The organism is Actinomycetota bacterium (genome assembly GCA_035765775.1).
Lineage (GTDB): Bacteria > Actinomycetota > CADDZG01 > JAHWKV01 > JAOPZY01 > DASTWV01.
Genome location: DASTWV010000009.1, coordinates 1 through 56,995 on the forward strand (window position 1 = coordinate 1; position 56,995 = coordinate 56,995).

Annotated in this window: 53 protein-coding genes, 1 tRNA gene and 1 pseudogene (1 of these 55 cut by a window edge); 23 read left to right on the forward strand and 32 right to left on the reverse strand. The window is 71.5% G+C overall.

Annotated features, from left to right (window positions below):
- The 5 genes from VFW71_01225 to VFW71_01245 form a co-directional block, all read right to left on the reverse strand.
- On the reverse strand, window positions 1-367 hold a 367-nt coding region (locus VFW71_01225), incomplete at its 3' end, for a hypothetical protein (protein HEU5001388.1).
- Window positions 368-376: 9 nt separating this feature from the next.
- Entirely contained in the window at window positions 377-1,117 is a 741-nt protein-coding gene (cpaB, locus tag VFW71_01230) for a Flp pilus assembly protein CpaB (protein ID HEU5001389.1), read from the reverse strand.
- A gap of 420 nt (window positions 1,118-1,537) precedes the next feature.
- Window positions 1,538-1,741, reverse strand: coding sequence for a Flp family type IVb pilin (locus tag VFW71_01235; protein HEU5001390.1), 204 nt, complete (start codon window positions 1,739-1,741; stop codon window positions 1,538-1,540).
- Window positions 1,742-2,162: 421 nt separating this feature from the next.
- The gene (locus VFW71_01240) at window positions 2,163-3,122 is read right to left on the reverse strand and encodes a CAP domain-containing protein (GenBank protein HEU5001391.1); all 960 of its coding nucleotides are present in this window, start codon (window positions 3,120-3,122) and stop codon (window positions 2,163-2,165) included.
- 136 nt (window positions 3,123-3,258) lie between these two features.
- On the reverse strand, window positions 3,259-5,754 hold the full coding sequence (locus tag VFW71_01245) for an FtsX-like permease family protein (protein HEU5001392.1): 2,496 nt from the start codon (window positions 5,752-5,754) through the stop codon (window positions 3,259-3,261).
- Between the two features lie 152 nt (window positions 5,755-5,906).
- Between VFW71_01245 and VFW71_01250 the strand changes: the two genes are divergently transcribed.
- On the forward strand, window positions 5,907-6,890 hold the full coding sequence (locus tag VFW71_01250) for a hypothetical protein (GenBank protein ID HEU5001393.1): 984 nt from the start codon (window positions 5,907-5,909) through the stop codon (window positions 6,888-6,890).
- A gap of 133 nt (window positions 6,891-7,023) precedes the next feature.
- Entirely contained in the window at window positions 7,024-8,895 is a 1,872-nt protein-coding gene (locus VFW71_01255; GenBank protein HEU5001394.1) for a penicillin-binding transpeptidase domain-containing protein, read from the forward strand.
- 116 nt (window positions 8,896-9,011) lie between these two features.
- On the opposite strand, the gene typA is transcribed toward VFW71_01255, so the two are convergent.
- Window positions 9,012-10,868, reverse strand: coding sequence for a translational GTPase TypA (gene typA, locus VFW71_01260; protein ID HEU5001395.1), 1,857 nt, complete (start codon window positions 10,866-10,868; stop codon window positions 9,012-9,014).
- 160 nt (window positions 10,869-11,028) lie between these two features.
- Between typA and VFW71_01265 the strand changes: the two genes are divergently transcribed.
- Together VFW71_01265 and VFW71_01270 are read left to right on the forward strand one after the other, a co-directional pair.
- Complete coding sequence (locus VFW71_01265) at window positions 11,029-13,074, forward strand: ABC transporter ATP-binding protein (GenBank protein HEU5001396.1); 2,046 nt, start codon at window positions 11,029-11,031, stop codon at window positions 13,072-13,074.
- 14 nt (window positions 13,075-13,088) lie between these two features.
- Window positions 13,089-14,429 carry a phospholipid carrier-dependent glycosyltransferase gene (locus VFW71_01270; GenBank protein ID HEU5001397.1) on the forward strand — a complete coding sequence of 447 codons (1,341 nt, stop codon included), beginning with the start codon at window positions 13,089-13,091 and terminating at the stop codon, window positions 14,427-14,429.
- A 6-nt stretch (window positions 14,430-14,435) separates the two neighbouring features.
- On the opposite strand, the gene VFW71_01275 is transcribed toward VFW71_01270, so the two are convergent.
- The 5 genes from VFW71_01275 to VFW71_01295 all read right to left on the reverse strand — a co-directional run bounded on the left by VFW71_01275 (window position 14,436) and on the right by VFW71_01295 (window position 19,975).
- Window positions 14,436-15,011 carry a DinB family protein gene (locus VFW71_01275; GenBank protein ID HEU5001398.1) on the reverse strand — a complete coding sequence of 192 codons (576 nt, stop codon included), beginning with the start codon at window positions 15,009-15,011 and terminating at the stop codon, window positions 14,436-14,438.
- Between the two features lie 78 nt (window positions 15,012-15,089).
- Window positions 15,090-15,779: a hypothetical protein gene (locus VFW71_01280; GenBank protein ID HEU5001399.1), complete on the reverse strand. Its 690-nt coding sequence runs from the start codon at window positions 15,777-15,779 to the stop codon at window positions 15,090-15,092.
- Window positions 15,780-16,042: 263 nt separating this feature from the next.
- On the reverse strand, window positions 16,043-17,053 hold the full coding sequence (locus tag VFW71_01285; GenBank protein ID HEU5001400.1) for a CAP domain-containing protein: 1,011 nt from the start codon (window positions 17,051-17,053) through the stop codon (window positions 16,043-16,045).
- Window positions 17,054-17,348: 295 nt separating this feature from the next.
- On the reverse strand, window positions 17,349-19,241 hold the full coding sequence (ftsH, locus tag VFW71_01290) for an ATP-dependent zinc metalloprotease FtsH (protein ID HEU5001401.1): 1,893 nt from the start codon (window positions 19,239-19,241) through the stop codon (window positions 17,349-17,351).
- Between the two features lie 167 nt (window positions 19,242-19,408).
- Window positions 19,409-19,975 (reverse strand): PhoU domain-containing protein, encoded by a 567-nt coding sequence (locus VFW71_01295; GenBank protein ID HEU5001402.1) that lies wholly within the window; start codon window positions 19,973-19,975, stop codon window positions 19,409-19,411.
- 89 nt (window positions 19,976-20,064) lie between these two features.
- On the opposite strand from VFW71_01295, the gene VFW71_01300 reads away from it, so the two are divergent.
- Together VFW71_01300 and VFW71_01305 are read left to right on the forward strand one after the other, a co-directional pair.
- Complete coding sequence (locus VFW71_01300; GenBank protein HEU5001403.1) at window positions 20,065-21,438, forward strand: glycoside hydrolase family 99-like domain-containing protein; 1,374 nt, start codon at window positions 20,065-20,067, stop codon at window positions 21,436-21,438.
- A 5-nt stretch (window positions 21,439-21,443) separates the two neighbouring features.
- Complete coding sequence (locus VFW71_01305) at window positions 21,444-21,995, forward strand: chlorite dismutase family protein (protein HEU5001404.1); 552 nt, start codon at window positions 21,444-21,446, stop codon at window positions 21,993-21,995.
- 100 nt (window positions 21,996-22,095) lie between these two features.
- Here the strand turns inward: VFW71_01305 and tsaA are convergent, their stop codons facing one another.
- The 6 genes and pseudogenes from tsaA to VFW71_01335 form a co-directional block, all read right to left on the reverse strand.
- A complete protein-coding gene (tsaA, locus tag VFW71_01310) occupies window positions 22,096-22,497 on the reverse strand; it encodes a tRNA (N6-threonylcarbamoyladenosine(37)-N6)-methyltransferase TrmO (protein ID HEU5001405.1) in 402 nt (133 codons plus the stop codon).
- Between the two features lie 12 nt (window positions 22,498-22,509).
- Window positions 22,510-22,887: pseudogene (locus VFW71_01315) on the reverse strand (VOC family protein).
- A 478-nt stretch (window positions 22,888-23,365) separates the two neighbouring features.
- Window positions 23,366-24,025 carry an RraA family protein gene (locus VFW71_01320; protein HEU5001406.1) on the reverse strand — a complete coding sequence of 220 codons (660 nt, stop codon included), beginning with the start codon at window positions 24,023-24,025 and terminating at the stop codon, window positions 23,366-23,368.
- Window positions 24,026-24,297: 272 nt separating this feature from the next.
- A tRNA-Glu gene (locus tag VFW71_01325) sits at window positions 24,298-24,373 on the reverse strand.
- A complete protein-coding gene (locus tag VFW71_01330) occupies window positions 24,359-25,195 on the reverse strand; it encodes an inositol monophosphatase family protein (GenBank protein ID HEU5001407.1) in 837 nt (278 codons plus the stop codon). Before VFW71_01330 ends, VFW71_01325 begins: the two co-directional genes overlap by 15 nt.
- Window positions 25,196-25,237: 42 nt before the next feature.
- Window positions 25,238-25,864 (reverse strand): LysM peptidoglycan-binding domain-containing protein, encoded by a 627-nt coding sequence (locus tag VFW71_01335; GenBank protein HEU5001408.1) that lies wholly within the window; start codon window positions 25,862-25,864, stop codon window positions 25,238-25,240.
- Window positions 25,865-26,112: 248 nt separating this feature from the next.
- On the opposite strand from VFW71_01335, the gene trxA reads away from it, so the two are divergent.
- On the forward strand, window positions 26,113-26,454 hold the full coding sequence (gene trxA / locus VFW71_01340) for a thioredoxin (protein HEU5001409.1): 342 nt from the start codon (window positions 26,113-26,115) through the stop codon (window positions 26,452-26,454).
- Window positions 26,455-26,489: 35 nt separating this feature from the next.
- Here trxA and VFW71_01345 read toward each other — a convergent pair whose 3' ends face one another.
- A complete protein-coding gene (locus tag VFW71_01345) occupies window positions 26,490-28,058 on the reverse strand; it encodes an NAD(P)/FAD-dependent oxidoreductase (GenBank protein HEU5001410.1) in 1,569 nt (522 codons plus the stop codon).
- A 26-nt stretch (window positions 28,059-28,084) separates the two neighbouring features.
- Between VFW71_01345 and VFW71_01350 the strand changes: the two genes are divergently transcribed.
- Window positions 28,085-29,539, forward strand: a complete 1,455-nt coding sequence (locus tag VFW71_01350) for a thioredoxin-like domain-containing protein (protein HEU5001411.1) — start codon at window positions 28,085-28,087, stop codon at window positions 29,537-29,539.
- Between the two features lie 38 nt (window positions 29,540-29,577).
- Here the strand turns inward: VFW71_01350 and VFW71_01355 are convergent, their stop codons facing one another.
- From VFW71_01355 to VFW71_01365, 3 genes are all read right to left on the reverse strand, one after another.
- Window positions 29,578-31,662 (reverse strand): site-2 protease family protein, encoded by a 2,085-nt coding sequence (locus VFW71_01355; protein ID HEU5001412.1) that lies wholly within the window; start codon window positions 31,660-31,662, stop codon window positions 29,578-29,580.
- Window positions 31,663-31,706: 44 nt separating this feature from the next.
- Window positions 31,707-31,904, reverse strand: a complete 198-nt coding sequence (locus VFW71_01360; GenBank protein HEU5001413.1) for a CsbD family protein — start codon at window positions 31,902-31,904, stop codon at window positions 31,707-31,709.
- 78 nt (window positions 31,905-31,982) lie between these two features.
- The gene (locus VFW71_01365; protein HEU5001414.1) at window positions 31,983-32,849 is read right to left on the reverse strand and encodes a uroporphyrinogen-III synthase; all 867 of its coding nucleotides are present in this window, start codon (window positions 32,847-32,849) and stop codon (window positions 31,983-31,985) included.
- 106 nt (window positions 32,850-32,955) lie between these two features.
- Here VFW71_01365 and VFW71_01370 point away from each other — a divergent pair, with 106 nt between their 5' ends.
- Window positions 32,956-33,714: a DUF5666 domain-containing protein gene (locus VFW71_01370; protein ID HEU5001415.1), complete on the forward strand. Its 759-nt coding sequence runs from the start codon at window positions 32,956-32,958 to the stop codon at window positions 33,712-33,714.
- 27 nt (window positions 33,715-33,741) lie between these two features.
- Here the strand turns inward: VFW71_01370 and VFW71_01375 are convergent, their stop codons facing one another.
- From VFW71_01375 to acnA, 3 genes are all read right to left on the reverse strand, one after another.
- Window positions 33,742-34,359 carry a TMEM175 family protein gene (locus VFW71_01375; protein ID HEU5001416.1) on the reverse strand — a complete coding sequence of 206 codons (618 nt, stop codon included), beginning with the start codon at window positions 34,357-34,359 and terminating at the stop codon, window positions 33,742-33,744.
- 361 nt (window positions 34,360-34,720) lie between these two features.
- A complete protein-coding gene (locus VFW71_01380) occupies window positions 34,721-35,842 on the reverse strand; it encodes an ATP-dependent DNA ligase (GenBank protein ID HEU5001417.1) in 1,122 nt (373 codons plus the stop codon).
- Between the two features lie 21 nt (window positions 35,843-35,863).
- Window positions 35,864-38,476 (reverse strand): aconitate hydratase AcnA, encoded by a 2,613-nt coding sequence (gene acnA, locus VFW71_01385; protein ID HEU5001418.1) that lies wholly within the window; start codon window positions 38,474-38,476, stop codon window positions 35,864-35,866.
- A gap of 52 nt (window positions 38,477-38,528) precedes the next feature.
- Here acnA and VFW71_01390 point away from each other — a divergent pair, with 52 nt between their 5' ends.
- Entirely contained in the window at window positions 38,529-39,788 is a 1,260-nt protein-coding gene (locus tag VFW71_01390; protein ID HEU5001419.1) for a glycosyl hydrolase family 8, read from the forward strand.
- A 291-nt stretch (window positions 39,789-40,079) separates the two neighbouring features.
- Entirely contained in the window at window positions 40,080-40,352 is a 273-nt protein-coding gene (locus tag VFW71_01395; protein ID HEU5001420.1) for a hypothetical protein, read from the forward strand.
- Window positions 40,353-40,391: 39 nt separating this feature from the next.
- Here the strand turns inward: VFW71_01395 and VFW71_01400 are convergent, their stop codons facing one another.
- Complete coding sequence (locus VFW71_01400) at window positions 40,392-41,570, reverse strand: FIST N-terminal domain-containing protein (protein HEU5001421.1); 1,179 nt, start codon at window positions 41,568-41,570, stop codon at window positions 40,392-40,394.
- A gap of 27 nt (window positions 41,571-41,597) precedes the next feature.
- Window positions 41,598-43,010, reverse strand: a complete 1,413-nt coding sequence (locus tag VFW71_01405; protein HEU5001422.1) for a class II fumarate hydratase — start codon at window positions 43,008-43,010, stop codon at window positions 41,598-41,600.
- Window positions 43,011-43,068: 58 nt separating this feature from the next.
- Here VFW71_01405 and VFW71_01410 point away from each other — a divergent pair, with 58 nt between their 5' ends.
- The 5 genes from VFW71_01410 to VFW71_01430 all read left to right on the forward strand — a co-directional run bounded on the left by VFW71_01410 (window position 43,069) and on the right by VFW71_01430 (window position 47,278).
- Window positions 43,069-43,743 (forward strand): MSMEG_4193 family putative phosphomutase, encoded by a 675-nt coding sequence (locus VFW71_01410; protein ID HEU5001423.1) that lies wholly within the window; start codon window positions 43,069-43,071, stop codon window positions 43,741-43,743.
- Complete coding sequence (locus tag VFW71_01415; protein HEU5001424.1) at window positions 43,740-44,264, forward strand: DUF3090 family protein; 525 nt, start codon at window positions 43,740-43,742, stop codon at window positions 44,262-44,264. The genes VFW71_01410 and VFW71_01415 overlap by 4 nt, the downstream gene beginning before the upstream one ends.
- A 73-nt stretch (window positions 44,265-44,337) precedes the next feature.
- On the forward strand, window positions 44,338-45,027 hold the full coding sequence (locus VFW71_01420) for an SCO1664 family protein (GenBank protein HEU5001425.1): 690 nt from the start codon (window positions 44,338-44,340) through the stop codon (window positions 45,025-45,027).
- Between the two features lie 34 nt (window positions 45,028-45,061).
- Complete coding sequence (locus tag VFW71_01425) at window positions 45,062-46,543, forward strand: aldehyde dehydrogenase family protein (GenBank protein HEU5001426.1); 1,482 nt, start codon at window positions 45,062-45,064, stop codon at window positions 46,541-46,543.
- 9 nt (window positions 46,544-46,552) lie between these two features.
- Window positions 46,553-47,278 carry a nucleotidyltransferase domain-containing protein gene (locus tag VFW71_01430; protein HEU5001427.1) on the forward strand — a complete coding sequence of 242 codons (726 nt, stop codon included), beginning with the start codon at window positions 46,553-46,555 and terminating at the stop codon, window positions 47,276-47,278.
- A gap of 27 nt (window positions 47,279-47,305) precedes the next feature.
- On the opposite strand, the gene VFW71_01435 is transcribed toward VFW71_01430, so the two are convergent.
- Window positions 47,306-49,627: a DEAD/DEAH box helicase gene (locus VFW71_01435; GenBank protein HEU5001428.1), complete on the reverse strand. Its 2,322-nt coding sequence runs from the start codon at window positions 49,625-49,627 to the stop codon at window positions 47,306-47,308.
- A 158-nt stretch (window positions 49,628-49,785) separates the two neighbouring features.
- A complete protein-coding gene (locus VFW71_01440) occupies window positions 49,786-50,025 on the reverse strand; it encodes a helix-turn-helix domain-containing protein (GenBank protein HEU5001429.1) in 240 nt (79 codons plus the stop codon).
- 274 nt (window positions 50,026-50,299) lie between these two features.
- Here VFW71_01440 and VFW71_01445 point away from each other — a divergent pair, with 274 nt between their 5' ends.
- The 4 genes from VFW71_01445 to VFW71_01460 all read left to right on the forward strand — a co-directional run bounded on the left by VFW71_01445 (window position 50,300) and on the right by VFW71_01460 (window position 52,021).
- Entirely contained in the window at window positions 50,300-50,473 is a 174-nt protein-coding gene (locus tag VFW71_01445) for a helix-turn-helix domain-containing protein (protein HEU5001430.1), read from the forward strand.
- Between the two features lie 122 nt (window positions 50,474-50,595).
- Entirely contained in the window at window positions 50,596-50,697 is a 102-nt protein-coding gene (locus tag VFW71_01450; protein HEU5001431.1) for an AURKAIP1/COX24 domain-containing protein, read from the forward strand.
- A 65-nt stretch (window positions 50,698-50,762) separates the two neighbouring features.
- Window positions 50,763-51,584, forward strand: a complete 822-nt coding sequence (locus VFW71_01455) for an SAM-dependent chlorinase/fluorinase (protein HEU5001432.1) — start codon at window positions 50,763-50,765, stop codon at window positions 51,582-51,584.
- 230 nt (window positions 51,585-51,814) lie between these two features.
- A complete protein-coding gene (locus tag VFW71_01460) occupies window positions 51,815-52,021 on the forward strand; it encodes a GlsB/YeaQ/YmgE family stress response membrane protein (GenBank protein HEU5001433.1) in 207 nt (68 codons plus the stop codon).
- Between the two features lie 42 nt (window positions 52,022-52,063).
- On the opposite strand, the gene VFW71_01465 is transcribed toward VFW71_01460, so the two are convergent.
- Entirely contained in the window at window positions 52,064-52,867 is an 804-nt protein-coding gene (locus VFW71_01465) for a sugar phosphate isomerase/epimerase (GenBank protein ID HEU5001434.1), read from the reverse strand.
- Between the two features lie 144 nt (window positions 52,868-53,011).
- Between VFW71_01465 and VFW71_01470 the strand changes: the two genes are divergently transcribed.
- From VFW71_01470 to VFW71_01480, 3 genes are read left to right on the forward strand one after another with little or no spacing between them, the layout of a single operon-like run.
- On the forward strand, window positions 53,012-53,425 hold the full coding sequence (locus tag VFW71_01470; protein HEU5001435.1) for a hypothetical protein: 414 nt from the start codon (window positions 53,012-53,014) through the stop codon (window positions 53,423-53,425).
- A 29-nt stretch (window positions 53,426-53,454) separates the two neighbouring features.
- Window positions 53,455-54,201: a hypothetical protein gene (locus VFW71_01475; protein HEU5001436.1), complete on the forward strand. Its 747-nt coding sequence runs from the start codon at window positions 53,455-53,457 to the stop codon at window positions 54,199-54,201.
- Between the two features lie 26 nt (window positions 54,202-54,227).
- On the forward strand, window positions 54,228-54,503 hold the full coding sequence (locus VFW71_01480) for a glutaredoxin (protein ID HEU5001437.1): 276 nt from the start codon (window positions 54,228-54,230) through the stop codon (window positions 54,501-54,503).
- A gap of 178 nt (window positions 54,504-54,681) precedes the next feature.
- Here VFW71_01480 and VFW71_01485 read toward each other — a convergent pair whose 3' ends face one another.
- The 3 genes in view from VFW71_01485 to VFW71_01495 are tightly spaced (at most 49 nt apart) and all read right to left on the reverse strand, a layout consistent with a single transcriptional unit that may run on beyond the window.
- A complete protein-coding gene (locus VFW71_01485; protein HEU5001438.1) occupies window positions 54,682-55,653 on the reverse strand; it encodes a biotin/lipoyl-containing protein in 972 nt (323 codons plus the stop codon).
- A 49-nt stretch (window positions 55,654-55,702) separates the two neighbouring features.
- A complete protein-coding gene (locus VFW71_01490; protein ID HEU5001439.1) occupies window positions 55,703-56,371 on the reverse strand; it encodes a c-type cytochrome in 669 nt (222 codons plus the stop codon).
- Window positions 56,372-56,416: 45 nt separating this feature from the next.
- Window positions 56,417-56,995 carry the 3' portion of a Rieske 2Fe-2S domain-containing protein gene (locus VFW71_01495; GenBank protein HEU5001440.1) on the reverse strand. It continues 180 nt past the right edge of the window, so 579 of the gene's 759 nt are visible here — the last part of the coding sequence; its start codon lies beyond the right edge, outside the window; its stop codon occupies window positions 56,417-56,419.

A 56,995-nucleotide genomic window follows, 5' to 3' on the forward strand; every position in this document is an offset into this window, starting at 1 on the left:
TCACGCACCGGGGGGCGACCCGGTGCACCTGGGCCAGGCGGCGCAGGCCGGTGGTGGTCATCTCCTCGGGGGAGACCAGCACCACGTCGGGTGCCTCGGCCACCACCTGCTCGACCACCTGGGTGGGGTGGTCCACCAGGACCACCTTGGGCTCCGGGGACTGCTGGCGTGCCGCCCGCTCGATGTCGTGGGAGAAGGTTCCCTTGCGGTCCACGACCAGCACGGTCAGGGGCGCGACCTCTTCTTCTTCTTCTTCTGGTTCTTCTTCGTCTTCTAGCTCGGGCCCGTCGTTGAACTGGGTGATGAAGCGGGCCCCCCCGAAGGGGGGCCGCTCATCAGCGTGGTGCGATTCGTCGTCGTAGGTCATTGCTGCCCCCTACTTGGTGATCGACGTAGCCACCTGGCCGGTGGTAACGGCGGGCGGGTCGCCGGGGTGAACCAGGGAGAACCACAGCTGCTCGTACTGCACAGCGACCAGGAGCTTCTCGGTGTCGGTTGGGGACAGCGCCAGCGTCCAGACCTCGGGGCCGGTGGCCGGCACCGGGGCGACTGCGGCCGGGGTGTTGGCCACCACGGTCGAGAGCACGCCCACGTTGGAGAGCAGCAGGCGGGCCGACTGCTCAGCCGGGGCACCGGGCACGATGCCGGCAATGTCCCGGCTCGTCATGAAGATGTTCACCTTGTCGCCCGGGCTGACGTAGCCGGCCACGTCCTGCGGGTTCGGCACGTTGACGCTGACGGCGTTCATGCCGGCGGGGATCACCAGGCCGCTGGTGTCGGTGCTCGGGGTGCCGGCGGTGCCGAACTGCGAGGTGGTGAGGACTTCGCCGGGCTCAAGGCGGCGCAGGGACACCAGGCCGGTCAGCTGGGTCAGGGAGGTGACGGCGTCTGCCGGGCGGGCCGCGGTCGGGACCGAGGTTGCCTTGATCTCGCCGGTGAGGCCGCTGCCGGTGGTGCCGGCGGTGATCGGTGCGGTGACAACGTAGGCGCCGACGCTGCTGCCGCTGGCGGCGCCTGCGGAGCCGCGCAGGTTGTGGGCGTACACGAAGACCATCAGGGCCCCCAACAGCGCCACGGCGACGCCGGCCCCGATGATGGTGGTCGATCGGCTGTGCATGGTCCTCGTCCTTTCGTTCAGTCCGCCGCCTTCATCTGGGAATGGCGGGTCCGGCAAGGTATGGGTACTTCGTTGCTGAATTCCTGAGGAATTTCTTATGCTTCTCCTGCGCGCAAAAACCGTGAGCCTTGAAGCGGCGCACGGCCTGTGCAGCTCGGAACATCGACGATCGCGCCGTTCATGACGAGGGTTCCACCCCCGTTGCCCAACCGAGCGTCCAATCTCGGGTCAGGTCTCCGATCTGCCGGTCCGCCGTACGGGCGGGGGGCGGCGATCCTCAACATGAACGTCGACTCCTTCGCTGGGCCGTCCGGAGTGAAGGGGCTGCGCCGGGCCGGCCGGCAGGTGGTGCCCGGCCGGCCCGGGTGAAACCATGGAACTGGTGGTACCGGTGCTGCGTGTTGCTCGTGGAGCTCGCTACTAGCAGGCGAGCGGGGCTGCCGCGGCCGTGGCGTTCACGGGCAGGTCGCTGGCGACGCAGTTGAAGGTGCCCTTGACCTTGTTGCCGAGGGTCGTGACGGCGACGATGATCACAACGGCGATCAGTGCAACGAGAAGGCCGTACTCAACGGCCGCGGCGCCCCGCTCGGCACCATTGCGCAGGGCCGCGATCCGGGCCTGCATCCACAGGGTGAGCTGCATCAAGGTGGTCACCTTCCTTTCGAAGTTCCTACAACCGACTGGACACCTACTGGTGAAGCTTGTGAACCGATTCCGCTCGCATTTCCCGGGTTCTGCTTTGTCATTCCGCTGGAACATTCACAGTTATCGGTAGAGAAATCGGCGATCCGCATAGACCCTTGGGAGGGTTTCTCACTGGTACCAACGCGCGGGATCGGGTGCCGTTTGGCCGAGCGCCCGGTAGTCACAAAAGAACCCCTGCATGGCCCGTCCGGATCCCCCGCCATCACCCGGTTGGGTGAGATTGGCCCCAAGAACCGGGCAAATCGGGTGCCGTGACCGGCCCGAACGGAGGCGCGGGCGGGCCCAGGTGGGTGAGGCGCGATAGTCCCGCGCCCGGCGTCCCCAGGGTGCAAGAGCCGTCTCAGGCCTGGTGGCGGCCGTGGGAGCGCCGCTGTGCCGCCCGACCGAGGCCGGCGGCCAGGAGCACCGCCAAGGCGCCGAGGGCCGCCACGGGCCACGGGATGCCCGTCCTGCGCGCGGTGAGCACGGCCCGCCCTGCGGCCAGGGGCTGCCCCGGGCGGCCACCGGATCCCGCCTTCGGGGCGCTAGCGCCCGGCGTGGCCGGAGCGACGATCGGGGTGGCGTCCGGTGCCGGGGTCGCCGGGGGCGGCGTGGGGGTTGGTGCGGCCGGCGTGGGGGTTGTTGTGGCCGCCGCGGCGGGGTGTGAAGCGGTGGTGGCGTGGGCCGCCGGTGGTGGCGGCGCTCCCGCCGCTCGGATGTCCACGAAATCCTCGGTCACGTAGACGTAGCCGATGCTGTCCCGGGCGATCCCGATGCCCACCTCGTTGAACAGCGGATAGAGGATGTTGGAGCGGTGCGTGGGGCTGGCCATCAGGGCGGCGTCGGCCTCGTCGAGGGTGTAGGCCATGCCCACGTTCTCGCCGTTGACGTACGCGTTCACGGTCTGGTGCGCCAGGTCGACGAAGCCCGAGTAGTTGTGCCAGATGTCCCGGGCCGCCGCCATGTCGGCCGAGTGGGCCATCGCCACCGACTCTGCCCACGGCTGCGTGGTCAGCGAGCCCAGCCCGGCCGCCGCCCGCTCCGAGTTGAGGTCGGCCAGGAGGGCGGCCTGCATTTGCGGGACGGTCCGGGTCTCAGTGGGCAGGTTGATCTGGGGCGCGCCCGATGCCGGGCTGGTGAGCGACACGATCGGCGGCAGCGTCAGCTGCGGCAGCGGCGACGGCAATGGGATCGTGATGGGGCTGGACCCCGACCCGGTGCCGGATGCCGCTGCCGGCCCGGCAATGGCGGCGGACAGAGCGGCGGCCGACAGCACGGCGCCCAGCACGGGCACCACCATCCTTGCCCTCGACGCCCGCATGGCTGCCTCCTTTCCGTAGTGGGGAGGGCCGGATTCGGGCGTGGTGCGGGCCCGGGCTGGCCCCTACTTGGAGGTATCGGGACGCACGCGACCCACCTTCATGACGCGAAAGGGTGCTTGTGATGGCCCGGACGGACTAGTGCTCGGCCAGGCCCTCGCGGAGGAGGTCGGCGGTGCGGAACCGGGCGGCGAGCAGGGCGGGGCCGGCGGCGATGAGCTCGGCGGCGAGCAGGGTGCCGGCGGCGATGAGGGCCAGCTGCCCCCACGGGACGACGACGTCGGCCACCACGCCGAACCCGTGGGCGAACAGGATCCAGGCCCCCCGCCCAGCCGCCACGCCCAAGGGGACGCCGGCCAGCAGCCCGAAGGCCAGGACGGCCAACGACTGCCAGGAGACCGCGGCCGCCGCCTGGCGGCGGACGAACCCGAGCGCCTTCAGAGTCCCCACCTCACCCCGCCGGCGGCTGACGCCGGCCACCAGGACGTGGGCGAGCGTGGCGAGGGCGAAGACGATGACCATCAGCCCCAGCAGGGCGGGGAAGTTGACCGCGTTCCCGAAATTGATCAGGGAGGTGGGCGGGTTGGCGCTGGCCGGCTGCAGCTGCAGGTAGTAGAGAGGGTCGGCCGGATCCTGCGCCCGGGCCTCCAACCGGGCGAGGCCCCGCCGCCCGGCCGGACTGTCGGCGAACGTGATGAAGACGGTGGGAGCCATCCTCGGGTCGCACTGGTCCGGCGGGCACCCGGCGGCGATCAGCGCGGGGATCACCATCGCCGCCCCGTTGCCCAGCCCGCCGTTGGACGAGTCGAATCCGGCCGGCAGCGCCACCTCGCCGACCACCCGCACGCTCACTGTGGCCGACACCGGGGCCAGGGGGATCGTCGCCCCGACCCGGGTGTGCAGCTCGCGCATGGTCGAGGCCCCCAGCGCCACCTCCCCGGGTCCCGCCGGGGCGCGCCCGGCGACCACCGACAGGGTCAGCGGGCCCCGGAGCGACTCCAGGCCCAGGATGCTGACCGGTCGGGAGCCGGAGGTACCGCCACCAGCGCCGCCGATGCTGATCTGCGCCACTCCGGGCAACGTCGCCACGTCGCTGCGCAGCAACTGGATGACATCGGTCCCCGGCGGCGGTCTGGTGCCCCCACCGGGCGTGGCGAGGCTGAAGTCGTTGCCGTACAGCGCCGGCGTGGCCAACAGGTGGGTGAGCCCGGCGCCGAACACGGCGGCGCCGACCAGGGCGCTGATCCCGAGGGTGGCCCCAAGCAGGGCCGACCCCGGGGGCGTACCCCCGGGCCCGGGGGCACGTTCGAGGGCCCACCGGGTGCCGATGACCGCGGGCGGGGACCCCCCGCTCCGGGCGACCGACGCCGCGATGCCGGAAGGGTGTCGCGCTGGCCCAGCTTCCGATGCGTGGGTGCCCCGCGGCGCCCGGGCCCGGCGCCAGGCGGGCAATGCGCCCGCCAGCGTGACCATCAGAAGCACCGCCAGCCCCCCCAGAAGCAATACCGGCGCGTCGAAGGCCAGCCCGGGCGCGATTTCGGCCACCCGGGCCACGCCCACCGGGGTCAGGGGCGACAGGGCGAAGGCGACGGCGATTGCTCCGGCGGCGCCGGCCACGCCGACCACCACCGCGCGCCCCATGCCGTAGACAAGGAGGGCCGCCGGACCCATGCCCAGCGCGCTCAACGTGGGCAGGGCTCCTGCCTCCGCGGCCGCCTGCCGGGCCAGCCCCTGGGCCACCACCGCTACGGCGCCGAGGGCGGCCAGGGCCGCCAGGATCCACCACCCGATGACCTGTGGGTGCAGGGAGTGCTCGACCACGCGGTACGCACTGCCGGCCGACACCACCAGGATGTTGCCGAAGCCCGGCTGGACGCCGGGGAGCTGCTGCAGCGCGGTCTCGGCGGCGGTCGTGCCCCCCGGCCGCACCCGGAGCAGCTGCAGGTTGACCGAAAGGGTCCGGGGCGCCTCCGCCCGGGCGAACGCCGGCGTTGTCTGCAGGAGGCCTCCGACGCCCACGGGAAGGCTGAGGCCCGCGATGTCGATGCCGACCACGTGCAGGGTCACCACCGGGCCGGTGCCCGGTGCGCTCTGCGTGGAGGCGAGGGCCTGGCCCGGGCCGTAGAACGAGACCCGGACCGTTGAGCCCACACTGAGGCCGGGAACCTTGCGCTCGAGCCCGTAGTCGGCCAGCACCTCGTCTGCCCGGTGGGGGTTGGGTTCCCGCCCGGCAATGAGGGCGGGAGCGAGACCGTCGGGACCGCCGGCCAAGCTGATGAGCGTGACCGCATTCTGGCTGGTGCCATAGGTGTTCCCGCCCACGGTGGCGCTGGCGAACAGATACGACGCGCCCGCATCCATCGAGACCACCCCCGGAAGGTGGCGAATCTGGCCGGGGGTGACCTGGGCATACCCGAGGTCGGGCGGGCCCCCGCTGACGACGATGATGTCCGGGCTCCGGGTCGCCGCTACCAGCTCCGGCAGGGCGGCCTCGGTCCGGCGCCCGGCGGCCAGCGCGGCGAGGCTGGCGCCCCCGGTGATGGCCACGAGCCCGGCGAGCGCGAGCCAGGACCGCAGCCGGCTCCGCAGTGCGGCCCGGAACACCATGCCCGCCGCCCCACTCCCGGCACCCATCGCGCCCGGAGCGTACGCCCGCAGCCAGGCCCAGTCGAGGGGGCTCGCCGGTGTCTTCCCAGTGGTGCAGGCCGCACCGGGCGGTACCGTAGAATCTGGCAAAGGTTGGGAGATGTCGGTTCCGGGGGGCGTGGATGAGGCTGGTTCGCTGGGTGGGTCCCATGCTCGCCGTGGGGCTCGCGGTGAATCTGCTGGCGGGCTGCTCGTCCAGGACCGCGTCCAGCTCGACCCCGCCGCCGACGTCCGCTCGGGGCGCCAGCGCCAGCCCGACAGCCGGGGCGAGTGGTGGCCCGAGCACTGGTGGCGGCGCACCGGGGAGCCCCTCGGCTGCGTCGGGCGCCCCGCAGAACCTCGTCGTCACGGACGCCCTCCGGGCCGATCTCCTTCGGGCGGGCGCCCAGTCGCACAGTCTCCCGGTGTCCGACTACACCGGCCTCGAGGCCGGGATGACCTACTACGCCCTCGACCCCGGCACCGGCATCTACTGGGCGGGGGCGGCCCTGGTTCCCTCCTCCAGCTCCATCCCGGCCCAGGTGGCCAACCAGGACGACGGCGCCTACCTCCTCTTTGAAAAGGTGCCCGGCGGGCAGTGGGTGGCGCACGACGACGGCTACGGTGCCCAGCCCGGGAGCGGCTGCCCGGCGCCGCTGCCGGCGGCGATCATCGCCCTGTGGCACTGGGACGCCGCCACCTGCCATCCGGCCACCGCACCGCCGGCGTCGACCCCCGCCGGTTCCGCGACCAGCTTCACCGGGTCCTGGACGGTGCACGGCGAGGTGCTGCAGATTGCGGCGACCTCTGCCACCTTGGTCTCCAATCTCGGCCCGTGCTCGCCGCCCGCCCAGGGCCTGTGCCATGAGACCGACACCATGTCGGCCTCCCAGGGCGCGGGGGGAGCGGTCCTGACGCTGGCGGTGACGTCGGTGGCCTTCGGTGACGGCAACGGCGGGCCGGCCACCGCCGCCGAGGCGGGCACGCCCGTGGCCGCGGTGGGCGATTCCCTGCAACTCACTGTCAGCGCCCCCGGCCTGCTGAAGCGGGCCATCGTCCACGGGTTTGCCGGGATGGCGGCTGGCAACCCGTACTTCTGCGGCGCCGGGGTGAGCCCGGCCAACCAGCAGCTCTGCGGCGCCTGATCTCCCGGCGGATAGCCCGAGGATTGCAGCAGGATTGCCGGAGGATTGCCGGGCCACGGTGATCCAGCGCGTGTACCGTTAGTAGCGAAATGACCGGCTGCACGAGCTCTTCTGCTTTGGGGCCGCAGCCCTGATGCGCAAGTGGCTGGTGGGGGCTCTGGTCATCGCTGTGCTGGTGGGGGCAGGCATCGTCATCTACCTGCACACGCTCCCGCTCAACAGCCCGACCCAGGTTGCTGACGCCTACATCCGGCGCTGGGATGCCCAGGACTGGGGCGGCATGCGGGCGCTGGTCCGCCGCCCCCCCGCCGGGTTCAGGCAGGACCACACCCAGGTGATGAGCGACCTGCAGGTCTCCTCGCTCAAGGTCTCCGGCCAGCCGGCGGTGGTGGCGGGCAAGGTTGCCCAGGCGTCGGTCACCGTCACCCTCGACCTCAAGGGCCTGGGATCGTGGACCTACCAGAGCGTCGTGCACCTCTCGGAGCAGCAGCGCCGGTGGGAGGTGGACTGGTCGCCCGCCACCATCTTCCCCAAGCTGACCGCCGGCGAGCGTTTCACCCGCCACCTGACCTGGGCCACCCGGGCGCCCATCCAGGGGCGGGACGGCAGCGTGCTGCAGGGGTCGACCCCGGTGGAGAGCATTGGGGTGGAGCCCGCCGCCATCGCGGACATCGGCGCCGTCGAGGCTGCCCTGCAGCAGTTCGCCGGAGTGGTATCGGCGACGGTGACCAATGCCATCCACGCGCCCGGCGTCCAGCCCACCTGGTTCCTGCCCCTGACCACACTGCGCCCGGATGCTTTCTCGGCGGTCAAGTCCAAGCTGGCGGTGCCCGGGATCATCACGGAAGCCTCCAGCGCCCGGCTGCCGATCAGCGACGGGTTCGCCCTCCCGGTGCTGGGCACCACTGGCCCCATCACCGCCCAGTTGCTCGGCCACTTCGGCCCCCCGTACGTCACCGGCAGCGTCGTGGGGCTGTCGGGCCTCGAGCTGGCCTACGAGCGGCAGCTGGCCGGGACGCCGTCGGCCGATATCGAACTCGTCGACTCCTCGGGCAAGGCGGTGGGGGGCTCCCTGGACCACTTCCAGGGCACCGCCCCCAAACCGGTGCAGATCACCCTCGACGCCGCCACTCAAAGCGCCGCCGAGCAGGCCTTCGCCGGGGTGACCCAGACCGCCGCCCTGGTGGCGGTGGACGCCGCCACGGGGGAGATCCGGGCGGTGGTCAACCGGCCCGCCGGCGGCTTCGATCGGGCGCTGGACGGCAACTACCCGCCCGGTTCCACCTTCAAGATCGTGACCACCGAGGCGTTGCTGGCCAAGGGCGACCCGCTCTCAATGCCCATCACCTGCCCCACCCAGACCGTCATCGACGGGAAGACCTTCAAGAACATCGAGAACGAGCAGTTCGGCAACATCGATCTGCAGACCGCCTTCGTGCAGTCGTGCAACACCGCCTACGTGCAGATGGCATCGACGCTGTCGGCGACCCAGATGGAGCAGGCGGCCTCCCTGCTGGGCTTCAACGCCCCCGAACCCCTGGGCCTGGCCTCCTCCGGCGCCAGCTACCCAGCCCCCAAGGACATCGTGGACCAGGATGCCTCGGCCATCGGCCAGGGCCGGGTGCTGACCTCCCCGGTCCACATGGCCAGTGTGGCGGCGGCGGTGGCGTCGGGGGCCTGGCACCAGCCGACGCTGGTCTCCGGCGAGAGCGCCACGGCAACCGTTCACCAGCTGGACCCGGGTGTGGCGGCCAACCTCCGCACCCTCATGGGCCTGGTGGTCACCCAGGGGACCGGCAAGGCGGCCGCGGTGGCGGGCGACCCGGTCTTCGGCAAGACCGGTACCGCCGAGTTCGGCACCGCCAACCCCCCGAAAACGCACGCCTGGTTCGTGGGCTTCCGGGGAGGCCTGGCCTTCGCCATCATCGTGGAGGGCGGCGGCGTGGGCGGCGTGGTGGCGGCCCCGATCGCGGCGAGGTTCCTCTCGGCGCTGCCGGGCTCCTGAGGTCGAGTGGCGCCTGACTGCGCCCTTGTTGGGAGCTCGTGCGAGTTTGACCGCCAAAATGGCGGCGAACCTCGCACGAAACGTGCGCAGACGCTGGTGCCGGCGAGCCCGGCGGCCTACTCCTCGGCTGCCGCCTTCGCCCGGTGGTAGGCCCGCAGCCGCTTGCGCTGGTCCAGCTCTCGCTTGCGCAGACGGATGCTGACCGGCGTCACCTCCACCAGCTCGTCGTCGGCGATGAACTCCAGCGCCCCCTCCAGCGACATCTGCCGGGGCGGCACCAGGCGCAGCGCCTCGTCGGCGGCGTGGGTGCGGATGTTGGTCTTCTTCTTTTCCTTCGTGGGGTTGACGTTCATGTCGTCGGGTCGGGCGTTCTCCCCGATGATCATGCCCTCGTACACCTCCACCCCCGGGCCGACGAACATCTCGCCCCGCTCCTGGAGGTCGTAGAGGGCGTAGGAGGTGGTCTCGCCCGGCTTGTCGGCCACCAGCACCCCGCTCATGCGGTGGGTGATCTCGCCCGCCCAGGGCTCGTAGCCGGCGAAGATCGAATGGATGACGGCCGTGCCCCGGGTCTCGGTCAGCATCTCGGAACGGAAGCCGATCAGGCCGCGGGCCGGGATCAGGAACTCGAGGCGCACCCAACCGCTGCCGTGGTTGACGACATTGGTCATCCGCCCCTTGCGCAGGGCCAGGGACTGCGTGACGACGCCGACGAAGGTCTCCGGGAGGTCCAGCACCAGCTCCTCCATGGGCTCGAACACCTTGCCGTCCACCAGGCGGGTGATGACCTCGGGCTTGGACACCTCCACCTCGTAGCCCTCCCGGCGCATGCTCTCGATGAGGATGGCCAGCTGCAGCTCGCCCCGGCCCCGGACCTCGGTGCGGTCGGGCGAGCCGGTGTCCACCAGGCGGATCGACACGTTGCCCAGGATCTCCCGCTCCAGGCGGGCCTTCAGGTGGCGGCTGGTGACGTACTTGCCCTCCCGGCCGGACATCGGCGAGGTGTTCACCCCGAAGGTCATGCGCAGGGTCGGCTCGTCCACCTCCAGTGACGGCAGCGGCCGGGGGTCCTCGAGGCTGGCGATGGTGTCGCCCACCGTGACGTCGCCCAGGCCGGCGATCGAGCAGATGTCGCCCTGGGCGGCGGACTCGATCTCGGCGTAGGACAGCCCGGTGTGGGCCAGCATCTTGGTGATGCGCGCCTGCTCGATGGTGCCGTCCCGGCGGCAGACCGCCACCCGCTGCCCGGTGGCCACGGTGCCGTTCCACACCCGGCCCACCGCCAGGCGCCCGACATAGGGGTCGGCGGCCAGGTTGGTCACCATGAACTGCAAGGGTGCCTCGGGGTCGTAGGTGGGCGGCGGGGTCACCTCGGCGATGACCTCGAACAGGGGCTGGAGGTCCAGGCCCGGCACGGCGAGGTCCCGGGTGGCCGTCCCCTTGCGGGCGTCGGTGTAGATCACCGGGGCGTCGAGCGCCGACTCCTCGGCGTCCAGGTCGATGAGGAGGGCGTAGATGTCGTCCAGCACCTCGGCGATGCGGGCGTCCGGCCGGTCGATCTTGTTGATCACCGGGATGACCGGCAGCTTGCGGGCCAGCGCCTTGCGCAGCACGTAGCGGGTCTGGGGCAGCGGCCCCTCGGAGGCGTCCACCAGCAGCAGGGCCGAGTCCACCATCTGCAGCGTGCGCTCCACCTCGCCGCCGAAGTCGGCGTGGCCGGGGGTGTCGCAGATGTTGATGTGGAGGCCGCCCCAGGTGATGGCGGTCTGCTTGGCCAGGATGGTGATGCCCCGCTCCCGCTCCTGGTCCATCGAGTCCATGACCCGCTCGACGACCTCCTGGTTCTCCCGCCAGACGCCCGACTGGCTGAGCATGGCGTCCACCAGGGTGGTCTTGCCGTGGTCGACGTGGGCGATGATGGCGACGTTGCGGACGTCCTCGCGGCGCGCCTGGGCTGCGGACCCGGCGCTCACCGGATCCGTCTCAGGACTCTCCTCAGCCGAAGCACTCATGCCGCCAGGGTACCGTGCTGCCGCGTGGAGCCCAGCGGGCACCCAATCAGTCTGCGACCCGGACCCCGATCCCCGGCCCCCGCCTCGGCTCCCGGGCCCGGCCACGGTACCTTGGGTGCACATGAGTACCGGATCCGGCATGCGAGCGGCAGCCAGGAACATCTACCGCACGCCTGGGCTCCCGCCCGGGATGAAGGCCAAGCCGGTCAACATCCGGAAGGCCGCCCGCCGGGTGGTGAAGATCTTCAAGCCCTACCGGGCCGAGATCGGGGTCCTTGCCGTCACCATCGTCGTCACCTCCGGCCTCGGCATCATCAACCCGCTCCTGATCAAGGAGGTCTTCGACAAGGCCCTCTTCGGCACCGGCAGCGTGGGGAAGTCGTGCGCCGGCACGCCGTGCCCGAACCTAGGCCGCCTCTACGTCTACGTGGCCCTGATGGTCGGGATCCCGCTGGTCACCAGCCTCATCGGCATCGGCCAGACCTACCTGTCCAACTCCATCGGCCTCCGGCTCATGCGGGACCTGCGCAACGACCTCTATGCGCACCTGCAGAAGATGGCGCTGCGCTTCTTCACCTCCACCCGCACCGGGGAGATCCAGTCCCGGCTCACCAACGACGTCGCCGGGGTGCAGACGGTGGTGACCGACACCGCCTCCACCATCCTGGCCAACGTGGTGATCATCACCAGCTCGCTGGTGGCGATGCTGGTGCTGTCCTGGCAGCTCACCGTGGTGTCGCTGTGCCTGGTGCCGATCTTTCTCGTCTTCACCTGGAAGGTGGGCAAGGCCCGCAAGGAGGTGCAGTCGATTGCCCAGCAGTCGCTGGCCGACCTCACCGCCATCGCCGAGGAGACGCTCTCGGTGTCCGGGGTCCTGCTGGCCAAGGTCTTCGGCCGCCAGCGCCATGAGATCGCCCGCTTCCGGGACGAGAACGACCGCCTGACGCAGGTGCAGCTGCGCCAGCGCCTCATCGGCCGCTACTTCTTCGCCCTGGTGGGCACCTTCTTCTCCATCACACCGGCCATCGTCTACCTGGTGGCGGGCCTCGTCATCCACCGGGACGGCGCCCACGCCGTCGGCGTGCTGAGCGCCGGGTCCATTGTCGCCTTCACCACCCTGCAGTCCCGCCTGTTCTTCCCCATCGGATCGATGTTGCAGGTAGGGCCGGACATCCAGTCCTCGATGGCCCTCTTCGAGCGCATCTTCGAGTACATGGACATGCCGGTCGAGATCGCCGACGCCCCGGACGCCATATCCCTCACGCCCCAGGAGGTGCGGGGCGAGGTCGTCTTCCGGGACGTCTCGTTCCGCTACGAGGCGCCCCGCGAGCGGCCGCCGGCCCCGGCGCCCTCCCAGAACGAGAACGGGGAGGCCCCGGAACCGGGGCCGGGCAGCGAGGGCCCCCGGGAATGGACCCTGGAGCACATCGACCTCGACATCCAGCCCGGCCAGCTCGCCGCCCTGGTGGGGCCCTCCGGGGCGGGCAAGACGACGATGACCTACCTGGTCCCCCGCCTCTACGACGTCCAGGAGGGGGCGGTGGAGATCGACGGGATCGACGTGCGCCGGCTGTCGCTCGAGTCCATCGGCGACCTCATGGGTGTGGTGACCCAGGAGACCTACCTCTTCCACACCTCGATCCGGCGCAACCTGGAACAGGGCCGACTGCAGGCCACCGACGCCGAGCTGGAAGCTGCCTGCCGGGCGGCCTTCATCCACGAACGGATCATGGAGCTGCCCGAGGGCTACGACACGGTGGTCGGGGAGCGGGGCTACAAGCTCTCGGGCGGCGAGAAGCAGCGCCTGGCCATCGCCCGGGTCATCCTGAAGAACCCCCGCATCCTCATCCTGGACGAGGCGACCTCCAGCCTGGACACGACGTCGGAGCGCCTGGTGCAGGAGGCCCTGAAGCCGTTGATGCAGCACCGGACCACCATCGCCATCGCCCACCGGCTGTCCACCATCCTCTCGGCCGACGTCATCTTCGTGGTCGAGCGGGGCCGGATCGTCGAGCGGGGCACCCACGAGCAGCTGGTGCGCCTCGGCGGGCTCTACGCCCAGCTCTACGAGCAGCAGTTCCGGGGCGGGCTGGTGGAGGCGGAGTGCGAGGATGGCCTCGTGCTCTCCACCGGCGCGGTCGTGCCCTCGGGTCCGGCCGCCCTCTAGCGGCCCGGACCGCCGTGCACGGGGTCGCCCCGGCCCACCCCCGCGCAGGGGAGGGGACGCCTCACCCTCCCCCGTGCTGGGAGCGGCTGGACTGGGGGCTGCTGGCGGGGGCCACCGCCCTGGGGGCGGTGCTCCGCTTCTGGGGGCTCGGCTTCCCGCACCGCTTCGTCTTTGACGAGACCTACTACGCCAAGGACGCCTGCCTCTACCTCGGGCGGAGCCTCGCCAGCTGCCAGGCCCCACATCCGGCCACTGCCAGCGGTGCCCTCGGCATCGGGCCGGAGCAGTCCTTCGTGCACCCCGAGCTCGGCAAGTGGCTGATCGCCGCCGGGGAGAAGCTGGTGGGCTACACCTCGTTCGGGTGGCGGCTGATGCCGGCGCTGTTCGGGACCGGGCTGGTGGTGCTGGTGTTCCTGTTGGGGCGGCGCCTCTTCGGACGCTGGGGCGGGGCGGTGGGAGGCTTCCTGGCGGCCACCGACTTCGTCCTCATCACCCAGAGCCGGCTGGCGATGCTGGATGTCTTCCTCGCCTTCTTCGTGGTGCTGGGCTTCTTCTTCGTGGCCCTGGAGCGAGAGCGGGTGGTGCGCCAGCGCATCGCCAGTGACGCAGCAATCGACGTCCGCTGGCGCGTGGCCATCGGCGCCGCCCTGGGGGCGGCGAGCGCGGTGAAATGGTCGGGTGCCTACGCCCTGGCCGGCGCCGGGCTTCTGGTGGCGGCCTGGGCCTTCGGCACCGCCCGGCGCCGGGGGGCGAGCCCGGTCCCCGAGTTGGCCGCCACCGCGGCTGCGGTTGGCGGGCCGGCCGTCGTGGTCTACCTGCTGAGCTACGGACGCTGGTTCGCCGGCCACCACTGGTCATTCAGGGTGTTCCTCACCCTGCAGCACGCCATGGAGTCCTACCAGGCCCACCTGAGCCAGCCCCACCCCTACCAGACCTCGGCGTGGACCTGGCCCTTCGCCATCCACCCCATCGCCTACTGGCACCTGCCGGGAAACCCGGGCGCCCACCAGATCCTGCTGATGCCCAACCCGCTGGTGTGGTTCGCCGCCCTCCCGGCGGGGGCCTGGTGCCTGTACCGGGCGCTGCGCCGCCACGGCGCGGCGGAGGGCATCGTCATGACCGGCTGGCTGGCCCAGTACCTGCCCTGGCTGGCGGTGACCCGGCCCCTGTTCTTCTTCTACCTGACGCCGGTGGTGCCCTTCATGGACCTGGCGCTGGCCGGTTCCCTGGTGGCCCTGGCAGCCACCTCGCCGTCCCGGCGCCGGCTCGCGGCGGTGTTCCTGGCCGCAGTGGTGGTGGTGCTGATCTACGACTACCCGGGCCTGGTGGGGGCGCTGCACCCGCACCTGCTCTGAGCGGCTCTAGCCGCCCCGGGCTGCCTTGGCCTCGGCCACCACCCGGCGGATCTGCGCGAAGTGGGCGTCCTCGTGGGACAGCCCGCGCACGAAGCGCTCCCGGGCCTGCGCCCAGCTGGGCACGGTCTCGTCCTGGTCAACGTCCTTGGGGGGGAGCGCCGGCCACATCTGCAGGCTGGCCAGGCGCATGCGCCGGCTGTCGGCCAGGCGCCTCCGGCACTGCTCGGCCGTGGTGACGCTCTGCCAGGGCACCTCCCAGCGGGACCGGCCGTGGAAGGGAACCCCCCGGGCCAGCTCGCAGGCGAGCGCTGCCGACTCCTCCGCCGAGGCGGTGACATGCACGATGAGGTGGCCCAGGGTCCACGCCAGCGACATGTCCTCCGGGTCGGCGGCGTCGGCGTCGAAGGCGTCCGGATCGGAGGGGACGAACACCACGTCGGCGTCGGTGATGCCTTCCAGGAGTCCCTCGACGACGGCGATGGAGGACCGGGTGGCGTCCTCCAGGTCCGCCACGCCGAGATCCTCGACCAGGTGGGCCAGCGTCGTTTCCCGGGTCCGGACCCGGGAGAAATCGAGAGCCATGTCTCTTACCATACCCGGCTAGCCGAGCAAATCAGCTGGCTACCCGCAGGTCAGTTCCGCCACCGGTGCGAGGGGCTCTCAGTAGCCGTAGTTGTAGGTGGGCTGCGGGCTGGGCGGCGCCGCCGTCGGCGAGGGGGCAGGGGCGGTGGTGTGGGTGGCCACCGGCGCCGGCGTCGTGGTGTGGACCGCCGGCGGGACGACCGACTTCACCGGCGCCGGGCTGGGCGAGGGTGCGGGCGAGGGTGCCGGGGGAGCCATGACCGTGCCCGAGACCGACAGGGTCTCCCAGGTGCCGCCGAAGCTGTGGATGCCCTGACCGGTGGCCACGCCCGGGGAAGCGTCCCCCGAGTAGGTGTAGACCGGGTAGCCGCCGAAGGTGACGTGGCTCTTGCCGGCGGCATCCTTCACCGTGCCCAGCTGGGAGGCATCCACCCCCGGCCCCGCCGTGGCGGCCTTCACCCCCGAGGGCAGCTCGGTGTCCGGCCAGACGGCGGTGCACCCGTTGGCATCGGTGCAGGTGATGTTCCCGCCCGCCTCCGAGCTGAGGGCGTAGAGCGTGCGTCCGGACCCGTTGACCACCACGGTGCCCAGGCCCGGGACTAGGGCCTCGTTGATGCTGACTCCGGGCGGTGTCTTGGGGGTGTTCCCCGACCCCGTCGAGGTCTTCTTGGCGCACGCCGCCAGGGTCAGCGTCGCGGCTGCCGCCAGGCAGCCGGCGGTCATCCAACGGCTGGCCCGCAGCGGGCTGGTGGAGCGGAACGTACGCATCGACGAGGCCTCCTCTCCCGACGCCTGCTCGGACTGCGACGCCGGCGAACGCCGGTAGTACGCCGGGCGCGCCGGAAGGGATTGCCCGTGGCGCAGCGGCGGCCACGCCGACCCCTTCAGCGAGGAGTCTGGTCCGGGCAATCCCTCCGGTGCAAACCCAGTTCCCGGGGCTGGGTCCCCGGGGCGTGGGAATGCCTGAGCGGTGCGGCGGCGGACAGTACTGCAGCGCCCGCACGGAGCCGAGCCCCGCCGGGAAGCCGGCCCTACCGGGGCGGCTGCCAGGTGCTGGTCCCGCTCCTGCCCGCCCGGCCCAGTCCGCCTGCCCGGCCCGCCCGGGAGCCGGCCAGCGACGCCGAGCGGGGAGGCCGGGGGCCGCGGATCCCCACGCTGGGCGTCGGCTGGTGGCCCAGGCGGTGGGCGAACACCGAGGCGGCGCCGAAGCAGGAGCCTGCCGTGAGCAGGATCCCGAGGATCAGGCCCAGTACCGGGGCAGGGGAGGAGTGGGACACCGGGGTAGTCGCCACCGAGGCCTTGGCCGCCAGGGCAGCCGGTTTGGCGGGAGCCGGTGCACCGGGCGGCGGGGCCGGGGTAGTCGGCACCGCGAGGGGAACTGCGGCGGCAGCCGGGACCGGCGCCGGAGTCGCCGGGGTCACCGGGACCACCACCGCAGGCTTGGGGGCCGGGGCGGGGGGAGGCGCCACGGCCGGCTTGGGAGCGGCCGGCTTGGGAGCGGCCGGCTTCACAGGGGCGGCGGCCACGGCAACATGCGTGGAACCGCCGGGAATCTGGGCGAAGTCCTCCGTCAAATACACCCAGTTACGGGAGTCCAATGCCACGCCGACACCCACGTAGTTGAAGCGGGAATCGAGCAGGATGTCTCGGTGTGCAGGATCTCCCATGAGCAGCTGCTCGATGGCCGAGAGCGTGCTGTCCATCCCGACATTCTCACCGAGGTAGAGAGCGTTCATCGCCAGGTGACCAGCGCTGATGAAGCCGGTGATGTTGTGAAAGATGTTCTGGGCTGCCGCCATGTCCTCGCTGTGCTGGGTGGCCACACCGGTGGCCCAGGGCTGCAGCGCCACCGGGCCCACGCCCGCGGCCGCCCGCTGGGCATTGATGAACGACAGGTCCTGCGACTGCAGGTCGGCCGGGCTGGGCGGCGGGCCTGCGGGCTGCGACGGGGCCGGGGCGACGACCGGGGTCTCGCCACCGGAGCTTGCAAGTGCGGCGCTGGCAGGGGCCATCAGCGAGAATCCGGCCACTCCAAGCACCATGAATCCAACCAAACGGCGGTGCATTTAGACTCCTCTCCGGGGACCAGCACCCGGACTCCGGGTCGCAAGGTGGTGGTCCTATGGATGAGTTATCGGCCCTGCAGCCGCCGTTGAGATGGGCTCTTGGTGTCATTTTTGGCTGGGAGAAACTAGGGATGACGGATGCACCCAGGGGACCCCTCGGGAAGGGGAATGGGCGACGTGCGTTAGCGCCAATTAGCTAGGGGTTTCTCCGCCATTTGGGGGAGGTGATGTGCCCCGTGGGGGCCAACCTGAGGGGATGCTCAGGTTGGCGTCAGGCGGTGGGCGGGTCCAGCGGGATGACGGGCGAGGTGGCATGCGCCAGGGCGGCGGCGTCCTGCCCCCCGGAGGCGCCCGCGGCGATGGCAAGCACCTCATCGCCGTCGATGGTCTCCTTCTCCAGCAGCAGCGCCGTGAGGGCGTCCAGGCTGGCCCGGTGCTTGGTGAGCAGAGCGGTGGCTCGCTCGTCGGCCTCCTTGAGGAGGCGCTCGGCCTCCTCGTCGATCACCCGCTGCGTGTCCTCGGAGTACTGCCGGCTGGAGATCGGCTGGTCGCCCAGGTAGGCGGGATCCTCGGAGGAGAATCCCACCGGCCCCACCCGAGGGCTCATGCCGAACTCCCGCACCATCCGGAAGGCAAGCTGGGTGGCGCCCGCCAGGTCGTTGGCCGCCCCGGTGGAGACCTCGCCCAGTACGAGGCGTTCGGCCGCCCGGCCCCCCATGCGGATCGCCAGGGATTCCTGCAGGTAGCTCTCCGGGTACAGGTGGCGTTCGTCCACCGGGAGCTGCTGGGTCACCCCGAGGGCGTGGCCCGCCGGCAGGATGGTCACCTTGGACACCGGGTCGGAGTGGGGCGACAGGGCAGCCACCAGGGCGTGGCCGGCCTCATGGACCGCAACCGAGTTCTTCTCGTTGGGCAGCAGGGCATTCGACGCCTCGCGGCGTCCCAGCAGGATGCGGTCCCGGGCCTCGAAGAAGTCGTCCAGGCCGATGGTTTCCCGGCCCGCCCGGATGGCCACGATCGCCGCCTCGTTGACCAGGTTGGCCAGGTCGGCCCCGGAGAAGCCGGGCGTGCCCCGAGCCACCGCCTCCAGGTCCACTCCTGCTGCCAGCGTCTTGGTGGCGGCGTGCAGGCCCAGGATCAGCGTGCGCTCCTTCTGGTTGGGCAGCGGGATCTCCACCTGGCGGTCGAAGCGCCCCGGGCGCAGCAGGGCTTTGTCCAGGGTCTCGGGCCGGTTGGTGGCGGCCATCACCACGACGCCGGTCGACGGGTCGAAGCCGTCCATCTCGGCCAGCATCTGGTTGAGGGTCTGCTCGCGCTCGTCGTTGGCCACCACGGCCCCGCCCCGGCGCTGGCCGATGGCGTCGATCTCGTCGATGAAGATGATGGCGGGCGCCCGCTTGCGGGCCTCGGCGAACAGGTCGCGCATCCGGGAGGCACCGACGCCCACGAAGATCTCCACGAAGCTGGACCCGGTGACCGAGTAGAAGGGGACGCCGGCCTCACCGGCCACCGCTCGGGCCAGCAGCGTCTTGCCGGTGCCCGGCGGGCCGACCATCAGCACGCCCTTGGGGCCCACCGCCCCGATCTTGGTGTAGCGCTCGGGCTCCTTCAGGAAGTCGACCACCTCCTTGACCTCCTGCTTGGCGCCCTCGTAGCCGGCGACATCGGAGAAGCGGGTGGCCGGCTTGGTGGCGTCGTAGAGCTTGGCGCGGCTGCCGGTCAACCCACCGACCGACGCCATCTGGCGCCCGGCCCGGCGGCTGATCCACAGGAACAGCCCGAGGAAGAACAGCAGGGGCAGGAAGCTCAGGATGACGGACAACAGGGTGTCCGAGGCCGGCGGCTCGCCGGTGATCGCCACATGGTGCGCTTCGAGCAGGGGGGCCACCGTGTTGTCGGTCAGGGCCACCGGCAGCTGCGAGGTGTAGGACTTGCCGCTGGCCAGCTTGCCGGTGATGGCGCCGTTGGCGTCGATGGTGGCCGAGTGCACCTGGTCGCTGGTGACGTCGCCCAGGAACTGCGAGTAGGTGAGGCTCACCGGCGGCTTGGGGGCGCCCGCCACCCGGAGCAGCGACGCGATGGTGAGGGCGACGCCGGCCAGGATCAGCCAGTGCCGCCAAGCGGGCGGGCGTGGGGGTGCGGGGCCCCGGGCCCGGCGGTTCAGGCCGGGATCCGGCCCCCGTGCGGGCGAGGTCGGGTGATTCACCGCGGCACCTCCGGTGGCGGTCGATGTGTGTTCATGATACGGGCGGGCACCCGGGAGCCCCCTGAGTCCCGCCTGGGGAGTTCCTGTGCACCGGCTCAGGCCGGCGGCATGCCGCGGTCGGCAGGTCAGGCGACGGTGCGGGGTGCCTCCGCCCGGGTCAGCACCTCGGGGTGCTCCACCTCGGGATGCGAGGCGTCGGTGAATTCGACGAACCGGCCGGTGACGATGTAGGAAACCTGCTCGCCGATGTCGACGGCGTGGTCGCCGATCCGCTCGATCTCCCGGGCGATGAAATGCATGCCGATGCCCCAGCGCAGCATGGCGACGTCGCTGGTCTCCAGGATGCGGGCCAGCATGCCCCGGTTCAGGTGGTCGATCGAGGCGTCCATGACGGTGAGGTGCCGGCACAGGCGCACATCCCGCCGGGCGAAGGCGTCCCGGGCCGCAGCGAGCATCTTCAGGGCGACGGGGGTCTGCAGGGCGAAGACCGAGAGGATCTGGCGCTCGATGGCGAAGTAGTAGCCGTCCACGACGTCGTCGCCGGCGATGACCTCGTCGCACAGCCTGGCTTCGTCCTCGGACACCGCCCGCACGGCGCTCTCGACCAGGTCCTCGGCCGCCATGCCCATGTCCTGGATCTGCTGCTCAAGGTCCTCAAGTTGCTGGTGGAAATGCCGCCGTTGATCGCGCATCGACAGTGCCCTTCTACCCCAGGACAATGAAGGCCCCGCCCCTCGCGCACCATTGGTGTCTCGGCCGGCGCCGATATGCTTGCCCCCCTATGGCGCTCGGGGGGGTGACGGGCAGGGCGCGCCCTGCCCGTCTGGCGCTCATCCTCGTCACCGTGGTCCTGGCGTGCTGCGCCGTCGTGCGGGCCCGCACCGGGGCGCCCGCCGGCCGGGGGCCGACCGGGCCGGCGTCCCCGGCTGCCTCCCGGACCCAGGCCCTGCCGCTCATCGGCGCCTATTACTACTTGTGGTACCCCGAGAACCTGGCCGGGGGCAGCCTGGGCAGCCACCTGGCCCCACCGGCGGGCCCGGACCCATCGGACGAGATCTCCGCCAGCCCGGACGACGCCGCCCGGGCCATCAGCCAGGCGACGTCGGCGGGCGTCGACTTTTTCGCCCTCGATTACTGGGCCAATCGCCTGGATCTGGACGCCCGCATCGATTCGGGCTTCCTGCAGGCGCCCAACCTTTCCTCGACCCATTTCGCCATCAACTACGAGACCCAGGCCCTGGGGCCCAACGTGCCCTACCCGATCTCCACGCCGATGACGGCTGCCGCCCGGGCGACGCTGGTCGCCAACATGGTGGCCATCGCCCAGGACTACTTCAACAACCCGCAGTACCTGCGCATCGAGGGCCGGCCGGTGGTGTTCTGGTACCTCAGCCGGACCATGACCGGCGATGTCGCCGGGGCGGTGAACGCGGTGCGGGTTGCCCTGGCCAACATGGGCTACAACATCTACATCGTGGGCGACGAGGTGTTCTGGCGGGTGACCACCGTCAGCGGCACGGAAACCACGGCGCCGCAGGTGGACCGGGCCCGCCTGTTCGATGCGGTGACCTGGTACAACCTCTACGACGCCTCGACGCCCGCTTTGGCCGGGTACGGCTCGCAGTCGTCGTTCCTCAGTGCCTCCGAGGGCTTGGCCGACACCTACCGCACCGCCCTCGGCTCGCAGACGCCGGTGATCCCCGACGTGCTCCCGGGCTACAACGACCGGGCCACCCGCCCGAAGGAGAACCACCCGGCGATCCCCCGGCAATGGGGGCCGGGCGACCCCGACGGGTCGTTTCTGGCCCGTGAGCTGGAGGGCCTCGCCGCACCCAACATCGACCCCGACGTGCCGATGCTGATGGTGACCACCTGGAACGAGTGGAACGAGCAGACGGCGGTCGAGCCGGTGTCGGCCACCGTGGCGACCAGCCGGGACGACAGCTCCACCCGGACGCACTACACCCAGGGCTACACCTACGGCGGATCCGGGGAAGGGGCGCTGGACGCCCTGCGGGCGTGGGCGGCGGGGCGGACGGTGGTGACCGCCTCGGCGAACCCGTTCGACCCCAGCCAGGATTGGCGCAGGTTCGTGCACCCCGCCACGAAACCCGGCACCAAACCCGGCGCCAAACCCGCCACCAAGGGAGGATGAGCACCATGGGCGGTCCCCTGCAGGTGAGCTTCGTGGGCGGCGAGCACGGCGAGTGGCAGGTCGAGCGGATCACCGCGGTCCGCGGGGCGGGGCTGAAGGAGGTCGCCGCGGTGCACATGCTGGAGGGTCCCTGGCCGTTCGGGCTGGGCGGCACCTGGATGGTGCGGGGCGTGGTGAGCTACGCCCGCTACACCACCACTGCCGAGCAGCAGGCGCTGCGGGCGGTGCAGGAGGGCCTGGGGCGGCCGTCGGCGACGTCCGCCGCCCTCATCCCGATGAGCAAGAGCGCCGCCTGGTGGGAGCTGGCTGCCGACGAGCGCCGGGCCATCCTCCAGGAGCGCTCCCACCACATCGCGGTCGGGCTGCGCTACCTGCCCGCCATCGCCCGCCGACTGGCACACGGCCACGACCAGGGCGAGGAGTTCGACTTCCTGACCTGGTTCGAGTTCGCCCCGGCCGATGCCGGTGCGCTCGACGAGCTGCTCGGCCTGCTCCGGGAGACCGAGGAGTGGACTTTCGTGGAGCGGGAGGTGGAGGTGCGCCTCACCCGGGCATGACCTTGAAGGTTCTGGGGAGTTCTTGATCCCATTTTCGGGCCCAAATCCTCCCCGGAGCTTCCCCGGAACCCCTTTAGGAAGCCAAACCGAGCCCGGCGGCCTACGGGTGCAGGACCGGCTTCACGTCGAGGACCGGCGTCCCGTCGATCGCCTCGAGGTGGCCCACCTTGATGCGGAGACCGTCGACCTCGAGGACCGGCACCCGGTGCAGCCCGATGGGGTTGGGCCGGTCCGGCGAGCGGGTGCTGAAGACTCCCCGCTCGGGCTGGGACTGGTCGTCCCGGGGATGGGTGCGGAGCGTGTCCCGGCGGGCCTGGTGCAGCCAGGTGAGGACGAGGATCTCGGTACCCGGGGCCAGGTCGGTGAGGGCGTCCGCCACCTCTTGGTGGAAGACCAGCCATGCTTCCGGAGACCCCTCATCGCCCTGCTTGGGGGCGAGGGCACGACCGGTGAGCGGTGATTCCACCCGACCGATGGGCGTGAGGTCGATGGCGGGCGCCAGCCGGGCCTCCGCCCGGGTGGGCTCGAAGAGCTCGACGGGGTTGCCGGAAGGATCCTCCACCAGGACCTGCTTGCCGCCCACGCCGGTGACGATGTCGTTGCGGAAGTGGGCGCCGGCGTTCCTGAGGGCTGCCGCGGTGGCCTCGAGATCCTCGACCTGCACGGAGAACCGGTTCCAACCGCCCGGCTCCGGCAGGGTGCCGTCGGGCATCGCCGCCCCGCCGCCCGGGCCGCCCCCCGGTGCGCTGAGCACGAGGCGGAGCTCCCCCCGGGCGAGCATGGCGAAGGCGGGGGCCGGGTGCATGACCTCGCTGAAGCCGAGGTGGGTGCAGTAGAAGGCGATGGCGGCATCGACGTCGTGGACGAAGTAGCGCACGCTGACCGAAGGCATTGCGGTCAGCCTAGCGTGGGCTGGGTTTCGAGGGGCCGGGCTAGGCCGGGAGGCCGGGCAAGTCCTTGCCTGGGACCATCAACAGAGATCCTTCGTGGACAACGCCACGTACTTCGAGCCGTACGCCCGCTGGCCGATGTCGACTCACCGAGTCTCGGGTAGGCGGGGGGCGCTGTGGGGCGGGATTCTCCCGAGCCCCTGGTCCTCGCCGCTCTCGGCCTGTTTGTGATTGCCGGTGCCATGGCAATCGTGACGAACGCCCCCAAGTGCCATCGGGTGTCCAGGCTGAGGCAGCAAGGAGGCAGCAAGGCAGACGACCTGGCGCTGGCGGTGCGGGAGTGGCTCAGCAGCGGGTCGCGGCACCACCGCTGGAGCTTCTCCGGCGGCGATGCACACCTGGGCGTCGGGCACGAGACGCCAAGAAGATTTGCATTACCCGAGCTGAGGCGGCAAATCCTTGCCGTAAGGGAGGGGCAGGCTAGGAATCGGTCCCCTCGACGATTCGGTCGGGGCGCTCGGCCTTGATTTGTTCCAGGTCGGCCGCGTCCTGGCCCCGGATCCCCGCCGCCTCCTCAAGCACCTCACGTACCGCATCGGCCGGGATGAACACGGCCCCGGCGGCGTCAGCGTAGACGTAATGCCCTGGCATCACCCCCACCCCCTCCAGGACGACAGGCACATTCGCCTGGAAGGGGGTGACCGAGTCTCCACCCCATCTTGTTGTCTCCCCCTTGCAGTACGTGGCGAATCCATACCGGCCAAGTTCATCGAAGTCCCGCAACCTGGCGTCTGCGAGGAGTCCCGCCAGGCCATGGTTCTCCAGGCGGGACATCTTGGTACCACCTCCGAGGGAGACGTCAGGGTGCCCGTTGCTGGCGAGGACGAGCACCTTGCCTGCCGGCTCGGTGCCCACGGCCTGATAGAAGAGGCGAGCAAAGTTGTAGCGCTGCGGGTCGAGCGCGCGGGAACAGGACGGGAAGTACGAGATGGTCACGACAGGGCCGAAAAGGACCCGGTTCGGCGTCGGTGTTACCAGGTCGAGGAGGTGGCAACGGTGGCGGTGGATGCGACCCATCGCGTCGACCAAGGACGAGGAGTTGACGCGCCCCAACCAGTGCCTGAGATCCTCCTTCAGCACGGCTGGCTACCTCGTCGAATCACGCTAGCGATGCTGGTGGTCGGGCTCGTTCTTTGCGACCTCCACTGTCTTGACCAGCATCTGAATGGCCTCGTCCAGGGAGAGGTGGTCGAGCTTGGCGCTCTTCTCTAGGCCCTCGATAGTGAGATAGTCGGGGTTCCCGTGGTCTTCGTGTGGCAGTAAACACCCACATGTAAGGCACATACTCACTCCTCTCCCGTCATCAATTCTCCTTACGCATGCGTACAGCTCGCCTGGCTCCGAGGGTTTGATGGTACCCCCAACGGGATTCGAACCCGTGCTACCACCTTGAAAGGGTGGTGACCTAGGCCGCTAGTCGATGGGGGCGGACGCTTCAGTATGACCGACGGCGCTCCCCGTCCCGATGCCCTGCAGGATCTCGGCGTGCAGCCGGCCGTTCGTCGTCAGGCAGCTGGTCTTGCCCGGCACCGCCCGCAGCGGCTGCCCGGCGAAGTCCGTGATCCGGCCCCCGGCTTCGGTGACGATCGGGATGAGGGCCGCCACATCCCATAGTTCCAGCTCGGGCTCGGCCATAGCGTCGGCCGCCCCCCGGGCCACCAGCATGTGCGCCCAGAAGTCCCCGAAGCCCCGGGAGCGCTTGCAGCGGGCCAGCAGGTCGCCCCAGGCCCCGGCGAGCCCGGCCTGCACCCACTCCTCCCAGGTGGCGAACACCAGGCGCCCCTCGGAGACCGACGGCACCGTGGACACCGAGATCGGCGACCCGTTCATGAAGGCCCGCTCGCCCAGTGCGGCCCAGTACCGCTCGCCCAGAGCGGGGGCGCTGGCGACGCCCACCGCCACCTCGCCGTCCACCGCCAGGGCGATCAGCGAGCCGAAGATCGGGATCCCCCAGGCGAAGTTGTTGGTCCCGTCGATGGGGTCGATGATCCAGCACGGTGCACCCGATCCCGCCGCGGCGGCGGGCCCCCCGCCCTCCTCCCCGAACACCGAATGTTCCGGGAACCGGGCGGCAATGCGCTCCCGGAGGGTGGCTTCGATGAGCCGGTCGGTCTCGGTGACCAACGTCCCGTCGGCCTTGGTGAACGCCTCCCGCCCAGGCGACGGCCCAGGCGACCGGGAGAACCCACGCAGCGCGAGGGCATCGGCCTCGTCGGCCAGCTCGAGGGCAAACGCCAGCTCGTCACGCATGGCGCCGGCAGTGAGGCCAAACAGGCGGCCCGGACCCGAAGGCTAGTGCTTGGTCGATGACGGCGACGGGCGGGGCGAGGTGGCGGCCGGCGTGGTGGGGGTGATCACCGGGGCGGTCGGGGACGGCACGGTCACGGTGTTCACCTCCGAGGCCGGCGGGATGGTGAGCTTCATGCCCGGCCGGATGGTCGTGCTCTGCAGCCCGTTGGCCTGCTCGATCAGCGTGGTGTAGGGCAGCCCGATCTGGTGGTAGAACTTCGACTCGATCGTCGACAGGGTGTCGCCCACCTGGACCGTGTAGGTGCCGCCGGCCGGGCTCGCCGCGGTGGGCGACGGGCTCGGTTGCGGTGTGGGCGACGGCGGGGGTTGGCCCACCGGTGCGTTGGTGGAGGTCGTGGTCGGTTGCGTCACCGCGCTGGGCGGCGGCTGGGCGCTCAACTCGGCGACGGTCGCCTGGAGGCTCTGGATCTTGGTGTTGTCGGCGGTGACCTGGTTCTGGAGCCTGGTCACCTGGCTGGAATCGGAACTCTTGCCCACGGAAATCCGGCCGATGAGGAAGCAGAAGATGACCAAGCCGGCCAGCACGGCAACCCGGCCCCAGAGGATCCGGGGCCCCCGCCCGAAGGGGTCCTCGCGGTCGTACGAGGGCTCTATCTCGAAGGCTTCCAACCGGCTGGCCTCATCCCGGACGCCTTCTTGGCTCGCATAACCTGGAAAAGCCTATCTGGAACGTGGGAAAAATTCACCATCGCGGCCGCGGCCCAACGTTCCGCACGTGCCGCCGGGCTCAGCATCGCACAACCCGTCCAGCACGGGCCGGATCAGCCGGCGAGCGGGGAATAATGCACCAAGGGGGTGTGTTTAAGGACGAGACTGCGCACTGAGAGGAGGAGGGCCCAACGGGCCCAAACAGGACTATGGCAGCCATCACAACCGTAACTGATGAGAACTTTGAGGCGGAAGTGACGAGCTCGGCTCAGCCGGTGCTGATCGACTTCTGGGCCGAGTGGTGCCACCCGTGCCACATGGTGGCCCCCGAGGTCGAGGCCATCGCCGAGGCCGAGACTGCCCGCCTGAAGGTCGGCAAGCTCAACGTGGACGACAGCCCCGGGACCGCCGGCCGCTTCGGCGTCTTCTCCATCCCGACCCTGCTGCTCTTCGTCGACGGCCAGGAGAAGGCCCGCATGGTGGGCGTCCGCCGGCGTGAGGCGATCCTCGCCGAGATCACGCCCTACCTCGCCGCTGCGGCCACGGCTTAAGGGGCGACCGGGCAGCACACGAAGAAGCCGGCGGCCTACGGGTCGCCGGCCAGCACCACCCGAGCCGCATTGCGCCCGGCGGCGCCCATGACGCAGCCGCCGGGCGAAGCGCCCGACCCGCATAGGAACAGGCCGGGCACCGGCGTCCGGTACCCGAACCGGTTGCCGAAGGCCTGATCGGGCAGCATCGATCCGTGGAAGATGTCGCCGCCGGTCAGGCCGAAACGGGACTCGAGATCGGCGGGCAGCAGCACCTGGGAGCCGATGACCGCCCCGGGCAAGGATGGCGCCACCGCCGACAACGTCTCCAGGACGGCGCCCAGCGCGGCAGCGTGCAGGTCTTCGGGAGCCCCCTCACCGCCCACGGCTGGGGCGTACTGCACAAACGCCGAGGCGGTGTGGCCCCCGGGGGGTGCCAGGGCCGGGTCCACCGCCGTCTGGAAGAACACCTCCATGAACGGCCGCCGGGGCACCGAGCCCGCCGCGGCCTCCTCCCAGGCCCGGTGCAGATACCCGAGCGAGGGCGAGATCAGCAGCGTCGCCCGGTGCTCGTCGCCCCCCGGGCCGGCTCCCACCAGTGGTGGGAGCGCATTGAGCGCCAGGTTGATCTTTATGACCGCCCCGTCCATCCGCCAGCCCCGGACCCGATCAACAAACAAATCGTCGAGCGTGGCCGCCGGCACCAGGCCGAGGAACGTCCGCACCGGATCGGCGTTGGACACCACCACGGGCGCGGTCACCACCGCCCCGCTGTCCAGCACCACGCCGGCGGCGCCACCGGCCCCCATCAGGACCGAGGCCACCGGGCAGGAGGTCCGGATCTCCACCCCGGCCTCCCGGGCGGCATCCGCCAGGCACCGGGTCACCGACCCCATCCCGCCTTCCACTGATGCCCACGTCCCGTCGGCACCGTTCAGCTCGCCGCCGAGGGCGTGGAACGCCATGATCCAGGCCGTTCCCGGGTGTTCGGGTGAAGCGTGGGTGCCGATGATGCCCTGGGGGGCGAAGGCGCCCCGGATCTCGTCGGCCTCGAAGAACGCCCCGACGCAGTCGGCCGCGCTCCCGGCGACCGCCAGGCGCCAGACGTCGCTGCGCCCCTGCCGGTCCAGCCAGGTCTCCACCTCGGCCGGCGTGGGTGGGGAAGGGTCCTCCACCAGCGGCCGCAGGAGGGCGACCGCCCCGTCCCAGAACGCCGACCACCGCAGGTAGCCGTCCCCGTCCGGGCGGTGGATCGCGGCCAGTTCCTCCCGGGTACGGACGCCGTCGCGCCAGACCCGGAAGGACCGCCCGTCGGGCAGCGGGACGAACATCTGGGGATCCTTCGGGCGCCACCGCAGGCCCCGCTCCACGAGGCCCAGCTCGGCGATGATGTCGGGGCGCAGCATGCTGAGGGCGTAGGAGCCCGTCGAGCTCCGGTAGCCCGGGATGATCTCCTCGGTGACCGCCGCCCCGCCCGCCACCGCCGCCCGCTCGCACACCAGCACCCGCCGCCCGGCCCGCCCGAGGTAGGCGGCCGCCACCAGGCCGTTGTGGCCGGCGCCGACGATGACGACGTCGTAGTCGGGGGTCCCGTGCATCATGGTCTCCTCACCCAACCTACTCACCCAACCTACCGTGAGGCGTCCCGACCATGGCCATCCACGCCCCCGCCTTCCCGCCCGATGCCGTCTGGTTGAACGTCGAGCGCCCCCTCACCACCGAGGATCTCCGGGGCCACATCGTGCTGGTCCACTTCTGGACCTACGCCTGCATCAACTGCCAGCACGCCCTGCAGACCCTGGCGGCCCTGGAGCGGGAGCTGGAGGGGGAGCCGCTGGTGGTCGTGAGCGTCCACTCGCCCAAGTTCCCCACGCAGCGGGAGGAGGAGCGGGTGCGCGAGGCGGTACGCCAGCTCGAGGTCCGCCACCCGGTGGTCCTGGACCCCGACTCCTCGATCACCCACAGCTACGCCGTGCGGGGCTGGCCCACCATCGTCTTCGTGGATCCCGCCGGCGCCATCCTGGGCGTCGGCCCGGGCGAGCCCGAGCCGCAGGCGCTCCTCGGGGTCATGCGCCAGGCGCTCGCCCAGTACCGGGTCCAAGGGGTGCTGACCGGCGGGCCGCTGCCGATCCACGTCGAGCCCCCCGAGCCCCGCACGCTGTCGTTCCCCAGTGCCGTGGTGACCGGCACGGTGGCCGGCACCGAGTGCGTGATCGTGGCCGATGCCGGCCACAACGAGGTGGCGGTGTTCGACCACGCCGGGGCCAAGGTCCGCCGCCTAGGGTCAGGGGTGCTCCACCGGCCCTGCGGGCTGGCCCTGGTGGACGGCACCCTCTACGTCGCCGACACCGGCAACCACGTGGTCCGTGCCTTCGATCTGGCCAGCGGCGACGTCACCAGCGTGGCCGAGGCCCCCGGTCTGCGCTCACCCTGGGGCCTGGCCTGGGACGGCAGCCGGCTCTACATCGCCGGGGCCGGGACCCACCAACTGTGGGTCTTCGACCCGGTAACCGCCGACACGAGCCTCCTGGCCGGGACCGGGGCCGAGGGAGGCCGGGACGGCGGGGCAAGCGCGGCCACCTTCGCCCAGCCCAGTGGCCTGGCCCTGGCGGGCGACACCCTCTATGTTGCCGACAGCGAGACCTCCAGCATCCGGGCGGTCACCGACCTGGACGGCACCCCGCAGGTCCGGACGATCGTGGGCCGGGGGGACCTCTTCGGCTTCGGCGACCGCGACGGCGCCGGTCCGGTGGTGGAGATGCAGCACCCGATCGGCATCGCCACCGGGGCCCCGGGGGGCGGGCGCCTGTACGTCGCCGACACCTTCAACCACAAGGTGCGCACCCTCGATGCCGCCACCCGGGCCTGCCGGACCCTCTTCGGCAACGGGGACTCCGAGCTGGCACCGGGCGGCACTCCGGGCACCGGGCTGACCTCGGCCAGCCCCACCCTGCCCGCCTTCATCGAGCCCGAGGGCCTGGCGTGGTGGCCCGGGCCGGACCTCGGCCCGGACAACGGCGGCGAGCTCCTGGTCGCCGACACCGGCAACCACCGCCTCCTGGCGATCCGCCTGAGCGACGGCGCCCGCCGGGTGCTGGTCGGCTGACGCCGCCCGTGACGTGTGGGATGCCCCGGGGCGGAGAACTAGTGGCCGGCCTGGACGGCGTTCAGCGCCTCGTCCAGTGAGCTGACCCCCAGCACGTCGGCCACCGGCCCCTTGGCCTCCTGCGTCTCGCTCGCCGGGACGATGAACAGCCTGGCCCCCTGGTCGGCGGCCCCGATGGCCTTGAGGTCCACGTCGCCCACGTCGCCCACGGCCCCGGCTCGGTCGATGGTGCCGGTGGCGGCGATCGCCCGGCCCCCGGTGTCGAGGTTGCCCAGGGCGTCGGAGATCGCCAGGGCGTAGACCAGCCCGGCGGACGGCCCCCCGATCGGGCGGTCCCGGAACGAGATCGTGAACGGCCCGGATACCGAGATGTCCTTGGTCAGCAGGTCGACGCCGATGGCGTTCAGGCCGTCGATCCGCGAGCTGGTCACCTGCACGGCCACCGCCTGCCCATGGCGCACGATGTGCAGCAGGAAGGCCGTGCCCGCCGGGTGGGAGCGCACCACCGCCTGCAGGTCGAACTCAGTACCCACCGATTGCCCGGCCACCCCGGTGATGAGGTCGCCGGTGCGCAGGACCGAGGCCGCGGGCGAGCCCGCCCGGACCCCGGTGACCTCGGCACCGTGCCCGGTCATGGTCACCTGCATGCCGTCGGCGGTGGCGGCCGCCGCGGCTGCCAGCATGCGGCTCTCCCGGAACAGGTCGTTCTCGAAAGCCTGGGTGCCCACCGCCGACGAGGGGATCAGGGAACGGTGGGGGTGGAAGGCCTCGGCGATGGTGCCGAACAGGGTGTGCTGGTCCGCCCGCACGGCCACCAGCAGGAACCTGCCCGAGACCGGGTGGACGGGCACTCCATTGATGGTGATGTCCTGCGAGATGTCGACCGCGGGGGTCGGCGACGCCACGTAGATGGGCGGGTGGTAGACGAAACCGACGACCAACAGCAGGAGCACGGCCGCCCCGATCCCCCCACCGAGCCGGGCCCGGTGCGCCCGCCAGGGCGACGGCCGGCCGTTCTGGAGCCGGGACTGCAGGGCGCGGGCCACGTCGTCCATGGTCACGATGCCGGCGATGCTACCGCCGCCGTCGACCACCACTGCCGGCCTCGACGCCGCCTGCAGGGTGCCGAGCACCGCCCGGACCGGCTCGTCGGCCCCCAGCCGGGCGACCTGGGCTGCGGGGGTCATGGTCTGGGCGACGGTGCGGGCAGCGCGGTCGGCGGCGGGCACGTTCTCGGCCTGCTCCCGGGACAGCAGGCCGACCAGGTTGCCGGCGGTGGTGACCGGGAACCACGCCGGCCGGGCGCCACCGGCAGCGAGCGCGTCGGCCACCGAGGAGGCCGCCTCGACGGTGCGCGGGGGCGCCATGACGTCCCGGACCCGGGCGGCGCCGAACGCCCGGTCCACGGTCCCGGCGGCCAGTTCGGAGCGGGCCGCTTGGACGATGAAGACTCCGATGAGGCAGAGCCAGAGGCCGGTGGTCAGGGCGTCGGCGGTCAGGTTGGCGATGCCCAGCCCGCACAGCACGAGGCCGAAGCCCTGGCCGAGGATCCCGGTGGTGGTGGTGGCGCCGGCGAAGTTGCCCTTGTGGCGCCACAGCAGCGCCCGCAGCATGCGCCCCCCGTCCAGGGGGAGGGCGGGGACGAGGTTGAACGCCAGCAGCAGCAGGTTGACCGCCGCCAGGTAGACGAGCACACCCCGGACGGCGGCCGGGAGCCCGGCATGGACCGCCGCCCACCCGGCCGCACCGAAGGCGGCGAGCAGGACGGCGGTTACTGCTGGGCCGGCGGCGGCGATGCGCAACTCGGCCCCGGGCGAGGGGAACATGCCGACGAAGCGGGCCACCCCGCCGAAGAGCCACAGCGTGATGCCGTCGATCTGCATCCCCTCCCGGAGCGCCCGGAGGGCGTGGCCCAACTCGTGGAGCACGACCGAGGCGAACAGCGCCAGGGCCGCCACCACGGCCATCACCAGGTAGGCGCCCGAACTCAGGCCGGGGAAGTTCTCCGGGAAGATCCGGGTCTGCAGGGACCAGACCAAGAACACCACGATCGGGACCCACGACCAGCTGATGTCGATGGGGATCCCGCGGACCCGCAGGACCGTGATGCGGGTCGAGTGCACACAATCAGTGTAGGTGAGGCTCTAGGTGCCGACGGTCGAAACGGCTAGTTGTCGGTGACCGCCTCTTTGCCCTTGGCGGCGGCGTCCTTGACCTCGCCCCAGGCTTCCCGGGCCTTGCCCTTGGCCTGGTCCAGGTGGCCCCGGCCCTCGAGCTCCGGGTCGTCGATGTGCTCGCCGAGCTTCTCCTTGACTTCACCTTTGGCCTCGTCGTACTTCGCCTTCACCTTCTCTTCCAGGTCCATGAGGGGACCTCCTTTCGATCGGTTCCTCATGCACCTGCCTACCCACGGTGCCCCCCGACCATGCCCCCAATCGGGGCCTCAGACGCCGGCTTTGCTCCGCACGGCGGGGGCCGCCGCCGCCAGCGCCCGGAGCAGGGCTCCCAACCGGGGCGGGTCGGCCACCAGGTCCGATGCCACGCCCTCGGCTTCCAGCCCCCGGCGGGCCACCCCGCCCACGGCGGCCACGAAGATCCGGGAGGTGAGCGCCCGGCGCAAGCCCTCCTCGACGCCCAGTCCCCGGGCGACCGCAAACAGGTGGGTGGCCTGCACGGCGCTGGTCACCACGATCGCCTGGGCCCCGCCCGCCGCCAGGGAGCGGACGAAGGCCTCGGCCCGCTCGCGGTCGGCGGGGTCGGTCGGCAGGCTCCACCGGTAGGGCGCCACCTCGATGGGGCGGGCGCCTGCCCCGGCTACGGCCTCCGACAGGGCCCGCACCGGCTCGCCCGACAGCTGGATGGCCACGGTGTCGGCGGCCGTGAGTCGCCCGCCCAGCCCGGCGGCGATCTCGGCCGACGTCTCGCCTTCCGGCACCCAGACGGGCCGCAGGCCGCGCTCGCCGAGCGCCGCCGAGGTCTTCTGCCCCCGGGCGACGATCTGGCCGGCCCCCAGCACCCCCAGGAGAGCCTCGAGCTGGCCCCAGCCCGCCGCCCGCTCGAACCAGGCCCGGGTGCCGACGCCGGTGAGGTGCACCGACCACGTGGCGGGCGCCGCCAGGACGGCGTCGGTCGCCGCCCGCAGCGGCCCCTCGTCCTCCACCGGGATCTCCTCCAGGAGGGGAGCCACCAGCGGCTCACCGCCCCACCGGCGGATGAGGGCGGCGGTCTCGATCGCCCGGCGGGTGGCGGGCGCCGCCACCGTCAGCCCGGCCAGGGCGTCGCTGGGCGTCGGTGCGGGGTCGGTGGCCATGTGCGCTCAGGATAGTGGGAGCCCCACCTGGGATCCCGAGCGATCCAGAGCCTGTTCCCAAGCTGTCGCCAGCCCGTTCCCAGACGGCGGCAGTTCACTACCCGACATGAAGCTGCGCTACGGCCTGTCCCTCCTCGCCCTGGCGTTCGGTGCCGTGGCGTGCGGCGGGGCGGCGAAGACAGCGGCATCGACCCCTTCGCCGACCCCGAGTACGCGGGCGCGGGGGCGGGGTGCGGGCGTCGCCGGGACCGTGGCCAGCGTGAAGGGCGGTACCATCGTGGTGAACCTGCGGGCGGGCGGGTCGGCCACCGTCGATACCTCGTCGTCCACCGTCGTCATGAAGACGGTGACCACCACGGTGAGCGCCCTCACCCCCAGCACCGCCGTGCTCGTCACCGGTCCCATGAACGCCGACGGCACCTACACCGCCAACGCCATCACCATCACGCCAGCGGGGGGAGCAGGCGGGTTCGGCGGGTTCGGAGGCGGCGGCGGTGGTGGGTTCGGAGGCTTCGGCGGCGGAGGTAGCGGCGCTTTCAGCCCGCGGCCGGGAGCCTCCGGTGGGCCGGGCGCCGGCCGGGGGCGGGCGGCGGTGGGCACCGTCACCAACGTCAACGGTGCCGACGTCTTCATCCAGACGGCCGCCGGGGCCACAGTCGAGGCCGTCACCTCGGCCAGTACCGTGGTGAGCGAGACCCAGACCGGCGCCCTGTCGGACCTCACGCCCGGCTCCACCATCACCGTGGTCGGGGCCCGGGGCAGTACCGGGGCCTACGCCGCCACCCGGATCATCATCGGGAATTTGGGCCGGGGCGGGGGCTTCGGCGGTTTCTTCGGCGGCGGAGGCAGCGGCACCGCGGCCTGAGCCCGGAGCTGCCGCCCCGGCCCAGCCTTACTCCGCGTCCTCCTGCCGGGAGAACCGCCGGTCCGGGATGAACCACATCAACGCCACCCCGGCATAGAGGGCATAGGCAATCCACGGCTTGATCGCCGAGAGCAGCACCGCCGCCAGATAGATCACCAGTGAGGCGTAGCCCTTGCGGTCGTCGCCGATGGCCCGGGCCACTGCCGAGTCCTTCCCGTTGCAGCGGACCAACGCCTGCACCAGCACCGAATAGGCGACCCCCGCGCCCAGGCACACCGTCCCGTAGGCGGCCGCGGGGAGGCTGTGGTTGTACTCCTTGCTCACCCACTCGGTCATCACCGGGGTCAGGGACAGCCAGAACAGCACGGAGAGGTTTGCCCACATCACCGCACCGTTGATGCCGCGGGCCGCCCGGAGCAGGTGGTGGTGGTTCACCCAGTAGATGCCGACGTAGGTGAAGCTCAGGATGTAGACCAGCAGGGCGGGGAGCTCGGCCCGCATGTCCTTGAAGCTGGAGCCCGCCGGTGCCTTGAGGTTGAAGGCCATGATCGTGATGATCACGGCCATCACCCCGTCGCTGAAGGCCTCCACGCGGGCGGCAGCCCGTTCCTCCCGGCGCTCCGCCGTCCCCTCTTCGCTTGCCATACGGCATCGATTATCCGGCGCCGAGGCCTGTTACCCTGAGGTTGAGCGATCGCTCAAACATCGAGGAGGAGGCCGGCGTGGCATCCCTGCGTTCCACGATCGCCGGGCTGGCCGGTGCCTGGGCGCTGGCCGGGGCCGCCATCGCCCTGCCCGCCCTCCCGAGCTCGACCGCCGATGCCCGACCTCTGGTCACCGCCGCCAGCCTTGCCTTGCCGATCTGTGCGGCCCTCGCCGCCCTGTTCGTCCTCGCCGGCTACCGGGTCGCCCCGGCGGCGCTGCTCCTCGCGTCCATTGCCACCCCCACCTACTTCGCCACCGAGCTCAATCTCCTCCCGGCGGCCCTCGCCGCAGTGCTGGCGATTCAGGCGGTGAAGTCCCGCCGGTCCGCCGGGCCGCTCCCGGCCGCCAGCACCTCGGCCAGGTCGAGGGCGGGCGGGCGGTCCAGCTGGTCGAACGTGCACGACGCCGGATCGCGGTCCGGCCGCCAGCGCCGCAGGTGGGCGACGTGGCGCAAGCGCTGGCCCTCCATGTAGTCGTAGGCCACCTCCACCACCAGCTCGGGCCGGAGCGGTTCCCAGGACTGGTCCTTGCCGTGGCTCCACCGGTTCGGCTCGCCGGGGAGGCGCTCGTACTCGCCCTCGGGCGCCCACGGGTGCGCCTCGCCGGGCTGGATGCGGTAGGGCAGCAGCTTCTCCCGGAGGCGCTGGCGCTCGGCGGCCGAGAACGACGCCGCCACCCCGATGGGCCACAGGAAACCGCCGGCATCGTGCAGGCCCAGCATCAGGGAGCCCACCCCGTCGTCGTTCTTGTAGAACCGGAAGCCACCCACCACGCAGTCGGCGGTGCGCTCGTGCTTGATCTTGAACATCACCCGCCGGTCCTGGACGTAGTGGATCCCAAACGGCTTGGCCATCACCCCGTCCAGGCCCGCCCCTTCGAAGGCGTGGAACCACTCCCGGGCCCGTTCGACCGAGGTCGTGACCGGCGAGAGGAAGACCGCGGAGCCTTGGCCAAGCGGCAGAGATTCAGGCCCCCGGACACCGCCGAGCGCCTCCTCCAGCACCGTCCGGCGCTCGACGAACGGCCGGGCGACCAGGGACTCGTCACCGAGGGCCAGGAGGTCGAAGACCACGAGGGCGGCGGGTGTCTGCTCGGCCAGCAGTTTGATCCGGGAGGCGGCGGGGTGGATGCGCTGCTGCAGGACCTCGAACTCCAGCCGGCCGCCCTGCACTACGATGATCTCGCCGTCCACCACACAGCGCTCGGGCAGCTCCCGGCGCACCGCGGCGACCACGTCGGGGAAGTACCGGGTGAGCGGCCGCTCGTTGCGGCTGCCCAGCTCCACGGTGTCGCCGTCCTTGAAGGTGATGCAGCGGAAGCCGTCGAACTTGGGCTCGTAGTAGGCGCCGCCCGCCGGGCTGGGGATGTCGGGCACCAGCTTGGCCAGCATGGGCTTCACCGGTGGCGTCACCGGCAGGTTCAGGCCCATCTGGCTAGCGCACCCTCACAGCATCGAGCGCAGCACCATCGGCAGGATGCCGCCGTTGGTGTAGTACTCCACCTCGGCCTGGGCGTCGACGCGCACCGTCACCGTGAAGCGGAGCGGGGCGCCGGTGTCCGGGACCGCCTCCACCACCAGGTCCTGGCCGGGCGCCAGGCCGGCGGCGATGCCCCGGATGGTGAAGGTCTCCCGGCCGCTGAGGCCCAGGGACTCCGCCGACTCCCCGGCCCTGAACTGCAGTGGCAGCACGCCCATCCCCACCAGGTTGGAGCGGTGGATGCGCTCGTAGCTCTCGGCGATCACCGCTCGCACGCCTAGCAGCCGGGTGCCTTTGGCCGCCCAGTCCCGGGAGCTGCCCGAGCCGTACTCCCTGCCCGCCAGGACCACCAGGGGAACCCCGTCGGCGGCGTACCGGCTGGCCGCCTCGTAGATGGCCATCGGTTCGCCGCCCAGGAGGTGCACGGTCCACGGCCCCTCGGTCCCGGGTGCCAGCCGGTTGCGCAGGCGCACGTTGGCGAAGGTGCCCCGCACCATGACCTCGTGGTTGCCCCGCCGGGCGCCGTAGCTGTTGAAATCCCGGGGCGGGACGCCCTCGGCGACCAGGAACCTGCCGGCGGGGGAGTCGACCTTGATCGACCCGGCGGGCGAGATGTGGTCGGTGGTGATCGAGTCGCCCAGCCAGGCCAGCACCCGACCGCCGACGATGTCGCCCGGCGGCGTGACCGTAGGACCCACCCCGGCGAAGTAGGGCGGCTCCCGCACGTAGGTCGACGACGGGTCCCAGGCGAACAGTGTGCCGGTCGGGGCGGGCAGCGCCCGCCAGTGCTCGTCCCCCTCGAAGATCCGGCCGTACTCCCGCTCGAACTGGGCGGCCGAGATCGCGCCGGACAGTGCGTGGCTGACCTCGGCCGGGGAGGGCCACAAGTCGGCCAGCATGACCGGTGTGCCGTCCGCAGCGGTGCCGACCGGCTCGGCGGTGAGGTCGATGTCCACGGTGCCCGCCAGGGCGTAGGCCACCACCAGCGGCGGGGAGGCCAGGTAGCTGGCCCGCACCTGCGGATGGATGCGACCCTCGAAATTGCGGTTGCCGGAGAGCACCGCCACCACCGCCAGGTCGCCATCCGTCACCGCCGCGGCCACCTCGTCGGGCAGGGGCCCGGAGTTGCCGATGCACGTGGTGCAGCCGTAGCCCACGAGGTTGAACCCCAGCTTGTCCAGGTAGGAGAGCAGCCCGGCGGCGTCCAGGTAGTCCGTGACCACCCGCGAGCCGGGCGCCATGCTGGTCTTTACCCAGGGCTTGGGGGCCAGGCCCGCCTCCACCGCCGCGCGGGCCAGGAGCCCGGCGGCCACCATCACCGAGGGGTTGGAGGTGTTGGTGCAGCTGGTGATCGAGGCGATGACCACCGACCCGTTTGACACCGCCTCCCGGGAGGGCGGAGAGGCCGCCAGCCGGTCAGCGAAGACCTCGGCGAAGGAGGCCCGCACCCCGGGCAGGGAGCGCCGGTCCTGGGGACGCCGGGGGCCGGCGAGCGACGGCTCCACCGTGGCCAGGTCCAGCTCCACGATCTCGCTGAAGACCGGGTCGGGGTCGTCGTCGGTGCGGAACAGGCCCTGCTCCTTGGTGTAGGCCTCCACCAGCGGCCAGAGGGCGGCCCGGCCGGTCTCCCGCAGGTAGTGCAGCGTCCGGCGGTCGGCGGGGAACAGGGCGGCGGTGGCGCCGTACTCCGGGCACATGTTGGAGAGCGTCGCCCGGTCCTCGATGCGCAGCGTCGAGAGCCCGGCGCCGAAGAACTCGACGAAGCTCCCCACCACCCCCCGGGCGCGGAGGATCTCGGTGAGGGTCAGCACGAGGTCGGTGGCAGTGGTACCGGCCCGCAGCGCCCCGAGGGTCCTCACGCCCACCACCCGGGGCCAGGGGAGGAACATCGGCTGGCCCAGCATCGCCGCCTCGGCCTCGATGCCGCCCACCCCCCAGCCCAGCACCCCGAGGCCGTTGACCATCGTGGTGTGCGAGTCGGTCCCCAGCAGTGTGTCGGGGAAGGCGACCCCGTCCCGCACCGCAACCACCTGACTGAGGTGTTCGAGGTTGACCTGGTGGCAGATGCCCATTCCCGGGGGCACGACCCGGAAGTGGCGGAAGGCCCCCTGCGCCCAGCGCAGCAGGGCATACCGCTCGGCGTTGCGCCGGTACTCGAAGTCGATGTTGAGCCGGTACGCACCCTCGGTGCCGAAGGCGTCCACCTGGACCGAGTGGTCGATCACCAGGTCCACCGGCACCAGCGGGTTGACCCGCTCCGGGTCGCCCCCGCCCGAGGCCACGGCCGCCCGGAGGGCGGCGAGGTCCACCACCGCCGGCACCCCGGTGAAGTCCTGCATCAACACCCGGGCGGGAACGAACGCCACCCGGGCGCCCGGGGCGGGCTGCGGCCAGCCGGCCAGGGCTTCGACGTCGGACGCCGACACGTCCCGGGATCCCTGCCGGCGGAGGAGGTTCTCCAGCAGGATCTTCACGGTGTGGGGAAGGCGGGTGAGGTCAGCCCCGGGCACGCCGTCCAGCCGGTGCAGGCGCACGGGGCCGGAGGGGGTGTCCAGGGTGTGGATGCCGGGGCCGCTCACGACCCCAATCTAGCGCTGCTGATCGCCCCCCTGGCTGCCCTGAGTGTGTGCTGTGGGGCCGGTCCCCGGCCGGACGGGGGTATTCCACAACGACGGGGGCCGGGTCAACTACCTCCTAATACCCCGCCACCCTGGGGAGTTCCATGCCACCAATAACGAGGTCGCCCTGCAGGCCCGCCAGCACGCCCAGCTGGTCAAGAGCTGCACGTCCGGCACCGACCTGGTGCACCTCCGCCACGTGAACCGTGCCATCGGGTTCGAGCAGGACCCCCAGGCGGAGGCCGCCAACACCCTGGCGCGGGCCTTCAACCAGGGCGGGGCGTTTACCGCCGCCGACGGGTCGGTCACGTCGGAGGCGCAGGCCTACGCCCTGTTGCGGGCGGTGTGGTCCAACGACCCCGAGGGCTTCGACGCGGCGTGGGCCTGGAGCCAGGCGCACCTCCTGCGCCCCGACGGGCTGTGCTCGTGGCTGTGGCGGGGTGGTGCCGTGGCCGACCCCAGCAGCGCGACCGACGCCGACACCGACATGGCTTACGCCCTGCTGGTGGCCGGTAAGCGCTGGGGGCGGCCCGCCCTGGAATCCGCCGGAAACCATATGGCGCAGGCGATCTGGGCCACCGAGGTGGTGACCGTCCAGGGGCGCCCGTGCGCGGTGGCGGGGGACTGGGGGTCCAAGGACGCCGTCCTGCCCATCAACCCGAGCTACTTCTCGCCCTTCGCCTACCGGGTCTTCGGCGCCGTCGATCCGGGCCACGACTGGCTCGGTCTCCTGGATGCCGGCTACGAACTGATTGACAGCGCCGCCCGGGCGCCCCTCGGCGGCGCCGCCTCGGCCGGCCTCCCGCCCGACTGGATCGGCCTGGACCGGACCAGCGGGGCGCTGGTGGCTCTGTCGCTGCCCGGCAAGAACACCACCCAGTACAGCTTCGACGCCGCCCGGACGTTCTGGCGGGTGGCGCTGGACGATCGCTGGGCCAACGACGGGCGGGGCGCCGCCTTCCTGCAACGGGCGCAGTTCCTGGGCGAGGAGGTCGGCCGGAAGGGGACGGTGTCGGCGGCCTATGCCCACGACGGCTCGGTCGTGCTGGCCCCGCCCAGCACGGTATCGGTGGCCGGGGCGCTGGCCGCCCTCATGACCATCGACGGTACGAAAGCCGACGCCCTGTACTGGGGCTCGATCGTGGGGGCCGCCACCCCCGGCCCGCACGGGAGCACCTGGGGTGACCCGGCCGACCTGTACGCCCAGGAATGGGCCTGGTTCGCCGCCGCCTTTTACAACAACACGCTGCCCGATCTCTGGGCGGCCCCATAGACCTCCTCGGGCACCGCTGGGGAACGTCGCACGAGCATTCGCCACAGCTCAGGGATGCCCGGCCCTTCCGGGTTCCGCGGTCCTTCTCCTTAATTTTCCCCGGCGGCTGCGCTAGGCCCGAGCCCTGTCGGGCCGGGCCGGGGTGAAGTGGGGGGCCGTGGGTGGCTCCTCGGGCATAGTTGGCGGCGTGGTACAGCCAGTGGATGTACTACTCCACCAACTATCCCCGTAAGGCCCCGGCGCTGGTCCCGGTAGCTCCCCGGCGGCTTCGCCAGCCGTACAATCGGCTCCATGGACGACGAGGCCCTGCTGCGCCGGGCGGAAGCGGCTCTGGCGGAGATCGACCGCACCCTGGGCCTGTCGGACGAGCACGCCGAGGTCCTCGCCGCCCTCCGGATCCGGATCGAGGGCGCCCCCCGGGCGACGCTCGAGGAGATGCTGCGGGTGGCCGGGGACCTGCGGGGCAAGCGGTCGCTGGAGGACCCGGTGCCCGGCAAGGCGAAGCCCTCGCTGGAGGACGCCCTGAAGAAAGCGTCGCCGAAGAAGGAGTGGCCTGGGCTCTGAGCCGGTGGGGCACTCCTGGTTGACGCTCCTGGTTGACCGCTACTCGTTCACGAAGAGCGCCACGCTGGCGGTGAAGCCGTGCAGGAAGTTCTTGCCCCCCACCGGGCCGATCTCCCCGGCGCAGAACATGCCTGCCACCGGGAGCGGGCCGAGGTGGGAGCGCACCGCGGCGACATCGTGATCCGGGGCGCCGAACAGGTTCATCCCCCGGCCGTTGCAGGTGAACAGGAGCGCCCCGGCGATGGTGCTCGGGTCGCCCACCCGGGAGAGTTCCAGGACGCCGAGCGAGCCGTTCAGATCCTCGTCGGCCGCGGAGGCGTCCCGGATGTGGAACTGCACCGTCTGGCCGACGCTCACCGGCTCCCCGATGGCGATCCAGCCGGAGCGCTGGTCGGCGCCGATGACGTTGCGGATGAGGAAGTCGCCCGGCCCGAACTCGGAGGCGTACTCGTCGATCACCACGCCTACATGTAGCCCGTGGCGGGCCCGTTCCTGGTCGTCGGGAGCCAGCGAGCGGAAGAGGTCGCCCAGTTTCTCCATGGGCAGCGACCCGGCGAGGCCCTGGATCACGTTGCCGTCGGCAGCGGTGACCACGGACGTTGCGCCGATGGGCTTGCACCCCTGGGACACCAGGGTCTCGATGCGGATGTCACCGCTGAGCGTCACCCCGACCGCACCCGCGGTGCGGACGTCGCCGTTGTAGACGAGCGCATGATGGCCCCGCCCCCGGCCACCGCTGGCCATCCCACCGATCACCGGGATGGGCGCATCGCCCGCCCGGAGGGCGTTGAGCTGCTCGAGCGCGTCGGTGGGGAAGGTGTAGGGCTCGCCGAGCAGGATGATCGCCCGGGTGTCGTCCGCCACCGGCGGGATGCCCAGGATCGTGGGGCCGTCGTCGGTCTGGGCTTCGCCCAGGACGAAGGGCTCCACCCGGGCGCCGTCCAGCCGGGCTGCCCAGACGCTGAACGCCGGACCGGCCTCCACCTCGCGCCCGTCGCCCACCACTGCCTGGGCGGTGCAGCCGATGACCGCCGCCGGCTTCGCCCCGGTGGCGAGCATGCCGGCGACCTCGGCGATCCGGGCCAGGTGGTGGATCGAGTGGAAGGCCACCACCAGGTCGGGCTGCTCGCCCTCGAGGGCCTCGAGGGCCCGGCCGAGCGCCTCCCGGGCAGCCTCGGGGGCATCGGGGAGGGTCGAGAGGGCAGCGCCGATCCGCATGGCGTTCACCCTACTCCGCCCACCGCCCTACTCGGCCCCGGGCGGCCCCAGGCCGGGCTCGGTCATGCGCCGCAGGTCGAGGGCGGCGTCCACCTCATCGGCCCCCATGAGGCCCCGGGCCACCACGATCTCCTTGAGCGAGGCGCCGGTGGCGTAGGCCTCCTTGGAGACCTCGGCGGCAGCGTCGTAGCCGATCAGCGGCACGAGGGCGGTCACCGTCACCAGCGAGCGGTCGAGCAGGCCCCGGGCCCGCTCTTCGTCGGCCTCGATCCCGGCCACGCATTTGGCGGCCAGCAGGGCGGCGGCGATGCCGAGGGTCTCGGCGGAGAACAACAGGTCGTGGGCCATCAGGGGCATCATCGTGTTGAGCTCGAAGACGCCCCCCAGACCACCGAGCGTGATGGCAATGTCGTTGCCGATCACCTGGGCGGCCACCTGGATCACTGCCTCGGGGATCACCGGGTTCACCTTCCCCGGCATGATGCTGGAGCCCGGCTGGAGCGCCGGCAGCTTGATCTCGGCGATGCCGGTGCGGGGGCCGGAGGCCAGCCAACGCAGATCATTGGCGATGCGTGCGACCGCCACCGCCGCGCCCCGCAGCGCCCCCGACGTCTCCACCACGGCATCCCGGGCGCTCTGCGCCTCGAAGTGGTTGGGCGCCTCGCGCAGGCTGAAGCCGGTCCGCCGGACCAGCTGTCGGATGGCGGCGGCGGCGAACGAGGGGTGGGCGTTGATCCCGGTCCCCACGGCCGTCCCACCCAGCGCCACCTCCTCCAGGTGCGTGCGGCAGCCCGCCACCCAGGTCATGGCGTGGTCCACCTGGGCGGCGAAGCCGGCGAACTCCTGCCCCAGGCGCACCGGCGTGGCGTCCATGAGGTGGGTACGGCCCGACTTCAAGATGTGGTCGAAACGGGCCGCCTTGCCCTTCAGCTCGTTGCTCAGCTCCCCCAGCCCGGGCAGGAGGATCTCCCGGAGGGCGGTGAGGGTGGCCAGGTGCGTGACGGTGGGGATGACATCGTTGGAGGACTGGCAGCGGTTGACGTGGTCGTTGGGGTGCACCGGGTGCCTGGCCCCCCGGGTGCCGCCCAGCAGCTCGCTGGCCCGGTTGGCGATGACCTCGTTGGCGTTCATGTTGGTGGAGGTGCCCGAGCCGGTCTGGAACACGTCGATGACGAACTGGTCGTCGTGGCGGCCGTCCACCACTTCCTGGGCGGCCTCCCGGATCGCCCCCGCCAGGCGGGGCTCCAGCAGGCCCAACTCCTCGTTGGCCTGTGCCGCCGCCCACTTGACATGGCCCAGGGCACGGATGAAGCGCCGGCCGAAGCGCCACGACGAGAGCGGGAAGTTCTCCACCGCCCGCTGGGTCTGGGCGCCGTAGAGGGCACCGGCGGGCACCGGCACCTCGCCCATGCTGTCTCGCTCCACCCGGGTCTCGGCCATCGCCGAGCATCATACGGAGGCGCCTCCCCCGGAGGGGGTCTGACGGTAGGGTGCTCGGATGCTCCTGCTCCTCGTCCGCCACGGCACCACCGCCCTCACCGGATCGACCCTCACCGGGCGCATGCCGGGCGTCCACCTGTCGGAGGAGGGCGCCCGCCAGGCCAAGGGGGTCGCCGAGCGCCTGAGCAGCCTGCCGGTCAAGGCGGTGTACGCCTCCCCCCTCGAGCGGTGCCAGGAGACCGCCGAGCCCATCGCCGCCTCCTACCGGCTCACCACCCGCACCCTGGAGGGCGTGGCCGAGGTGGACTACGGTGCCTGGGCGGGCCGCACGTTCAAGCAGCTCACCCGCCTCAAGGCCTGGCAGGAGCTCCACGCCCGGCCCGCCGACTTCCGCTTCCCGGGCGGTGAGAGCATCCGGGAGGCCCAGACCCGGGGGATGGCGGCGGTCCACGACCTCGCCGCCAAGCACCCCAAGCAGGCAGTGGTGGTGGTCTCCCACGCCGACATCATCCGGCTGATCGTCGCCGGATCCCTCGGCCTCGGCCTGGACCTGTACCAGCGGGTTATCGTCGGGGTGGCCTCGGTCAGCGCCGTGCTCTACGGCGACCGGGTGCCCCGGCTCATCCGGCTGTCGGACACCGGGTCGCTGGAGGAGCTGGCGGAGCGGCTGAAGCCGAGGCGCGAGGACTCGGCCCCGAAGAAGGGGACCGGAGGGAGGGCGGGGAGCCAATGAGCGAGGACATCGAGTTCGACGGCGTCGATCGCATCACCTTCGGCACCGTCGGCCCGCCCGGGCGGCGGACGTTCTACCTGCAGGCCCGGCGGGGCACCGTCATGGTCACGCTCGTGGTCGAGAAGGAGCACCTGGTGGCGCTCGGGGAGGGCACCGAGGAGATCTTCAAGGCCGAGGGCTACCCGGACCCCGCCACCGGGGGCACCGACGAGGACCCCCCCATGGAGCTCGAGGAGCCCATCGAGCCGATGTTCCGGGTGGGTGCGGTGGCACTCGGATTCGCCGAGGACCGGGACCTGGTGCTCATCGAGTGCCGGGCGATGGCGCCCGAGGACGAGGAGTCGCCCGCCGCCCGCTTCTGGATCACCAAGGCGCAGCTGGAGGCCCTGAGCGCCCGGGGCGTGGAGGTGGCCTCCCAGGGCCGCCCGCTCTGCCCGCTCTGCCGGGTGCCGATGGACCCCGAGGGCCACGAGTGCTTCGCCTCCAACGGGCACCGCACGGGCTCCGCGCTGGACTCGTAAGCCGCCCGCCGGAGCCCACCCGGGGCATGACCTGAAACCGCTGCCCTCCACCCAGGAGCTGCTGGCCGAGGAGCTGGAGGTCCTCGGCCTCATGCCGGGCGCGTCGAACTACACGTTCCTGTGCCGCCTGGGGCCCGAGATGGAAGGTGAGGCCGAGGACGGGGCCGGCGAACGCCTGGCGATCTACAAGCCCCGGCGGGGCGAGGCCCCTCTGTGGGACTTCCCCTCCGGGACGCTCTGCCAGCGAGAGGTGGCGGCCTACCTGGTGAGCGCCGCGGCCGGCTTCGATCTGGTGCCCCCAACGGTGCTGCGCGACGGCCCGGCCGGGCCGGGGTCGGTGCAGGCGTTCGTGCACCACGACTTCGACTGCACCGCCTTCGATCTCTACCGGAGCAACGACGCCGATCTCCGCCGCATCGCCCTGTTCGACCTGGTGATCAACAACGCCGACCGCAAGGCCGGCCACGTCTTTGTGGACGTCGGGGGCCACGTGTGGGCGATCGACCACGGGATCTGCTTCCACGCCGAACCCAAGCTGCGCACCGTCCTTTGGGACTTCGCCGGGACCCCGATCACCGACGGGGAGCGGGCGCTCCTCGACCGCCTGGTGGAGGCGCTCACGGGCGACCTGGGCGACCGGCTCCGGCCGCTCCTGGACGCCGAGGAGCGGGTGGCTCTGCGCAGGCGCCTGCGGGCGGCCCGCGGGGCAAAGGTGTTCCCCCAGCCCGGGCCGGGCCGCTCCTTTCCCTGGCCGCCGGTCTGAGGAGGGTCCCCGGTATCGGGTCTACCATGGAGGGGTGACCGAAGGGCGCAACTGGATCGGAGGGCGCTGGGTGCCCGCCGCCTCGGGGGAGACCTTCCCGAGCGGGAACCCGGCCGACCGGGACGAGGTGCTCGGCACGTTCCCCGCGTCGGGCGCGGCCGATATCGATGCTGCCGTCGGCGCCGCTACCGGGGCTTACCCGGGCTGGCGCCGCACCCCCACTCCCCGCCGGGCCGACTACGTCCTGCGGGCCGGGCTGGTCCTCGAGCAGCGCAAGGAGGAGCTGGCCCGGCTCATGACCCGGGAGATGGGCAAGACGCTGCGCGAGACCCGGGCCGACGTCCAGGAGGGCATCGACTTCTGCCTCTACATGGCCGGCGAGGGCCGCCGCTCCTTCGGCAACACCCTGCCCGCCGAGTTGCCCAGCAAGTTCTCCATGACGCTTCGCCACCCCGTCGGCGTGGTGGGCCTGATCACCCCGTGGAACTTCCCCGTCGCCATCCCGCTGTGGAAGATCGCCCCCGCCCTGATCGCGGGCTGCACCTGCGTGTTCAAGCCCGCCGAGGACACGCCGCTGCTGGCCGGGATCTTGGTGGAGGTCTTCGAGGAGGTCGGGCTGCCGCCCGGTGTCTTGAACCTGGTCCACGGCCTGGGGGAGGCCGCGGGCGCCGCGCTGGTCGAGCACCCCGGCGTCGCCGCCATCTCGTTCACCGGGAGCCTGGCGGTGGGGCGGCAGGTGGCCGAGGTCTGCGCCCGCCAGGGCAAGCGCTGTTCGCTGGAGCTGGGGTCGAAGAACGCCATGGTGGTGCTGCCCGACGCCGACCTGGACCTGGCGGTGGAGGCCGCCGCCTGGGGGGCATTCGCCACCAGCGGCCAGCGCTGCACCTCCACCAGCCGGTTGATCGTGCTGCCCGACATCAAGGAGGCGTTCACCGAGGCCCTTCTCGCCCGGGTGGGTGCCATGAAGGCCGGCTCCGGGCTGGACCCCGACGTCGAGCTGGCCCCGGTGATCAACGCCACCCAGAAGGCCCGCATCCTGGACTACATCGCCGTCGGCCGGCAGGAGGGAGCCGTGGTCCTCACCGGCGGCCACGAGCTGACCGGCGGGGTCTACGACCGGGGCAACTTCATTGCCCCGACTGTCTTCGACGCCATGACCCCGCAGATGCGCATCGCCCGGGAGGAGATCTTCGGGCCGGTGACCGGCATCATCACGGTGCCCAACCTCGATGCCGCCCTCGCGGTGGCGAACGGGACCGAGTACGGCCTCTCGTGCGCGGTCTACACCCGGGACATCGGGGCCACGTTCACCGCCATCGCCGAGCTGGAGTTCGGCGTCGTCTACATCAACGCCCCCACCATCGGAGCCGAGGTCCAGCTGCCCTTCGGGGGGATGAAATCCACCGGCAACGGTCATCGGGAGGCAGGCCCGCAGGCGCTGGACGAGTTCACCGAGTGGAAGGCGGTGTCGGTGGACTTCTCCGGCCGGGTACAGAAGGCCCAGGGGATCGACTGAGGCGCACCGGTGACCGAGATCCCGCCCGTGCCGGACACCACCATCCTGCTGGTCGAGGTCGGCTCGACTGCCCACGGCACCGGCCTGCCGGGGGGCGAGGACCACGACCAGATGGGCATCGTCGTCGAGCGCCCGCGCGACGTCCTCGGCCTGCGCGATGGCGGGCTGCCCAGTGTGATGCAGCGCACCCAGCTGGGCGGCCTGCAGTCCGGCCCGGGCGACACCGACCGGACGCTGCACTCGCTGCGCCGCTTCCTCCGGCTGGCCGCCAGCGGCAACCCCTCCATCCTCATGGCCTGCTGGGCGCCGGTGCTCCAGGCCACTGCCGAGGGCCGGGAGCTGCAGGCGATGGGCGACCGCTTCATCGGTCGCCACCTGGTGGCCCGCTACCGGGGGTACATGCAGTCCCAGGCCCGGGAGCTGCTGGCTGCGCCCCCCCTCACCCGCACCTTCAACACCAAGCGGGCCATGCATGCCTGCCGCCTCGGTTACCAGGGCCTGGAGCTACTCACCACCCGGTCCCTGTCGCTGCCGATGGCCGGCGAGACCGCCGGGTGGCTCCGGGCGGTGCGCAAGGGCGAGGTGCCCCTGGGGGAATGGCGCCGGGAGTTCGAGCGCCTCGACGCCAGCCTGGCGGCCGCGCTCACCGACGGCACCATCCCCGAGGCCCCCGACCGGGCGGCGATCGAAGCATGGTCGATCGAGGTCCACCTCCGCCTGTGGGGCGCCGCCTAGCGTCGTGCCGTGCCGGCCGTCACCGTCCTACCTCGTCGCCGGCTCGCCCAGGATCGTCGCCATCAGCCGGATGGCGGCCGCCTTGTCCAGCGGGTCGTTGCCGTTGCCGCACTTGGGCGACTGGACACAGGCCGGGCATCCCCGCTCACAGCGGCATCCCCGCACGGCCTCCAGGGTGGCCGCCAGGTGCTCCTCGGCCCGGGCAAAGCCCCGCTCGGCGATGCCCATGCCGCCGGGGTAGCCGTCGTAGATGAAGACGGTGGGCAGGCCGGTGTCGGCCGACAGGGCAGTGGAGACCCCGCCGATGTCCCAGCGATCGGCCATGGCGAAGAGCGGCAGGACCCCGATGCCGGCGTGCTCGGCGGCGTGCAGCGCCCCGGGCAGGTCGGGGGCGTCGATGCCGGCGCGGGCAACGATGGCCGGGGGCACCGTGTACCACATGGCCACGGTGGCGAGGACCTCGGGGGGCAACTCCAGCGGGGTGACGTCGAGCAGTTCGCCGGTGTCGATGGACCGGCGGGCGTAGGCCACCACCTGGCGGCCCACCTCGACCTTCCCCAGGAAGCAGTCCACCGCCCCCAGACGGGCCGAGGCGGTCACCCCGATCACCCGCAGGTCCGACGTGTCCCGGGCCTGGGTGAAGTAGTCCGGCGTCCCCGCCTCCACCAGTGCCACCCGCTCGGCGAGGTCGAGGCCCGCCACCACGTAGCTCTCCCCCTGGTGGAGGTAGGTCGCCCCGGGGTGGACCTGGCCGAAGGCCCGGGCGGCGTCCACCGTGCCCAGCAGGGCCCCGGTGCCGGCGTCCACGATCCGGTAGGCCTCGCCCCCCAGGGACCGCAGGTCGAGGGCCCCGCCCGGGGCTTCCCGACGGCGCCAGTGGAGGCGGGTGCGCCCGCCCGCCTTGGGGGTCCGCACCGCCAGGTCGCCGGCTGCCACCATCGCCCCGACCACCGGCGCCGCCCCCTCGCCGAAGGTCGCCTCGGCCTCACCTTCGGCCAGCGGCAGCTCGTGGGCGGCACACCCCAGGTGCGGTTCCAGGATCCGCGGGTTGGTGACGTCCACCAGGGCCGCCTCGTGCGGCTTGGTGAGCAGCACGTCGGGATGCGAGAGGTAGTACTGGTCCAAGGGGTCCTCGTGGCCCACCAGCACGGCCACCGATTCGCCCCCCGACCGCCCGGCCCGCCCGGCCTGCTGCCAGACCTGGGCCACCGTGCCGGGGAACCCGTTCATCACCACCGCGTCCAGGCCCCCGACGTCCACCCCGAGCTCGAGGGCCGTGGTGGCGGCCACACCCAGGAGCTCGCCGCTGAAGAGCTGCTGCTCGATCTCCCGGCGCTCGGCCGCCAGGTACCCCGCCCGGTAGGCGCGCACCCGCCGGGCGGTCTCGGGCGCCTCAATGATGCTGCGGGCATGCTTGGCCACCAGCTCGGCGCCCTTGCGGGACTTGGCGAAGGCCAGGGTGCGCACCCCGTCCTCGACGAACGCCGCCATCAGCCGGGCCGTCTCCCAGTTGGACGACGCCCGGCGGCCGGACGCCTCGTCCTTGAGCGGCGGGTTCCAGAAGGCGAACAGGCGGCTGCCCTTCGGCCCGGCGTCGTGCTGCACGGCATCGAAGGGCGCCCCGATCAGGCGCTCGGCCAGGTCGCCCGGGTTCCCGATGGTGGCCGACGCCAGGATGAAGGTGGGGTCGGCCCCGTAGTGGCGGGCGACCCGGCGCAGGCGGCGCAGGATGCAGCCGACGTGCGACCCGAAGACCCCGCGGAGGGTATGGGCCTCGTCCACCACCACGAAGGCGAGGCCCCCGAAGAGATCCGCCCACCGGGCATGGCTGGCCAGCAGCCCGAAATGGGCCATGTCGGGGTTGGTGAGGACGATACGGGCGTAGCGCCGCACCATGGCGCGCTCATCGCCCGGCGTGTCGCCGTCGTAGGTGGCCGCCGTCACCGGGGGGACCGCCAGCGCGCGCAGCGCCCGGAGCTGGTCCTGGGCGAGGGCCTTGGTGGGGTACAGGTACAGCGCCCGGGCCCGCCGCTCGGCCAGCAGCCGCTCCAGGACCGGCAGGTTGAAGCACAGGCTCTTGCCGCTGGCGGTCCCGGTGGACACGATGACGTTGTGCCCGGCCCGGACGGCGGCCAGCGCCTCGGCCTGGTGGGTCCAGAGCCCGGTGATCCCCAGGGCTTGCAGCCGGGCCGCCAGCAACCGGGGGAGCGGTGGGTCGGGAGCCACGGCCGTCCCCGCCCGGGCGGGGAGGCGCACAAGGCGCACCAGGCCCTCGTCGGGGGCCTCCTCCGGGTCGGCCGGGGGGTGACCGTCGGGGGACAGGCTGGTCAGCAGGGACTCGAGATCCACGGTCCCGCCACGCTATCTCGGGGCCGTGCTCGCTCCCGGAAACCCGAGCCGGCCCCTGGGAAACGCGAAGGCCCCCAGACGCGCAGCTACCCGCTTGGGGGAGCGGGTAGCCAGTGCTGGTGCAAATCTGAACCGCTGCTAGTTCCGGCTAGTTCCGGCTAGTTCCGGCCTCCGGGGGTCTGGCTCAGTACCTCTTCAATGGAGATCGACTCGGACGCCAGGCGCTCGGCCAGCTCACGGATTGGGGCTCCCGGGAACCGCCGGTGCCCACCCAGGGTGCGAACGTAGGGCAGCTTGCCCTCCTTCGCCCACCGGGACACCGTCTTCGGCGATACGTGCAGCAGGCGAGCTACCTGCGCAGCCAGCAGGTACTCGTTCTCTCGCGCCTCTCCTGCCATGTTGCCCCCTTCCTTTCGCTAAACCACTTCCCGCGACCTGGACAGATAACCTCAACTACGTGAGGTTACCACGATACGGATGGTACATGTGGCGTGGCTCGAACTCCCTCCCCAAACCTGAGTCCGATGTGGTCATTGCACGCTGGAGCATACCGGCTACTTTGCACGAGGTGGCGGATCCCAAGTCAGAAAATCGCTAGAATTCTGCGATGATGTGTGTCGGGATCGCTAAATTGGGCATGTCAGTGCCAACCCGGCCTGCCTAACCAGCTCCATGAAGCTGCTGAGCGTGGCCGAAGTGGCCCGCGTGATGCGGGTATCCAACATGACGGTGTACCGGCTGATCCGTTCCGGGACGCTGCCCGCGCAGCGGGTGGGCAACCGGTACCGGGTCCGGGAGTCCGACGTCGAGGCGTACCTGAGGAACGCCTACTCCGACGCCGGGTGAACCGGCCCCGACCGCACTGACCTGCCGGAGCGCGCGGCTTCCCGTCATACTGCTGGTTTGCCTTTCTCAAGCTCGGGCTCAACGTCGGGCTCAAGGTCGGACTACAGGTCGGGGGTGAATGCATGTCGTCGGTTGTGAAGAAGCGCCGGAAGAAGATGCGTAAGAAGAAGCACAAGAAGATGCTGCGCAAGACGCGCTGGCAGCGCCGTCAGCTCGGCCGGTAGGACCCGCGCAAGAGGGTCCTACCGTCTCGGCGGGGGAGGGGTACCGCTACACCACCATCGGCTTCCTGTCCGACTACGGGCTGGCGGACGAGTTTGTGGGGGTGTGCCACGGCGTCATCCGGCGGGTGGCGCCGGCGGCCACCGTGGTGGACATCACCCACGGCGTGCTGCCGAACGACATTGCCGTGGGGGCGGCGCTGCTCGCCGAAGCGGTTCGCCACTTCCCGCCCGCCGTCCACCTGGCCGTCGTCGACCCCGGGGTGGGGACCAAGCGGCGTGGGATCGTGCTCCAGACCGGCAGCGGCTCCTGCCTGGTCGGTCCCGACAACGGCCTGCTGATCCCGGCCTCCGAAGCGCTGGGCGGCCCCGCGCAGTGCTACGAGCTCACCAACCCCACGCTGCGGGCGGAGCGCCCGTCACAGACCTTTCACGGGCGGGACATCTTCGCCCCGGCTGCCGGCCACATCGCCCGGGGCGTCGAGCTGAGCGCGTTCGGCCCGGCAGTGCCGGTCGCCGAGCTGGTGACCCCGGAGCCCCCCTTCGCCGGCGTCGTCGAAGGCAGGCCGGTACGAGAGGCGGTGGGGGAAGTGGTCCTCATCGACCGCTTCGGCAACCTGACCACGAGCCTGGCCGCATCCCACCTCGCGGCCGCCGGTGCTGTCCCGGGGGACGTGCTGGACATCGTGGTCGGGGACCAGCGGTTGCGGGCGCCCTACGGCGACACGTTCGCCAGCGTGGGGTCGGGAGAACCGGTGGTACTGGTGGACTCCCATGATCTGGTGGCCATCTGCTACAACCGGGGCAGCGCCGCCGAGGCGCTCGGTGCCGGCCGAGGAACCAAGGTAACCCTCAGCCTCGCGGGCGGATCTCCTGCGGCCGGGATCTAGCGGGATCTAGTGGGGCAGCTCGTGGCTGACCTGCAGCACCCCCAGCACGCCAGCCAGCAGGATCGCGGCCAACAGGAGCACAATGGCGAAGAACGTGTTACGCCGCATGGGCTGCTCCTGAGCGCGCAGGAGGTGGTGTTGCGCTGACGCTGGCCGACTCGCACCAGGGCCTCGAGCTGGCCATCTTCTGGATCATCGTCGGCGGGCTGGCCGGATGGCTGGCCAGCCTGGTGGCACGAACCGGGCCCCGCATGGGCTGCCTCCTCAATGTCGTCGTCGGTGTGGTGGGCGCGGTCATCGGCGGCTGGGTGTACCGCAACCTCGGCGTCTCGGTCCCCCAGGGCCACCCGTTCTGGGCGACCGTGCTCATGGCCTTCATCGGGGCCGTCGTCCTGCTGCTCATCCTCCGCCTCCTCGGCGGGCTCGCCCGGCGCTGAGAGCCGCCCACGGCCCACACGATAGCGGCCTCAGGATAGTCGCTACGCCGTCCGCTCCAGGCAGTAGTCCCGCGCCCGGCGCAGGGCGTCGAGCAGTTTCTTCGGCTCGGGGGTGAGGCCCCGCAGGTCCAGTTCCAGGGCCACGGTGCCCCGGTAGCCCACATCCGGCAGGCGGCGCAGGAAGCTGTCCAGCGGGAGCACGCCGCTGCCCGGCAGCGCATGGTTGTCGCGGTGGTCGCAGTGCGAGTCCGACAGGTGAATGTGCGCCAGCTTGGGGGCCACGGTGTCCAGCGAGGCCAGGATGTCGCTCCCGTCCACCGCGCAGTGGCTGGTGTCCAGGGTGACGTTGGGGAACTGCTGCACCTCGGTGGGGGACAGCCACCGGTAGCCCTTCACCGCCCGGCCCCGCACCCAGACGTGGAACATGTTCTCGACCCCGATGGTCACCTCCCGGTCCCGCTCGTAGGTGTCGAGGTCACCCAGGAGCCACGCCTGGTACTTCACGTCCCACATCAGGGGCGGATGCACGACGACGAGGTCGGTCCCCAGCTGCTTGGCCAGGTCCACGGAGCGGTCGATGATCCGGAGCGAGTTCGGCCCCCACACCCGCCGGGTCACCACCAGCATCGGGGCGTGCACCGCGATGAAGCGCAGGCCGTCCCGGCGGGCGAGATCCTGGGGGACCCGCGCCGACTGGGTGCGGGGATCCCGGGTCACCATCAGCTCGATGGCGTCGAAGCCTGCTTCGGCGATGGTGCCGAAGGTCCGCTCGAGGTCCCACATCCAGAAGGAGCCTGTCGAGCAGGCGATCGTCGGCCCGGCCTGCTCGGGGAGGTGGTCACCCACCGGCGCATTGTAGTGGCCGGGATTGAGCACCGGGCTGCCCGGGGACACTCAAGACAGAGCAGCCGAAGGCGGAACGCCGGTACTGACCGGAGCCGAGAGACGACGTACGGAGGTGACGCGATGCGCAACGCGTGGAAGGGACTGATGATCGGTGCGTTCACGGGCGCCGGAGTGGGTCTGGTCCTGGATCTGATCGACCAGGTCGCCCTCACGGGCGTGAAGGGGGCCATCGAGGTGAAGAACAAGGCGCCTGAGGCCATCCACTGGGCCAGGGACGCGGCCAAGGACGCGGCCGAGCGGGCGACGGAACGGATCCGGGAAGCAGAAGGACCCGCGGGCGAAGCGCTGAAGAAGGTGCCCGACAAGGTCCACGACCTCGCCCAGCGCCTGGCACAGTCGGACGCCGCCAGCAAGGCCCTCGACGCCGCCGGCAAGGCCGCGGAGAAGGCCGGCGAGGCAGCGGGTAAGGCCGCCGGCAGGGCTGGGGACGCCGCCGGCAAGGCCGCCGGTAAGGCAGCAGAAACCTTTGGGAAGGCGGTGGCCGCGGCCACTGGGTAGGGCACCGACGCACTAGTCTGTGCCGCACCGTGTGGCTCTTCCCCCTCGGCGCGGCCCTGGTCAGCACCGCCTTCGCCGCCCAGCTCGCCAAGCAGTACCTGGCCAAGCGGCGGCCCCACCAGCTGGCGTGGACCGCGGCGCTCAGCATGTTCGCGCTCGCCACGCTGGCCACCGCCGAGGGCGTCCGGGGAGGGTGGACGCCGGGCCTGTTCCGCTTGTACTACCTGTTCGGCGCCCTGATCAACGTTCCCTTCCTGGCGGTGGGGACGGTGTACCTGCTGGCCCCCCGCCGGTGGGCGCACGTCTTCGCCGCCCTGGTGGTGGGCGCAGCGACGGTCGGGGCGTGGACCCTGGTGCGGGCGCCGCTCGACGCCATCGCACTGGCGGCCGTCCGCGGCATCCCGGAGTCCAGCGTGGTGATCATCGGGCGGGCGCCGCTGTCCCGGGCCCTGTCCCGCTACTACTCCTACACCGCCTTCGCCATCGTCGTGCTCGGCGCCCTGTGGTCCTCCGGGCGTCTCCTGCGGCAGCGGTCGGAGCACCTGCGCCGGCTGGCCACAGGAAACCTGATGATCGCCGGCGGCACGCTGGTGGTGGCCGCCGCCAGCATCGCCATCCGGCTGGGCAGGGGATCGGACGTGGCGGCGCTCTTCTCAACCGGCCTCCTCGCCGGGATCACCCTTATGTTCCTGGGTTTCCTGCGCACCCGCAGCCGCCCCGCCGCGGCCCCGGCCACGGTGCCTGCCGCCGATGGCCCCGCCCCGGCCACGCCCTGACATCCCCGACGAACGAAGGGGAGCCGATGGCGACGGTGGTGGTCTACAGCCGGCCCGGCTGCCACCTGTGCGACGGTGTCCGGCGGGTACTGGACACCGCCGGCGTGACCTACGACGAGGTGGACATCGACCGGGATGAGGCCCTCAAGGCCGAGTACGGCTGGATCGTCCCGGCGGTCGCCGTGGGCGGGCGCCTGGTCTACGAGGTGGGGATGGACCCAGCCGTGCTGCCCGGCCTGCTGCGGGAGACCGAGCAGATTCGCACCCGGCCGGCCACCGATGGGGGCCAGAGCGGGGATTAGTCCGTTGCGTGCAAAGGGACTGGGGGGTCATGCCGCCTTTTTGGCGGGTCGAGGGCACCCGGACCCGCGCCATCCTTTGGGGTCCACGGATGCGGCCCCTCGGCGGAGGTCGGGGACATTCGTCCCGGGCAGTGGGACAAATGTCCCCCGGAAGTCGGCCCCTGAGGAGGCTTCGGCCTTAGGTGGGCTGCCCGGCCAGGGCGGACTGCTTGCGGGCCTTCTCGTAGCGGTTGAGGCCCAGCAGGTGGAGCAGGAAGAGGATCATCGATACCACGAACACAATCGCCGCCGGCGTGTGGAGGTCGCCCCGGACCCGCACGGCGACGATGGTCACCGGTGGCGGGGAACCCGGGTGGCTCGAGACATCCAGGATCAGGATCGGCACCCCGGCCCGGACCAGGGAGCCGGCCGCGGGCCCGAAGGCGGCCACCACCCCGGAGTCGGTGGACGGCAGGTTGAAGCTCTGGCCGTTGGCGGTCGCCTCCAGCACGTCCTGGCCGTTGCTGACGGTATCGCCGACCTTCACCAGGTACTTGACCACCGTGGCGGTCTGCAGGTTGTTGGGGAGGCTCTGCTCGCTGACCGGGGCCGAGGCGACGCCCTTGGCCACCGCGATGATGGAGGCCTTGCCCTTGACCGTCGCCGGCTGCATGCGGATGTCGGTTTCGGTGAACTTGCCGGTCTCTAGGCCGATGGTGCCCTGGATGAGCGGCTTCACCTGGGCAAGGACACCCGGGATGGGGCTGATGGCGTTGCCCACAAGGCCGTCCATGACGGTCTTGACCTCCGACTCCTCGGCCAGCTCGTCATCGGCGCTCTTGAGGTCCGCCAGGTACTTGCCCTGTGTGGGCTTCACCCACGGCGGGCTGTTGGGATAGCTGGACAGGTCGTACGTGGTGCCGTCGAAGCTGGCCTTGGTGATGCCCGGCCCCACCCCGATGCCCTGCCACGCCGTGGCGTTCCCTGTCGGGCCGAGGGCGCTGATGGTCCAGATGAAGCCCATGATCACCAGGCAGCCGAAGGTCACGCAGGCCTCTACGAGGTAGGCGAGCTTGGCGCCGAGGATCATCGACAGCAGCATGTAGACGAGGAGGAAGAGCACGCCCGGCACTGCGATGGTGGCGATGACGCCCTTGGTGAACACGCTCACTGGGCGGCTCCCTTCAGCTGGGTCTGCACGTCGGTCTTCACGGTCTGCGTCATGGCGTGGGGGAAGCAGCCGGCGAGGAAGCAGCCGGGGAGGGCGCCACCACCGGCTTCTGGATGGTCTCCAGGTAGGCGAGGATGTCGTTGATCTGCTGGTCGGTCAGCGGGCCGCCGTACTTCTGGCTCCAGGTGGGCATGTCGTCGCCGTCGCCGATCACCCCGTTGGTGCGGCCCTGCTCGATGGTGGACTGGATGAAGGCCAGCGCCGTCTTGTAGCCGGGCCGCTTGGCCGGGTTGGCGTAACGGGCGAAGACCCCGGTGAGGTTCGGCACCACGGCGGTCGATGACTTGCCGGTGGTGGAGTCGATGTAGGTGTTCGTGCCGCCATCGGCGTTGTCGCCGTAGTTGTCGCCCGAGGTGATGTTGCCGTTGCCGTGGCAGCGGGCGCAGCCGATGCCCCGGGTGTTGGTCAGGCCGGTCTTGGGGTCCGTCGGCAGGTAGAAGTACTGCTGGCCCCGCAGGACCTGGTTGTGGTCGAAGAAGGCGGTGGCGTTGGTCATCCGGGTGGGCTCGTGGACCCAGTAGAAGAAGATGAACAGGGCCACCAGCAGGCTCATGATCAGCCCCCACACCGAGATGCGGGTGAGGCGCGGGCCCTCCAGGACGTCGTCGGTGTCCCCGGGCCGCAGGGCGGGGGGGACCTTCTCAGGCTTGCGCCGCATGGGCTGCATGGGCCCCGTGGGGCCTCCAGGATCGCTCATCGCCGGCTATGCCCCCGAGATGTTCACGCAGTGGGTACCCTCGGCATTGGGCTGCGAGGTGACGGTCCCCCGGGGCGGCCCGGTGATCAGGGTGGAGGTGTCCACGACGACCTGGCCGTTGACGATGTCCACCCGGAACCGGTCCAGGCTGCGGGGAGCGGGCCCTGCCCGGTACTCGCCGTTGATCGAGTACTTGGAGCCGTGGCACGGGCACTCGAACCACTTCGAGGTGTTGCAGAAGGGCACCGTGCAGCCCAGGTGCACGCACTTGCGGTACAAGGCCACGAAGCCTGACTCGGCGGTGTTGGCCTGCACGTAGGCCGGGACCTTGGCCGCGGCCGCCGGCTGGCCCTCGTAGGTCATGAGGAAGATGCCGGGGGGGAGCACGGCGGTGTCGCTGTCGGCGATGGGCACCCGGGTGCTCTCCAGCTGCGAGCGGAGCTGGCTGGCGTCGCCCACGATGACCTTGCCCCCGAGGCCCCCGGTGTTGCGGGGCCAGAGGAAGTCGAGCGAAGCAAGGGCGAAGTTGCCGAGAGCCACCACCACGGCGGCAACGTAGGCCCGGTTGAGGAACTGGCGCCGGGT

Coding starts and splice junctions, on each gene's coding strand:
- VFW71_01410 (HEU5001423.1), top strand. CDS start 43,069: ATGCTCCTGCTCCTCGTCCGCCACGGCACCACCGCCCTCACCGGATCG.
- VFW71_01265 (HEU5001396.1), top strand. CDS start 11,029: ATGAGTACCGGATCCGGCATGCGAGCGGCAGCCAGGAACATCTACCGC.
- VFW71_01330 (HEU5001407.1), bottom strand. CDS start 25,195: ATGCGTGACGAGCTGGCGTTTGCCCTCGAGCTGGCCGACGAGGCCGAT.
- VFW71_01285 (HEU5001400.1), bottom strand. CDS start 17,053: ATGGTGCTTGGAGTGGCCGGATTCTCGCTGATGGCCCCTGCCAGCGCC.
- VFW71_01480 (HEU5001437.1), top strand. CDS start 54,228: ATGGCGACGGTGGTGGTCTACAGCCGGCCCGGCTGCCACCTGTGCGAC.
- VFW71_01405 (HEU5001422.1), bottom strand. CDS start 43,010: ATGGCCGAGACCCGGGTGGAGCGAGACAGCATGGGCGAGGTGCCGGTG.
- VFW71_01305 (HEU5001404.1), top strand. CDS start 21,444: ATGGGCGGTCCCCTGCAGGTGAGCTTCGTGGGCGGCGAGCACGGCGAG.
- VFW71_01300 (HEU5001403.1), top strand. CDS start 20,065: ATGGCGCTCGGGGGGGTGACGGGCAGGGCGCGCCCTGCCCGTCTGGCG.
- cpaB (HEU5001389.1), bottom strand. CDS start 1,117: ATGCACAGCCGATCGACCACCATCATCGGGGCCGGCGTCGCCGTGGCG.
- VFW71_01400 (HEU5001421.1), bottom strand. CDS start 41,570: ATGCGGATCGGCGCTGCCCTCTCGACCCTCCCCGATGCCCCCGAGGCT.
- VFW71_01490 (HEU5001439.1), bottom strand. CDS start 56,371: ATGCGGCGCAAGCCTGAGAAGGTCCCCCCCGCCCTGCGGCCCGGGGAC.
- VFW71_01365 (HEU5001414.1), bottom strand. CDS start 32,849: ATGGCCACCGACCCCGCACCGACGCCCAGCGACGCCCTGGCCGGGCTG.
- VFW71_01440 (HEU5001429.1), bottom strand. CDS start 50,025: ATGGCAGGAGAGGCGCGAGAGAACGAGTACCTGCTGGCTGCGCAGGTA.
- VFW71_01235 (HEU5001390.1), bottom strand. CDS start 1,741: ATGCAGGCCCGGATCGCGGCCCTGCGCAATGGTGCCGAGCGGGGCGCC.
- trxA (HEU5001409.1), top strand. CDS start 26,113: ATGGCAGCCATCACAACCGTAACTGATGAGAACTTTGAGGCGGAAGTG.
- VFW71_01360 (HEU5001413.1), bottom strand. CDS start 31,904: ATGGACCTGGAAGAGAAGGTGAAGGCGAAGTACGACGAGGCCAAAGGT.
- VFW71_01470 (HEU5001435.1), top strand. CDS start 53,012: ATGATCGGTGCGTTCACGGGCGCCGGAGTGGGTCTGGTCCTGGATCTG.
- VFW71_01370 (HEU5001415.1), top strand. CDS start 32,956: ATGAAGCTGCGCTACGGCCTGTCCCTCCTCGCCCTGGCGTTCGGTGCC.
- VFW71_01255 (HEU5001394.1), top strand. CDS start 7,024: ATGCGCAAGTGGCTGGTGGGGGCTCTGGTCATCGCTGTGCTGGTGGGG.
- VFW71_01445 (HEU5001430.1), top strand. CDS start 50,300: ATGAAGCTGCTGAGCGTGGCCGAAGTGGCCCGCGTGATGCGGGTATCC.
- VFW71_01275 (HEU5001398.1), bottom strand. CDS start 15,011: ATGGCTCTCGATTTCTCCCGGGTCCGGACCCGGGAAACGACGCTGGCC.
- VFW71_01280 (HEU5001399.1), bottom strand. CDS start 15,779: ATGCGTACGTTCCGCTCCACCAGCCCGCTGCGGGCCAGCCGTTGGATG.
- VFW71_01395 (HEU5001420.1), top strand. CDS start 40,080: ATGGACGACGAGGCCCTGCTGCGCCGGGCGGAAGCGGCTCTGGCGGAG.
- VFW71_01450 (HEU5001431.1), top strand. CDS start 50,596: ATGTCGTCGGTTGTGAAGAAGCGCCGGAAGAAGATGCGTAAGAAGAAG.
- VFW71_01245 (HEU5001392.1), bottom strand. CDS start 5,754: ATGGGTGCCGGGAGTGGGGCGGCGGGCATGGTGTTCCGGGCCGCACTG.
- VFW71_01375 (HEU5001416.1), bottom strand. CDS start 34,359: ATGGCAAGCGAAGAGGGGACGGCGGAGCGCCGGGAGGAACGGGCTGCC.
- VFW71_01240 (HEU5001391.1), bottom strand. CDS start 3,122: ATGCGGGCGTCGAGGGCAAGGATGGTGGTGCCCGTGCTGGGCGCCGTG.
- VFW71_01415 (HEU5001424.1), top strand. CDS start 43,740: ATGAGCGAGGACATCGAGTTCGACGGCGTCGATCGCATCACCTTCGGC.
- VFW71_01295 (HEU5001402.1), bottom strand. CDS start 19,975: ATGCGCGATCAACGGCGGCATTTCCACCAGCAACTTGAGGACCTTGAG.
- VFW71_01350 (HEU5001411.1), top strand. CDS start 28,085: ATGGCCATCCACGCCCCCGCCTTCCCGCCCGATGCCGTCTGGTTGAAC.